This is a genomic window from Streptomyces sp. NRRL S-920 (assembly GCF_000717945.1).
Lineage (GTDB): Bacteria > Actinomycetota > Actinomycetes > Streptomycetales > Streptomycetaceae > Streptomyces > Streptomyces alboniger.
Map to the genome: position 1 here is coordinate 54466 of NZ_JODF01000014.1, position 55005 is coordinate 109470.

54 protein-coding genes and 3 pseudogenes (1 of these 57 only partly in view) are annotated in these 55005 nt (G+C 69.4%); 22 read left to right on the forward strand and 35 right to left on the reverse strand.

All coding sequences use genetic code 11. From position 1 onward, the window contains the following. From IG54_RS0112665 to IG54_RS0112675, 3 genes are all read right to left on the reverse strand, one after another. Window positions 1–33 carry the 5' end (the start) of a hypothetical protein gene (locus IG54_RS0112665; protein ID WP_234336128.1) on the reverse strand. The gene continues 228 nt to the left of window position 1, outside the view, so 33 of the gene's 261 nt are visible here — the first part of the coding sequence; it begins with the start codon at window positions 31–33; its stop codon lies beyond the left edge, outside the window. Window positions 34–153: 120 nt separating this feature from the next. Next, the gene (locus IG54_RS0112670; protein ID WP_030781643.1) at window positions 154–372 is read right to left on the reverse strand and encodes a hypothetical protein; all 219 of its coding nucleotides are present in this window, start codon (window positions 370–372) and stop codon (window positions 154–156) included. Window positions 373–500: 128 nt separating this feature from the next. Further along, window positions 501–1382 (reverse strand): ANTAR domain-containing protein, encoded by an 882-nt coding sequence (locus IG54_RS0112675; RefSeq protein ID WP_078594022.1) that lies wholly within the window; start codon window positions 1380–1382, stop codon window positions 501–503. Window positions 1383–1626: 244 nt separating this feature from the next. On the opposite strand from IG54_RS0112675, the gene IG54_RS0112680 reads away from it, so the two are divergent. Beyond that, window positions 1627–1806, forward strand: coding sequence for a hypothetical protein (locus tag IG54_RS0112680; RefSeq protein WP_030781649.1), 180 nt, complete (start codon window positions 1627–1629; stop codon window positions 1804–1806). A 30-nt stretch (window positions 1807–1836) separates the two neighbouring features. On the opposite strand, the gene IG54_RS0112685 is transcribed toward IG54_RS0112680, so the two are convergent. Genes IG54_RS0112685 through IG54_RS39240 form a run of 4 tightly spaced genes read right to left on the reverse strand, consistent with a single transcriptional unit; the run spans window position 1837 to window position 3966 of the window. Continuing rightward, the gene (locus IG54_RS0112685) at window positions 1837–2457 is read right to left on the reverse strand and encodes an L-threonylcarbamoyladenylate synthase (protein WP_030781653.1); all 621 of its coding nucleotides are present in this window, start codon (window positions 2455–2457) and stop codon (window positions 1837–1839) included. 53 nt (window positions 2458–2510) lie between these two features. Beyond that, entirely contained in the window at window positions 2511–2975 is a 465-nt protein-coding gene (locus tag IG54_RS39230) for a hypothetical protein (protein ID WP_158708861.1), read from the reverse strand. A 50-nt stretch (window positions 2976–3025) separates the two neighbouring features. Then, entirely contained in the window at window positions 3026–3517 is a 492-nt protein-coding gene (locus tag IG54_RS39235; RefSeq protein WP_158708862.1) for a hypothetical protein, read from the reverse strand. A gap of 5 nt (window positions 3518–3522) precedes the next feature. Next, entirely contained in the window at window positions 3523–3966 is a 444-nt protein-coding gene (locus IG54_RS39240) for a hypothetical protein (RefSeq protein ID WP_051819472.1), read from the reverse strand. 119 nt (window positions 3967–4085) lie between these two features. On the opposite strand from IG54_RS39240, the gene IG54_RS0112705 reads away from it, so the two are divergent. Further along, on the forward strand, window positions 4086–5408 hold the full coding sequence (locus IG54_RS0112705; protein WP_030781663.1) for an ATP-binding protein: 1323 nt from the start codon (window positions 4086–4088) through the stop codon (window positions 5406–5408). After that, on the forward strand, window positions 5405–6526 hold the full coding sequence (locus tag IG54_RS0112710; RefSeq protein WP_030781666.1) for a tetratricopeptide repeat protein: 1122 nt from the start codon (window positions 5405–5407) through the stop codon (window positions 6524–6526). The genes IG54_RS0112705 and IG54_RS0112710 overlap by 4 nt, the downstream gene beginning before the upstream one ends. Window positions 6527–6552: 26 nt before the next feature. Here IG54_RS0112710 and IG54_RS0112715 read toward each other — a convergent pair whose 3' ends face one another. Next, window positions 6553–7239, reverse strand: a complete 687-nt coding sequence (locus tag IG54_RS0112715) for an ANTAR domain-containing protein (protein WP_234336130.1) — start codon at window positions 7237–7239, stop codon at window positions 6553–6555. A gap of 219 nt (window positions 7240–7458) precedes the next feature. Between IG54_RS0112715 and IG54_RS0112720 the strand changes: the two genes are divergently transcribed. The 3 genes from IG54_RS0112720 (at window position 7459) to IG54_RS0112730 (ending at window position 9576) form a co-directional block, all read left to right on the forward strand. Next, a complete protein-coding gene (locus tag IG54_RS0112720) occupies window positions 7459–7809 on the forward strand; it encodes a helix-turn-helix transcriptional regulator (protein WP_030781672.1) in 351 nt (116 codons plus the stop codon). A 49-nt stretch (window positions 7810–7858) separates the two neighbouring features. After that, complete coding sequence (locus IG54_RS0112725; protein WP_030781675.1) at window positions 7859–8404, forward strand: GNAT family N-acetyltransferase; 546 nt, start codon at window positions 7859–7861, stop codon at window positions 8402–8404. 113 nt (window positions 8405–8517) lie between these two features. Next, a complete protein-coding gene (locus tag IG54_RS0112730) occupies window positions 8518–9576 on the forward strand; it encodes an aldo/keto reductase (protein WP_030781677.1) in 1059 nt (352 codons plus the stop codon). On the opposite strand, the gene IG54_RS0112735 is transcribed toward IG54_RS0112730, so the two are convergent. The 3 genes from IG54_RS0112735 to IG54_RS0112745 all read right to left on the reverse strand — a co-directional run bounded on the left by IG54_RS0112735 (window position 9573) and on the right by IG54_RS0112745 (window position 14477). After that, complete coding sequence (locus IG54_RS0112735) at window positions 9573–10421, reverse strand: alpha/beta fold hydrolase (RefSeq protein ID WP_030781680.1); 849 nt, start codon at window positions 10419–10421, stop codon at window positions 9573–9575. The two genes, IG54_RS0112730 and IG54_RS0112735, sit on opposite strands and share 4 nt — an antisense overlap. Further along, window positions 10421–11011, reverse strand: a complete 591-nt coding sequence (locus IG54_RS0112740) for a TetR/AcrR family transcriptional regulator (protein WP_030781683.1) — start codon at window positions 11009–11011, stop codon at window positions 10421–10423. The genes IG54_RS0112735 and IG54_RS0112740 overlap by 1 nt, the downstream gene beginning before the upstream one ends. Before the next feature lie 100 nt (window positions 11012–11111). Next, window positions 11112–14477 (reverse strand): S8 family peptidase, encoded by a 3366-nt coding sequence (locus tag IG54_RS0112745; protein WP_158708863.1) that lies wholly within the window; start codon window positions 14475–14477, stop codon window positions 11112–11114. Between the two features lie 177 nt (window positions 14478–14654). Here IG54_RS0112745 and IG54_RS0112750 point away from each other — a divergent pair, with 177 nt between their 5' ends. Further along, window positions 14655–15347, forward strand: coding sequence for a PepSY domain-containing protein (locus IG54_RS0112750; RefSeq protein WP_234336131.1), 693 nt, complete (start codon window positions 14655–14657; stop codon window positions 15345–15347). Window positions 15348–15368: 21 nt separating this feature from the next. Here IG54_RS0112750 and thpR read toward each other — a convergent pair whose 3' ends face one another. From thpR to IG54_RS39245, 6 genes are all read right to left on the reverse strand, one after another. Beyond that, a complete protein-coding gene (thpR, locus tag IG54_RS0112755; RefSeq protein WP_030781691.1) occupies window positions 15369–15983 on the reverse strand; it encodes an RNA 2',3'-cyclic phosphodiesterase in 615 nt (204 codons plus the stop codon). 70 nt (window positions 15984–16053) lie between these two features. Beyond that, window positions 16054–16557 carry a transglycosylase SLT domain-containing protein gene (locus IG54_RS0112760; RefSeq protein ID WP_030781693.1) on the reverse strand — a complete coding sequence of 168 codons (504 nt, stop codon included), beginning with the start codon at window positions 16555–16557 and terminating at the stop codon, window positions 16054–16056. Between the two features lie 282 nt (window positions 16558–16839). Then, complete coding sequence (locus IG54_RS0112765; RefSeq protein ID WP_234336133.1) at window positions 16840–18306, reverse strand: APC family permease; 1467 nt, start codon at window positions 18304–18306, stop codon at window positions 16840–16842. Then, the gene (locus IG54_RS0112770; RefSeq protein ID WP_030781699.1) at window positions 18303–19871 is read right to left on the reverse strand and encodes a GMC family oxidoreductase; all 1569 of its coding nucleotides are present in this window, start codon (window positions 19869–19871) and stop codon (window positions 18303–18305) included. The genes IG54_RS0112765 and IG54_RS0112770 overlap by 4 nt, the downstream gene beginning before the upstream one ends. Window positions 19872–19900: 29 nt before the next feature. After that, window positions 19901–21367, reverse strand: coding sequence for an aldehyde dehydrogenase family protein (locus tag IG54_RS0112775; RefSeq protein ID WP_030781702.1), 1467 nt, complete (start codon window positions 21365–21367; stop codon window positions 19901–19903). A 163-nt stretch (window positions 21368–21530) separates the two neighbouring features. Beyond that, entirely contained in the window at window positions 21531–23144 is a 1614-nt protein-coding gene (locus tag IG54_RS39245) for an RICIN domain-containing protein (protein WP_051819475.1), read from the reverse strand. Between the two features lie 213 nt (window positions 23145–23357). Here IG54_RS39245 and IG54_RS0112785 point away from each other — a divergent pair, with 213 nt between their 5' ends. Next, the gene (locus IG54_RS0112785) at window positions 23358–23828 is read left to right on the forward strand and encodes a hypothetical protein (RefSeq protein WP_037896969.1); all 471 of its coding nucleotides are present in this window, start codon (window positions 23358–23360) and stop codon (window positions 23826–23828) included. A gap of 25 nt (window positions 23829–23853) precedes the next feature. Here IG54_RS0112785 and IG54_RS0112790 read toward each other — a convergent pair whose 3' ends face one another. Next, window positions 23854–26721 (reverse strand): AfsR/SARP family transcriptional regulator, encoded by a 2868-nt coding sequence (locus tag IG54_RS0112790; RefSeq protein ID WP_030781711.1) that lies wholly within the window; start codon window positions 26719–26721, stop codon window positions 23854–23856. A gap of 214 nt (window positions 26722–26935) precedes the next feature. Between IG54_RS0112790 and IG54_RS0112795 the strand changes: the two genes are divergently transcribed. The 3 genes from IG54_RS0112795 (at window position 26936) to IG54_RS0112805 (ending at window position 29723) form a co-directional block, all read left to right on the forward strand. Continuing rightward, window positions 26936–27817, forward strand: a complete 882-nt coding sequence (locus tag IG54_RS0112795) for an alpha/beta fold hydrolase (protein ID WP_078594034.1) — start codon at window positions 26936–26938, stop codon at window positions 27815–27817. A gap of 62 nt (window positions 27818–27879) precedes the next feature. Next, on the forward strand, window positions 27880–28842 hold the full coding sequence (locus tag IG54_RS0112800) for a GNAT family N-acetyltransferase (protein WP_030781715.1): 963 nt from the start codon (window positions 27880–27882) through the stop codon (window positions 28840–28842). Between the two features lie 5 nt (window positions 28843–28847). Further along, window positions 28848–29723: an alpha/beta fold hydrolase gene (locus IG54_RS0112805; protein ID WP_030781718.1), complete on the forward strand. Its 876-nt coding sequence runs from the start codon at window positions 28848–28850 to the stop codon at window positions 29721–29723. Between the two features lie 24 nt (window positions 29724–29747). Here IG54_RS0112805 and IG54_RS0112810 read toward each other — a convergent pair whose 3' ends face one another. Next, window positions 29748–30194 carry a DUF1772 domain-containing protein gene (locus tag IG54_RS0112810; RefSeq protein ID WP_030781722.1) on the reverse strand — a complete coding sequence of 149 codons (447 nt, stop codon included), beginning with the start codon at window positions 30192–30194 and terminating at the stop codon, window positions 29748–29750. 91 nt (window positions 30195–30285) lie between these two features. Between IG54_RS0112810 and IG54_RS0112815 the strand changes: the two genes are divergently transcribed. The 3 genes and pseudogenes from IG54_RS0112815 (at window position 30286) to IG54_RS37895 (ending at window position 32776) form a co-directional block, all read left to right on the forward strand. Then, window positions 30286–30864 carry a TetR/AcrR family transcriptional regulator gene (locus IG54_RS0112815; protein ID WP_030781725.1) on the forward strand — a complete coding sequence of 193 codons (579 nt, stop codon included), beginning with the start codon at window positions 30286–30288 and terminating at the stop codon, window positions 30862–30864. A gap of 103 nt (window positions 30865–30967) precedes the next feature. After that, entirely contained in the window at window positions 30968–31507 is a 540-nt protein-coding gene (locus IG54_RS0112820; protein WP_030781727.1) for an ArsR/SmtB family transcription factor, read from the forward strand. Then, window positions 31504–32776 (forward strand): annotated as a pseudogene (locus IG54_RS37895) (MFS transporter). The gene IG54_RS0112820 and the pseudogene IG54_RS37895 overlap by 4 nt, the downstream one beginning before the upstream one ends. Window positions 32777–32994: 218 nt before the next feature. Here the strand turns inward: IG54_RS37895 and IG54_RS0112830 are convergent. Beyond that, window positions 32995–33654, reverse strand: a complete 660-nt coding sequence (locus IG54_RS0112830; protein ID WP_030781730.1) for a hypothetical protein — start codon at window positions 33652–33654, stop codon at window positions 32995–32997. 538 nt (window positions 33655–34192) lie between these two features. After that, the gene (locus IG54_RS0112835) at window positions 34193–34396 is read right to left on the reverse strand and encodes a hypothetical protein (protein WP_030781733.1); all 204 of its coding nucleotides are present in this window, start codon (window positions 34394–34396) and stop codon (window positions 34193–34195) included. Between the two features lie 538 nt (window positions 34397–34934). On the opposite strand from IG54_RS0112835, the gene IG54_RS0112840 reads away from it, so the two are divergent. Next, window positions 34935–35471, forward strand: a complete 537-nt coding sequence (locus IG54_RS0112840; RefSeq protein ID WP_037896972.1) for a nucleotidyltransferase domain-containing protein — start codon at window positions 34935–34937, stop codon at window positions 35469–35471. A 114-nt stretch (window positions 35472–35585) separates the two neighbouring features. Here the strand turns inward: IG54_RS0112840 and IG54_RS0112845 are convergent, their stop codons facing one another. Continuing rightward, window positions 35586–36458, reverse strand: a complete 873-nt coding sequence (locus tag IG54_RS0112845; RefSeq protein ID WP_030781744.1) for a hypothetical protein — start codon at window positions 36456–36458, stop codon at window positions 35586–35588. 391 nt (window positions 36459–36849) lie between these two features. Beyond that, complete coding sequence (locus IG54_RS0112850) at window positions 36850–37581, reverse strand: trypsin-like serine protease (protein WP_030781747.1); 732 nt, start codon at window positions 37579–37581, stop codon at window positions 36850–36852. A 193-nt stretch (window positions 37582–37774) separates the two neighbouring features. On the opposite strand from IG54_RS0112850, the pseudogene IG54_RS0112855 reads away from it, so the two are divergent. Continuing rightward, window positions 37775–38125: pseudogene (locus IG54_RS0112855) on the forward strand (VOC family protein); the annotation flags it as partial. Between the two features lie 308 nt (window positions 38126–38433). Here the strand turns inward: IG54_RS0112855 and IG54_RS40180 are convergent. Then, window positions 38434–38805, reverse strand: a complete 372-nt coding sequence (locus tag IG54_RS40180; RefSeq protein WP_078594028.1) for a hypothetical protein — start codon at window positions 38803–38805, stop codon at window positions 38434–38436. A gap of 161 nt (window positions 38806–38966) precedes the next feature. Between IG54_RS40180 and IG54_RS0112860 the strand changes: the two genes are divergently transcribed. Next, window positions 38967–39233: a winged helix-turn-helix domain-containing protein gene (locus tag IG54_RS0112860; RefSeq protein ID WP_030781752.1), complete on the forward strand. Its 267-nt coding sequence runs from the start codon at window positions 38967–38969 to the stop codon at window positions 39231–39233. Between the two features lie 23 nt (window positions 39234–39256). Here the strand turns inward: IG54_RS0112860 and IG54_RS0112865 are convergent, their stop codons facing one another. Next, a complete protein-coding gene (locus IG54_RS0112865; RefSeq protein ID WP_158708864.1) occupies window positions 39257–39910 on the reverse strand; it encodes a hypothetical protein in 654 nt (217 codons plus the stop codon). A gap of 243 nt (window positions 39911–40153) precedes the next feature. On the opposite strand from IG54_RS0112865, the gene IG54_RS0112870 reads away from it, so the two are divergent. Then, window positions 40154–40558: a hypothetical protein gene (locus IG54_RS0112870; RefSeq protein WP_030781756.1), complete on the forward strand. Its 405-nt coding sequence runs from the start codon at window positions 40154–40156 to the stop codon at window positions 40556–40558. A 3-nt stretch (window positions 40559–40561) separates the two neighbouring features. Here the strand turns inward: IG54_RS0112870 and IG54_RS0112875 are convergent, their stop codons facing one another. The 3 genes from IG54_RS0112875 to IG54_RS0112885 form a co-directional block, all read right to left on the reverse strand. Further along, complete coding sequence (locus IG54_RS0112875) at window positions 40562–41134, reverse strand: hypothetical protein (protein ID WP_037896973.1); 573 nt, start codon at window positions 41132–41134, stop codon at window positions 40562–40564. A gap of 152 nt (window positions 41135–41286) precedes the next feature. Next, window positions 41287–41628, reverse strand: coding sequence for a hypothetical protein (locus IG54_RS0112880; RefSeq protein WP_030781761.1), 342 nt, complete (start codon window positions 41626–41628; stop codon window positions 41287–41289). A 41-nt stretch (window positions 41629–41669) separates the two neighbouring features. Then, entirely contained in the window at window positions 41670–42137 is a 468-nt protein-coding gene (locus IG54_RS0112885; protein WP_234336135.1) for a hypothetical protein, read from the reverse strand. A 218-nt stretch (window positions 42138–42355) separates the two neighbouring features. Here IG54_RS0112885 and IG54_RS40185 point away from each other — a divergent pair, with 218 nt between their 5' ends. Then, the gene (locus IG54_RS40185) at window positions 42356–43582 is read left to right on the forward strand and encodes a helix-turn-helix domain-containing protein (RefSeq protein ID WP_030781767.1); all 1227 of its coding nucleotides are present in this window, start codon (window positions 42356–42358) and stop codon (window positions 43580–43582) included. Between the two features lie 986 nt (window positions 43583–44568). Beyond that, window positions 44569–45042, forward strand: a complete 474-nt coding sequence (locus tag IG54_RS0112895; RefSeq protein WP_158708865.1) for a hypothetical protein — start codon at window positions 44569–44571, stop codon at window positions 45040–45042. On the opposite strand, the gene IG54_RS40195 is transcribed toward IG54_RS0112895, so the two are convergent. From IG54_RS40195 to IG54_RS0112910, 4 genes are all read right to left on the reverse strand, one after another. Then, the gene (locus IG54_RS40195) at window positions 45039–45551 is read right to left on the reverse strand and encodes an HNH endonuclease signature motif containing protein (RefSeq protein WP_324615414.1); all 513 of its coding nucleotides are present in this window, start codon (window positions 45549–45551) and stop codon (window positions 45039–45041) included. The two genes, IG54_RS0112895 and IG54_RS40195, sit on opposite strands and share 4 nt — an antisense overlap. A 611-nt stretch (window positions 45552–46162) precedes the next feature. Further along, window positions 46163–46408: a hypothetical protein gene (locus tag IG54_RS0112900; RefSeq protein ID WP_030781771.1), complete on the reverse strand. Its 246-nt coding sequence runs from the start codon at window positions 46406–46408 to the stop codon at window positions 46163–46165. Beyond that, window positions 46401–46646: a hypothetical protein gene (locus IG54_RS0112905; protein WP_030781772.1), complete on the reverse strand. Its 246-nt coding sequence runs from the start codon at window positions 46644–46646 to the stop codon at window positions 46401–46403. The genes IG54_RS0112900 and IG54_RS0112905 overlap by 8 nt, the downstream gene beginning before the upstream one ends. Before the next feature lie 94 nt (window positions 46647–46740). After that, complete coding sequence (locus IG54_RS0112910) at window positions 46741–48489, reverse strand: recombinase family protein (RefSeq protein ID WP_037896975.1); 1749 nt, start codon at window positions 48487–48489, stop codon at window positions 46741–46743. Window positions 48490–48592: 103 nt separating this feature from the next. On the opposite strand from IG54_RS0112910, the pseudogene IG54_RS0112915 reads away from it, so the two are divergent. Together IG54_RS0112915 and IG54_RS0112920 are read left to right on the forward strand one after the other, a co-directional pair. Then, window positions 48593–49009 (forward strand): annotated as a pseudogene (locus tag IG54_RS0112915) (VOC family protein); the annotation flags it as partial. Window positions 49010–49582: 573 nt separating this feature from the next. Beyond that, window positions 49583–50710, forward strand: coding sequence for an MFS transporter (locus tag IG54_RS0112920; protein ID WP_234336136.1), 1128 nt, complete (start codon window positions 49583–49585; stop codon window positions 50708–50710). 58 nt (window positions 50711–50768) lie between these two features. Here the strand turns inward: IG54_RS0112920 and IG54_RS0112925 are convergent, their stop codons facing one another. The 3 genes from IG54_RS0112925 to IG54_RS0112935 all read right to left on the reverse strand — a co-directional run bounded on the left by IG54_RS0112925 (window position 50769) and on the right by IG54_RS0112935 (window position 54499). Next, window positions 50769–51251 (reverse strand): hypothetical protein, encoded by a 483-nt coding sequence (locus IG54_RS0112925; RefSeq protein WP_030781784.1) that lies wholly within the window; start codon window positions 51249–51251, stop codon window positions 50769–50771. Window positions 51252–51512: 261 nt separating this feature from the next. Further along, window positions 51513–52607 carry a carboxylate-amine ligase gene (locus tag IG54_RS0112930; protein ID WP_030781787.1) on the reverse strand — a complete coding sequence of 365 codons (1095 nt, stop codon included), beginning with the start codon at window positions 52605–52607 and terminating at the stop codon, window positions 51513–51515. Window positions 52608–52831: 224 nt separating this feature from the next. Continuing rightward, entirely contained in the window at window positions 52832–54499 is a 1668-nt protein-coding gene (locus IG54_RS0112935) for a tannase/feruloyl esterase family alpha/beta hydrolase (RefSeq protein ID WP_030781790.1), read from the reverse strand. Window positions 54500–55005: the final 506 nt, after the last annotated feature.

Below are 55005 nucleotides of genomic sequence, written 5' to 3' on the forward strand. Positions count from 1 at the left end.
GGCGCGCACACGGTCGTAGTCATTCATCGTCATGGCCGTAGACTTTCACGTCCCCTCACCACCGCGCCAAAGGGGATTCGCCTTCGAAATCCTCAGCACGGCCGCGGCCGGGGTCCTGACGAATTCCGTCCGGACCCCGGCCGCGTATTCCGTTCAGGCGGCGTCCCGGTCCCGTAGGAACCGGTGGCCGTTCGACGACGCCGACGCGCCCGCGCCACCGGGGATCAGGCGCAGATGGTGCCGACGGGCATGCCGGGCGTGACGGGCGGCAGAGGCTTGGCCTTTGGGGTCGAGCAGCCCGTCCTCCAGGCGCACCGTCACGAACAGCAGGAGCGCCAGCCCCGGCAGGAGCAGGACGGCGACCGCGATCATGCCGCTCCCCTTTCCGTTGAGGACGCCCTGACGGGTGCCCCTGGAAACGAAAGAGAAGAGTGCCGTGACGTGAAGATTCGGCAACGCCTCGGTCACCGCCCCGACGGCGCGCTGCTCCCGCCGCGCCGCTACCGCTCCTGGGCGAGAGCCAGCTGGTGAAGGTCTTCCAGGGCGTCGAGGAGGACCGTGCGCCGGTGCCAGTCGATCCATGTGCCGACGGTACGGCTCGTGTGGTGCAGCGCCTTGAGCTGTGCCTGGGTGAAGCCGGCCAAGGGGCGCGCGTGGTGGGAGGAGATGACGCCGTGCACGGTGTCGGCGTCGTCGACGAGGGGCACGCTGTGGCAGGCGCGGCTGCCCGCCGAGAGGATCACGCGGCGGGTGGTGTCGTCGAAGCCGGGCGACGAGGCGATTTCCTTGACGGTGACCTGGTGGCTGGCGGCGGCGGCCCGCGAGCAGGCGGTGCCGCCGTCGACGAACGCGAAGTAGTCCGTGAACTGCCGGGGCAGCCCGGCGTGCTTCTCCATGCGCAGCGTGCCGTCCTCGATCAACTGCACGTTGCCCATGTTCGTACTGGTGATGTTGAGGACGCGGCGCAGCGCGGCGCCGAGCACCTCGCCCTGGTTCCGCTCGTCGAGCGTGCCCGCGGCGAGCGTGGTCAGCGACGGTGCCGGCCGCTTCTGCCGGGTGCCGAACCAGACCGCGGCGCCCTGAGCGGGGCCCGGCGTGCGGGCGACCGCGATGGCCACCTGGTGCAGTTTGATGTTGGCCCGCTGGGATGCCTGGCGCATCAGCGCGAAGGCCGCGTCCGCGTCCGCGAGGCCGTACCGCTCGACCAGGATGCCCTCGGCCAACGCGATCTTGGGGCGCGCGCGGACCTGCACCTCCAGCTCGGTCACCTGGTTCTGGAGCTGTCGCGCCTGGGCGGCGAGCCGTCTCGCCTCCCGCAGGCCGGGGGACGACTCGTCGTCCCGCTCGTCCTCGGCCTGGGGTTCAGGCTGGTGTTCGGTCATGTCGCTCTCTCCCGCGGTGCGCTCGGAACCGGTTCGTCGTGCTTCGGCCCGGCCCACGAGACGGGCCTGTTCCCCACGCACATGGAGCTGACAGTAGCGGGGTCCTTTCCGAGCGGTCAGGGCACCCCTGGAGACCGGTGCGCAGCCAGGTGCATAGACGGGCCGCCCGGGGGAAACCGGCCCGTGAGCCACCCCCCGTATCGCCGCGCGGCGTCGGTCCGCGCTGCCCGAAGGAGTAACTACTGTGCTCGCTATCGCCGCCGCAGTCGTGTTCGCCGTAGCCTGGATCCTGCACCTCACCGAGACCTCGACCAACATCTTCTTCGGCAACACCAGCCTGCTGCTTCTCGGCCTGACACTGACCGCGCTGCACCTCGCCGGCCTCGGCGCCGGATGGTCCCCGCAGAGCCGTCGGCGCCGCTGACCGACGGCACGCTTCCCTCAGCGGCGGCCGCTACGCGAACCGCGAGGTGTCGCCCGCGCCGTGCCGTACGATCTCGGCCTCGCCGCCGGAGAAGTCGATGACGGTCGTCGGCTCGGTGCCGCAGTCACCGGAGTCGATGACGACGTCCACGACGTGGTCGAGCCGCTCCTTGATGTCCCAGCCCTGGGTGAGCGGCTCGTCCTCGTCGGGCAGCAGAAGTGTGCTGGAGAGCAGCGGTTCGCCCAGTTCGGCGAGGAGCGCCTGGGTCACCGTGTGGTCGGGGATGCGGACCCCGACGGTCTTCTTCTTCGGGTGCAGCAGCTGGCGGGGGACTTCCTTGGTCGCGGGCAGGATGAAGGTGTAGCGGCCGGGGGTGGTGGCCTTGATGGTGCGGAACACGTCGTTGTCGAGATGGACGAACTGACCCAGCTGCGCGAAGTTCTGGCATACGAGCGTGAAGTGGTGCCGCTCGTCGAGGTCACGGATCGTACGGATCCGGTTGATGCCGTCACGGCTGCCGAGCTGGCATCCCAGTGCGTAACAGGAGTCCGTGGGGTACGCGATGAGCGCACCGGAGCGGATGCTGTCGACCGCGCTGGTGATGCTGCGCCGCTGGGGATTGTCGGGGTGCACGTCGAAGTACTTCGCCATTGGCCGAGTCTAGGTGATCAGGGCCCGGGCGGCGCTCGACGGCACGGGGGCGCTCAGTGCCAGGGGCAGGGGGGAAGCCCGGGGAACGGGTCGGTGCTGGTGAGGACGCTGCTGGCGGGCATGTTGCCCCATGCCTTGATGCCGGGCAGGTTCACCGTCTCGTCGCCCTGCGTGTAGTACCAGATGTTGTTCCCGCCCTTGTGGGCCTCGCCGATCGAATAGCACACGAACCAGCTCTGGGTGGTCTTGAGGCGCCCCGTCACAGGGGCGTCGAAGGCCGGGCGCCCGTAGAGGTCTCCCGGGGCGTTGGCGCAGTAGAGGTCGCCGGTGAAGGTGTTCCCGAGCGTGTCCTTGTGGACGATGCCGGGCCGCAGGACGCAGGTCACGTCGGCCGTGGTGGCCGTGGTGGCCGTGGTGGCCGCCGTGGCGGGAGCCGCGGGCCAGGCGGCGGCCGCCGCCGTGAGGATGAGGGCCGACACGGCGATCCGTCCGCGTCGTGCCACGTGGGAAAGTGCCACGGGTTCACTCCTGAAGTCGGTTGGCGAAACGTCAGTGGGGGAGGGGTCGGTCAGCTGGGCATGCAGGCCGGTACGCCGGGGAACGGGTCGGGCTCGGTCTCGATGCGGAACGCCGGGACGTACCCCCAGCCCTTCCACAGCGGCCAGTTGGTCACCTCGTCGCCCTGCGTGTAGTACCAGATGCGGTTGCCGCCCTGGTGCAGGTCGCCGCTCTCCCAGCACACGAACCAGCTCGGTGAGGTCTTCAGCTTGGCGATGACCGTTCCGTAGACCTCCGGGGTCGCGAAGACGTCCGCCACCGCGTTCTCGCAGTACAGGTCCTTGGTGTACGTGTGGCCCTTGACGTCCGTGTGCCGTACGCCGTCCCGGACATAGCAGACGGGCCCCGCCGAAACCGAAGCCGATGCCGAAGCGGTCGCAGGCAGGAACATCGCGGTCATCGCCGCGGCCAGCAGCGCGGCCCCGGCGGTACGGCGTCCGCCACCGCGCCGCTCCCGCCGAGCCGATGGCCCCTCACCCGTCGTGTCGGTCCTGTGCGTCATCTCCGTCACCCCCATGAGCACTTGGGCAGGCCGGGCACCGGGTCCTGCGGTGTCTCCAGCATCACCGCGGGCATGTAGCCCCAGCCTTTCGCGGTCGGGCGCGAGACGACCTCGTCGGCCTGGGTGTAGTACCAGATGTTGTTGCCCCCGGCGTGCTGGTCACCGACCTTCCAGCACACGAACCAGCTGCGGGTGGTCACCATCCGGCCGACCACGGGGCTGCTCGTGAAGGATTGCAGGCGCACGTCGCCCTGCGCGTTGTCGCAGAGGATGTCCGCGTCCCAGGACATCCCGGTCCAGTCCGTGTGCGCGCTGCCCTCACGCATGACGCACGCCGTGGTTGTCGCTGTCGCCGTGTCCGCGGCCGGCGTCGGCACGGCCGCCGCGCCCACCAGACCCGTCGCGGCCACCGCCGTGGCGAGCAGCGCACCGCCGCTTCTTCGCTCCATGGGATCTCCCTGTCCCTCTGGTGGATCCGTTCGTCGGCCGAAGTCTGACGCGGGCCGCTGACGGTGGGCTGACCCATCCCGGGGGCGGGCCGGGGAGAACGTGTACATAAAGTAGCCGCATGTCCGAGGACTCCCCCCTGATACGAAGCTTGCGTACGGCCGTTGAGGCGGCGCCCGCCGACGTACCGCTGCGGCTGCACCTGGCCGAATTGATGCTGGACGCCGGGCAGCCGGACGCCGCCGTCGCGGAGGTGGCCGTCGCCTTGCAGCACGCGCCGGGCGACGGCCAGGCCCGTGCGCTGATGGCCCGCGCGATGGGCGTGCCCGCCGGGCCTGCCGCCGCGCCCGCCGCCGAAGCCCCGCCCCAGCAGCCGCCCCCGCCCGCGGCGACCGAACCGACGGCGACCGAAGCCCCGGCGACCGATGCCGCGAGCCCCCAAGCCCGCACCGGTTTCGACTGGCGTGCCGCCGCGGACCAGGTCGGCGACGTGATCCCGCCCCGCTTCGTCGAGGCCCCCCTGGCCACCGACGGCAGCGGCGACCCCGAGGGCGCCGCCGCCTGGGACGTCGACACTCCCGGCACGATCCGCCTGGCGGACGTCGGCGGCATGCACGAGGTCAAGGAGCGCCTGGAGGCGGCGTTCCTCGCCCCGATGCGCAACCCCGAGCTGCGCAAGCTGTACGGCAAGAGCCTGCGCGGCGGGCTCCTGCTGTACGGGCCGCCCGGCTGCGGCAAGACGTTCATCGCCCGCGCGATCGCCGGTGAACTCGGGGCGGGTTTCCTGTCCGTGTCGGTCAACGACGTCCTCGACATGTGGATCGGCAACTCCGAGCGCAACATGCACGAGATCTTCCAGACCGCCCGCCGCCAGGCCCCCTGCGTCATCTTCCTCGACGAACTCGACGCACTCGGCGCCAAGCGCAGCCGCACCCAGCACAGCGGCATGCGCAACACCGTCAACCAGCTCCTGACCGAGCTGGACGGCATCGACTCCGCGGCCAACGAAGGCGTCTTCGTACTCGCCGCCACCAACGCCCCCTGGGACGTGGACATCGCCCTGCGCCGGCCCGGACGCCTGGACCGCACCCTGCTCGTCCTGCCGCCCGACGCCCCGGCACGCGAGAGCATCCTCCGCTACCACCTCCAGGAACGCCCCGTCGAGAACGTCGACCTGGGCAAGCTCGTCAAGGCGACGGACGGCCTGTCCGGCGCCGACCTGGCCCACCTGTGCGAGGCGGCGGCCGAGAGCGCCCTGCTGGAGTCGGCGCGCACCGGCACGGTCCGGATGATCGGCATGCGGGACCTGCTGAACGCCGCGAAGCAGACCGTGCCGTCCACCGAGCCGTGGTTCGCGTCGGCGCGCAACGTCGCCATGTACGCGAACGACGGCGGCGCGTACGACGACCTGATCACCTATCTGAAGAAGAAGCGGAAGCTGTGAGCACGCTGCACCCGACCGTCGAGAAGGCCCAGGCCCTGATCGAACTCGACCGTTACGACCAGGCCCTGGCCCTCCTGGCCGGCCACCTCGCCGAGGACCCCGGCGACCTGCGCGCCTGGGTCAAGATCGGCTACTGCCACCTCAGCCAGGAGCGGCCCAAGGACGCGACGGCGGCGGCCGACGAAGCCCTCAAGCTGGCCCCCGAGGACTACGGCGCGCTGCGCCTGCGCGCCCAGGCGATGGTAAGCGACAACGGCTGGCTCAAGGTCCAGCCCGTACTGCGCGAGCTGATCCGTGTCGCCCCCGAGGACTCGTTCGCCCACGCCATGCTCGCCGACGCCATGTGGCGCGAGGCGCTGGTCCGTTACAGCCAGGAGAGCGGCGCCCGGCAACTCACCGCCGAGGCCATCGACCGCGTCACCCGCGAAGCCGCCGATGTCGCGATGGAGGCACTCCGGCTGGGCCCCGAGGACATCTACGCCCACGAGATCGCGCACCGCATCGCGAGCATGGCCGGAAACGGCACGGTCTCCGACATGCTCGACGAGGCCATCCTCCGCATCGACCCCCACCACGCGGAGGCCCTGGCCCGCCAGACGACGAAGGCGGCCCAGGCGCCGGGCGTGGGAGCCACCCAGGCCGCCGAGCTGTACGCGGACGCCCTCGCCGCCGAGCCGGACTCCGCCGACATGCGCGAGCAGCTCGACCACGCCACGTACCGCCTCCTGCGCGGCACGCGCTGGCTCGCCCTGCTCTGTGTGGGCCTGGCGGGCGCCATGGTCGACCTCTTCCCCTCGGACGACCGGCCCGCCCCCGAGCTGCCCATCCCTGTCGGCCAGCGCCTGTGGTTCCTGTTCATCATGGGCGTGATCTGGGCCTTCGGGGCCTGGCGCCGCTACCGCCGACTGCGTACGGGCGTCCGGCTCAACGTCCGTTCCCTGATCCGCCGCGGCCGCTGGGCCCGTGTCGTCATGGCCCAGGCGGCCTGGGCCATGACATGCGCGGTGCTGATCGCCGAGATCCCCTGGACGGACCGGGCCGTGCCCCAACTCCTCTTCTGGGCCGGACTGGTCCCCACGGCGGCGACCATCTGGTTCGACAAGAAGAAGGCCGGCTAGCAGGGCCGTCGCCCCCCCCGCGGCGCTCAGGTCGGACGCGACGCTCCGGACGACTTCGGCTGTGCCGTGTTCGTCTTGGCCACGGCGGCGGCGACCTGTTCCCGCACGGCTTCGGACAGCGCGCCACCCTGGACGGTGCCCACCAGGTCCCCTGCCAGGCGGTACAGCTTGGTGTTGGTGTTCTGCGAGGTCGTGACCAGGACCTCCCAGGCGGCCTCGGGGCTCAGGTTGAAGGAGGACATCAGGATGCCGCGGGCCAGGTCGATGGTGGGCCGGGTCTGCATGGCCCGCCGCAACTGGGCGACCACGACCCGCAGCTCCTGCTCCGACTCCTCCTTCTCCGCATCACTGCCGACGGGTTCCGCGTCACGGACGGCCGGGTCCGTCACCATCTCCTCCTCCTGGACCTCAGCGGTGAACAGGTCGCGGGTCCCGGTCAGCTCGAGGATCCGCTCGACAGCCGGGCTGCTGGCACTGATGACGATGGCCTTTCCCTGTTCCACCGCCCACTGGCGCAGGCTGAGCAGAAGATTGAGACCCGAGCAGTCGCAGAACCCCACTCCGCTCAGATCGAGGTCGATGGTGCGGGCCGACCGGCTGACGGTGTGGCGCAAGCCGGACCGAAGCCGCTGCCCGGAGTCGAGGTCGAGCTGCCCCCGCACCAGCACGCTCATCCGGTAACTGCCCGGAACGACGTCCACCGTCGTGGGCAACGGCGGTAGGGGGAGGGATGTCCGGTCTCGTTCACCGAAGTCATCGCCCTCTCTCGGGAGGGACTGCTCAGAGTATGCGGGCTCCGGCATGGCTGCTCCCTCTCGTTATCGCCTCTCGCCGCTCCCAGGCTGCCCGGTGCGGCGTACACACGTCAACTAATACCTGAAATGTAGTACGTGTTTTTGAAATCGTGTACGTCGGGTCGCTAGAGTTGGCGTATGGATGGAGTGCCCGAGTCACACACCGGATGGACGTTTCTCACCAACCACGCGCGGGTGCTGGCGGCGATCGCGGACAATCACAACGCGCGCATCCGCGACATCGCCGCGCACTGCCGCCTCACCGAGCGTGCGGTCCAGAAGATCATCGCGGACCTGGAAGAGGACGGTTACCTCTCCCACACCCGGGAGGGGCGGACCAACACGTACCGCATCGACCCCAGCAAGGTGCTGCGCCACCCGGCCGAATCCGGGCTGGCCGTGGCCTCCTTGCTCTCCCTGCTCGCCAGGGACGAGGCGGACCGCTCCTCCACTCCCGAGATGGACAAGCGGCACCACGCCACGGCTTGACCGCAATCGCCCGCGCGCGTTGACCGGTCGGCCGGACGGAGGTCGTCGTATGGAGGGCTGGGACAGGCCCCGGCTGATCGAGCCCACCACCCGGCTGCGGTCGTCGTTCCTGGCGGCGGTGGCCGAGTTCCGGGCGGACCGCGACTACCCCACGCCGTGGTTCGTCACTGACGTCGACGCGGCCGCCCTGGCCGATGCCGAGGCCTTCGACACCTACGTGGCCCGACTGCGGGCCGAGCGGCACGAGAGCGGGGTGCGGGCAGCGGGCTTCGTGCCGATGACCACGCTGTGGTGGGCCGCGGGCGACCAGATGCTCGGCAGACTGGCGATCCGGCACCGGCTGACGCGGCGACTGGAGCAGGTGGGCGGCCACATCGGCTACGACGTACGCCCCAGCGCCCGGCGCCGGGGGCACGCGACCGCGATGCTCGCCGCGGCCCTGCCGGTCGCCGCCTCGCTCGGCATCACGCGGGCCCTCCTGACCGTCGACGAGACGAACACCGCGTCCCGGCGCGTGATCGACGCGAACGGCGGCGAGTTCCTCGACGTCGTCGGCGACAAGTGCCGCTACTGGGTGCCGACGGCCTCGGCTTAGGCCCGCTGTACGCGGCAGGTGGCTGGAGCAGTGCTTGCCTTGGAGCGCACTCGATCTCATAAGGTCACGGCGTCCAAGAGGGCACATCCAAGGCGACACCCAAGGAGGGTCGTATGCGCCACCGCGTTCTGGGCGGAACCGGCATCGAGGTCAGCCCCTACTGCCTCGGCACCATGATGTTCGGTTCCGTCGGCAATGCCGACCACGACGACTGCGTACGGATCATCCACGCCGCGCTGGACGAGGGCATCAACTTCATCGACACCGCCGACATGTACTCGGCCGGGGAGTCGGAGACGGTCGTCGGCAAGGCGCTGAAGGACCGCCGCGACGACGTGGTCCTCGCGACCAAGGTCCACTTCCCCATGGGAGACGGCCCCAACCGCGGTGGCAACTCCCGGCGTTGGATCATCCGCGAAGTCGAGGAGAGCCTGCGGCGTCTTGGCACGGACTGGATCGACCTGTACCAGGTGCACCGGCCGGACCACACCACCGACATCGAGGAGACGCTCTCCGCCCTGACGGACCTGGTGCGCCAGGGGAAGATCAGGGCGTTCGGCTGCTCCACCTTCCCCGCGGACGAGATCGTCGAGGCCTACCACGTGGCCGACCGCCGCGGTCTCCAGCGGTTCCGTACGGAGCAGCCGCCCTACTCACTGCTGGCCCGAGGCGTCGAGACACACGTCCTGCCGGTCGCGCAGCGTCTGGGGATGGGGGTGCTGACCTGGAGCCCGCTGGGCTCGGGCTTCCTGACCGGCCGTTACCGCAAGGACCGGCCCCTCGACCTGAGCAGCGGACGCCCCACCCTGAACCCCGCCCGCTTCGATCCGTCGGCGCCACGCACCGGCGCGAAGCTGGAGGCCGTCGAGCAACTCGTCGCCGTCGCCGAGGAAGTGGGCTGCACGCTGCCGGAGCTGGCGATCGCCTTCCCTCTCGCGCACCCCGCCGTCACATCGGTGATCATCGGCCCGCGCACGATGGACCAGCTTCGGAACACGCTCAAGGGCATATCCGTGACGCTCGACGACGCCGCCCTCGACCGCATCGACGAGATCGTGCCGCCCGGCACCGACATCTACCCTCCGGACGGCGTGTGGACCCCGCGATCGCTCACCACCCCGGCACTGCGACGACGTACGCTCGCGGACCGGCCCGCCGCTGCCCCCTTCTAGCCCGCCGTGCCCGAGGCGAGCGCCTTCAGGAGGGCCTCGCCGAACTCGGCGGGGTGGGTGGTCAGGCCGGTGTGCCCGCCGGGGAAGTGCACGAGTGGTGTGCCGAGACGCTCGGCGAGGAACTCGGCCGGACGGTAGGGCAGTTCGCCGCGTGAGTCCTGGCCGCAGGCGAGCGTGAGCCGGTCCGACAGCGCCTGGAGCCGGAGGACGTCCGGGGCGTAGGACATGAAGCTCGGCACGATGCGTCCCACGAAGTACGGCAAGTCGGCCATCGTCCGCTCGGCCCGCGCCGCCGCCTGGGGCGGGAGCGCGACCTCGGCCCGCGGCCCCGCGCTGTCGCCGTCCTTCCTCAGGCCCGCCGCGAACACGCTCATCGCCGGCATGAGCCCCTGCGCGCGGAACGTATCCCCTACCCGCGCGATGAGCGCACGGTGTTCGGCAGCATCCGGCAGGACCTCCACCAGGGGCGGCTCATGCGCCACGAGGTGTGCCACTCGGTCGGGACGGGCGGTGAGCAGGTGCACGGCGGCGATCGCACCGGAACTGCTGCCGAACACCCGGGCCGGTGCGCCGGGCGACAGCAGATCCAGTACGCGCAGGGCGTCATCGGCGTGCTCGGCCACCCGCTGCTCGGCCTCCGGGTCGTCCAGCGTGCTCCGGGACATCCCGCGCGGATCGTAGGCCGCGACGGTGTACTCGGTGGCCAGCTGGTCGGCGACGGCGTCGAACGAGGCCGTGCCACCCGTTCCCCCGGGGATCAGCAGCAGGAGCGGGCCCCGGCCGCGCACCTCGTAGTGCAGGGTCGCGCCGTTCACGCGCAGGCTGCCGGTCGACGGTTCTGTCATCAGGTTGTTCCTTCTCGGGACGCGGGCCAGTGCTCCAGGAGGGTGTGCAGGGCGTCGAGGGCGCGAACCCAGGACTGCTGGGGCGAACGCGCGTGCGCGAACCCCCCGGCCGCCTCCAGGGCGACGAATCCGTGGAACGTGCTGCGCAGCAGCCGGACCGCGTCGGTCAGATCGGGCTCGGCCAGTCCGTAGCCGCGCAGCATGCCGTACGTCAGCTCGACGGCCCGCCGCGGCCCGGGAGCCTTCGCGGCCAGCTCGGGGTCGATCCGGATCGAGACCTGCGTCGCGGTGTAGCGGCCCGGATGCTCATGGGCGTAACCCCGCCAGGCGTCGGCGTACGCGACCAGCGCGTCCTTGCCCGCCCGCCCCGCCGTGGCCTCCGCGATGCGGAGGGTCTTCTCGTCGGCCGCCAGCAGCGCGATCCGTCCGCGCAGATCCTCCAGGCCGCGAACGTGCGTGTAGAGGCTCGCGTCCTTCACGCCGAGCCGCCGCGCCACCCGCGCCATCGTCACCTGGTCGAGCCCGGCCTCGTCCGCCAGCTCGGCGCCCGCGACGGCCACCCGTTCCGGCGTCAATCCTGCCCGGGCCATGCACCCTCCCGCTGAGTCGTCGGAGCCTGGGATCGGCCCCTAGGGGTATTAGGTTAAACCTAATACCCCTAGGAATGCCAGGCGGGAGGGCATGAACGCGCTACGGGACGAGCCGGTACGCGTTCGAGATCGTCTCGGTCATGGTGTTGCCGGACGTGTCCTTCAGATACACCCGGTACGACACGGCCTTGGCCGTCGCCGGATGCCGCACGCTCGCCGAGCGCGCGCCCTTGTCATCGGTCGTGACGGTGGCCGCCTTCCAGGTCCTGCCGCCGTCGTAGGACACCTTCACGGTCAGCGAGGCGACCTTGCCGGCACCGGCCGCGGCACCGGCCACCTTCAGCGGCACCGTCAGAGTGCTGCCCGCCCGGGCCGTGCCGTTCAGCGCCAGCTTCGGTGCGAGGCGGACGGTGGACAGCGGCAGCGCGGTGGGAGGCTCGCTCGGCGTCTTGCCCGACGTGAACGTCCACGCCACGGCCACCTTCGTGCTCGTCGCGGTGTCCTTGGCCGCGCGGCCGGCCTCCATGGTCAGGCGGTAGGGGGCGGAAGCGCTGGGCAGTTCGGCGTTGAGCGCGCCCGGCCCGCCCTCGGCGACGACGCGACCACCCGACTCCAGCCGGGTGAAGCCGCCGCTCATCGCGGAGTCACCCGCGTGCCCCGCGCCGTCGTTGAACAGGAGGACGTACGCGTCCATGGCGTTGCCCGCGCGGCGCGCCCCCTGCCTGTCGTCGGCCTTGAGGTCGGGTCCCACCACACCGGTGTTGAAGTTCAGCGTGTAGCGCTTGCCCGCCTTGTACGCGACCGGGCCCGTGCCGTAATTGATGCGCGGCTCGCCCGCGTCGTCGAGCTGCGCCATACCCCACATCCAGCGCAGCCCCTTGGTGTTGAGGTAACTCGTCCCCGAGAACGGGAGCTTCAGCTCGGCCGACGGCTGAAGGGGCGGGCCGTAGTCGTTCGCGCCGATCGGCGTGGCCGAGAGCGTGCCCTTGCGGCCGGTGGCGGAGGCGCCGACGCCCACCTTCACCTCGGCGACCTCCGCCGCGGTGACGGTGTGCTTGAGACCGGGGAACCAGCTGCCGGTACGCGTGAAGCCCAGCCGGTAGTCGGTCTTCTTCCCCGCTGCCCCCGGCACCTTCCAGACGCCGTTGTACTGGGCGTTGAAGGTGGGGGAGTCCGGGCCGAGCCCGGCGGTGCGCACGGTGGCGCCGCTGCCGAGGCTCCAGTTGGCCGAGATCCCGGCGCCCTGGTCGTCGTAGCTGATGTTCGACGTGGTCACGCGCGCGTTCGGATCCGGGGCCGTGACGGCCACCGGCTTGGCCTTGCGGGAGTCCAGCGTGACCTTCTGGTCCCCGCCGATCCTCAGCTCCGGCTGGACGAAGACCGCGAAGCTCGTGGTCAGCCCGTAGACGGAACTCTCCAGCGCGTACGTGCCCTTGGGCAGCCGCACGGCGGCCGGGCCGTCACGGAAGGGGACCGTGAACTTCTTCTGCGTGGCGCGGTCGGTGAGCGTGGTGATGTAGTGGGTCGAGTCCGTCCCGTCGACATCGAGGTGCGCCACGGTGAGGTTGTACGACTCGACCTCACGGTCGACGACGAGACCGGTCCGCACCGACTGGCCGTCACCCTCGGCGAGCACCGTCCCGCCGTAGGTGCCGTTGGCACCGCCGAGCTTGGTGTTCGCGGTGACAGTGGTCTTCGCGGTGCCCTCGGCCGGGACGGTGAGCTTGGTGTCCTTGACGGTGAACATGCCCGCGGGAGCCGGCCGGCCCGCCGGGTCCGCGGTGGCGGTGGACAGGGTGAGGGTGACCGGCTTGGTGCCGTAGTTGCGGTAGGTGAGGGTCTTGCCGACCGGCTTGTCGTCGGTGTGCGGCCAGGCCTGCGTGCCGAAGGAGAGCGAGCCGGGCGAGGAGACGACGCTCGCGGAGACGGCGCGCGTCAGATCGACCCGGCCCGCTCCCTGCTGGTGGGCGTTGAGCGTGGGATCGGGCTTGGCGGAGCCGGTCAGCGCGGCCTTGACCTGCCGGCCCGTCCACGTCGGGTGCTGCTGGAGGAGCATGGCGGCGGACCCGGACACGTGCGGGGCCGCCATCGACGTACCCGACATGGAGACATAGCCCTCGTCCCCGGGCTCGTTCGGGTTCTCCGTGGAGGCCGCGGCGGTGATCTCCACACCGGGCGCGGTGAGGTCCGGCTTGGTGATCCCGTCGGCGTTCGGGCCGCGGCTGGAGGTCTCCGCGATGTGATCCTGCTTGTCGACCGAGCCGACGGTCAGGGCGTCGGGGGCGCTGCCCGGCGTGGTCAACGTGCCCTCCTCGGGGCCGTCGTTGCCCGCGGAGGCGACGAAGAGCGCCTGGTCCGAGAGTCGGGCCACGGCCTCCTCCAGCGGTCCCGTCCCCGGCGTGTCCGAACCGCCCAGGCTCATGTTGACGACCTTGGCACCGCTGTCGACGGCCCACTGCATCCCGGCGGCGACGCTGGAGTCGGTGCCCGCGCCCTCCTCCTCGGAGATGACCTTGCCGTCGAGGATCCGTACGTCGGGCGCCACGCCCTTGTACTTGCCGCCCGACCTCGCTCCGGAACCCGCGAGGGTCGAGGCGACATGCGTGCCGTGGCCCATGCGGTCCTTGGCGTCGGGCGAGATGGTGAAGTTCTTCTCGGTGACCTCGACACCCTTGAGGTCCGGGTGCGTCTGGTCGACGCCGGTGTCCAGAACGGCCACCTTGACGCCCTTGCCGGTGTAACCGGCCCTCCACATGGTCGGGGCGCCGATCTGCGGCACGCTCTTGTCGAGAGCGGGGCGGACCTTGGCGTCCAGCCAGACGTGCGCGATCGCCGGGACGACGGCGGGACGCGCGTTCATACGCGCGCCCCCCGTGCCGGTGCCGCCGGTGAGCGCCGACCAGAGGCCCCCCGTACCGGACTTGGGGGTGTCGAACGCCTCGCCGCCGATCGCGGGCAGCGTACGGCGGTCGCGCGCGTGGCTCTTCAAGAGGTCGCCGCCGCTGCGAGCGTTGACCCGGCCGGGCCGGTATCCGACGATCAGCGGCAGCGAGGTGCGGTGTGCGTCGTCGTACTTGTCCTTGACGAGCTGGGTGACGTCGAAGAGCCGCCGGTCCAGCTTGCCCGCGGCGATCAGCGACTGGGCGTCCTGCGGTACGACGTACAGGTGCCCGCCCTCGCGCCGCACCGAGATCGAGACCTGCTCGCGGCCCTTGCCGCGCAGCAGCCGGACGACCTTCCTGCTTCCCGCCCCGACGACCACCCGGTCGCCGGTGATCAGCGTGACGGTCGTCGTCCGCTCGCCCCGCGCCCCCGAACTGTTCTTGCCCTTCGGACCGGTGCTCGCGCCCTGGCCCGCCCTGTGATCCGGCCGTGGCCCGGAGTCGGCCGAGGCCACCCCCGCGACCAGTGCGCCGGACATCGCGACGGCTATCACGGCCGCCGCGCCCCTGGATATAACTGCCACCCGAGTTGCCTGTCTTGTGAGAGTGGTGATGCGGTCGTCCGTTACACGCGATCTTGGACAGGTCCGGTTCTCGGATGGCGTAAGAGATCGCCGCGGTCGGCGGGCGGCACGCCGGTGGTTACCCCCCTCGGCTCAGCCGTTGAGGCGCCGGTGAGATATCTGCCTTAACGTGCCCGTATGGTCACTAAACGGAACAGTTCTGTCCCCAGGCGCGGACGTCCGCCGGTCTCCCGGGGCGTCGGCATGGTGTGCGTCGCGGCCGCGGCGGCGGCCCTGCTCACGGGCTGCGGCGATGACGACGACGGCGGCACGACGACCGACGCGGCCAAGACCGCGCGGACGCCCACACCGGCGGCCTCCCCGTCGGCGGGCAACGGCTCCCTCACCGAGGACCAGGCCGAGCGCAAGGCACTCATCCCGAAGGCCAAGGTCGGCTACCAGGAGGCGCTGCGCACGGCGCTGGCGGCGGTGGACAAGTCGAAGCCGGTCTCGGTCGAACTCAAGGGGCCGGCCGACAGCCCCAAGTGGGAGACCGAGGTCGCGACGAGCGACGGCGCCAAGCACACCGTCGACGTCGACGCGGTCACCGGCAAGGCCGGCCAGGCACGCGCCGACGCGGACCAGGACGCGGGCGACAAGACCGAGCTGGCGGACCGGCTGAAGAAGGCCACGGTCACGCCCGAGCAGGCCGCGCAGACCGCGACGGACAAGACCAAGGGCACGGTCAGCTCAGTCGAACTCGACGACACCGACGGGGGCACGCCCAAGTGGTCCGTCGACGTCGTGTCGACCGACACCTGGAACAAGACGACGTTCGACATCGACGCGACGAACCGCAAGATCCTGCGCGAACATGTCGACAAGGACTGACCGGCACCTCGCCGGCGAGCCTCACAGTGACACCGGCTCCGCGGCCGTCGGCCGAGCCGGGCCGCCGAAGCGCCAGGCGGTGATGTCGCGGTAGTGGATCGGGCCGGGGCCGCGGCCGATGTTGCTGCCCACCAGATGCAGGCGTTCGGTCTGCCACGGGCGGCCGGCGAAGCCGGTGAGTCCGGCCGCGGCCTCCACCGCGCACGACGGCGTGTCCCGCCTGGCCCTGGCCAGCGTCAGGTGCGGACGGAAGGGGCGCTCCGCGAAGGCGACCCCACACTCCTTGACCACCGTGCGCACCTCGGTGGCGAGCAGGTGCAGCTCCTCGCGGTCCCCGTCGATCCCGCTCCACAACACGCGTTCGTCGAAGTGCCCGCCACCGCGAAGAGCCAGCGTGAGGGGGCGGCGCGCCGCCGCGAGGTCCGCGAGCGGCGGGCGCAGCAGGGGAATCACCGCGGTGGGCACCTCGCCGAGGAAGGCCAGGGTGATGTGCCAGTCCTCGATGCGGTTCCACCGCATCCGCGGGTGGGCGTGGTAGGCGGGGCCCAGCTCCCTCGCCAGTTCCTGCTTCGCCTCGTCCGGCGGGGCGAGGGCGATGAAGACACGTACGGTCGCGGGCTGGATCTCTTCGTTCACAGAGGACTTCGTACCGCATCCGGATCACGGGACGGACCTCGGCCCGTCCTACGGTTGCCCGGCCGGTGGCTCAGTACGCGGAGTCGACGTTGTCGATGGAGCCGTACTTGTCGGCCGCGTAGTTGGCGGCCGCGGCGATGTTGGCCACCGGGTCGGTCAGGTCGTTGGCGGTGCCCTCGACGTGGTACGCGTCGAAGGTGGGCTGGATGACCTGGAGGAGCCCCTTGGACGGGGTGCCGTTCTGGGCGTTCACGTCCCAGCCGTTCTGGGCGTTCGGGTTGCCCGCGGACTCGCGCATGATGTTGCGGTGCAGACCCTCGTAGGTACCGGGGATGCCCTTGGCCTTCATGATGCCGAGGGCCTCGCGGATCCAGCCGTCGAGGTTGTCGGCCTGCCCCGCCTTGACCGCCGCCGCCCGCGACACCGAGGCGCTCGTGCCGGTCGCCTCCGCGGCGTGGGCGGCCGAGGGCACCAGCGTGAGGGCCGCGGCGGCGGCACCGGCGGTGGCTATGCCGGCGAAGGAGATCTTGCGGAAGCGGGCGGTGCTACGGGTCTGCGTCCGGGTGGTGGCCATACGGGGGTGACTCTCCAGGCTGTGCGGGGAGGGGGTGCTCGGGGGAGCGGGGGATCCGTCCGGGACGAGATCGGCTCGCCGGGACCTCAGCCAGAGTCGGGGCGCCCGGAGAAGGACGCAAGGGTGTGACGTACTACCCGGGATCGCAGGTCACCGGGTCGGGCGGCCCGTACAAGGGGCTCCCGGCCCTTCGTACGGGCCGCGGGGCGACCACTACCGTCGTTAGCATGTGATGTGGCCCCTATGGGTGGGCTCACAGAAAACACCGCATTTGAGGGCGGTCTAGTCGGGGATCGCGTTGTCCGAGGGAGCGTCGCTGCGCCCGTAGTGACGCGTGGTGAACATGTACAGCAGACCCACGGCCACCACCACGCCGCCGCCCAGCAGCACGATCCAGTTGTCGTACCAAGCGGCTTCGGGGGTGCGGGGCCAGGCGATGGTGACGATGGCGAAGATCCCGTAGGCGAAGGCCCCGATGTTGACCAGCAGGCCCCAGCGGCCGAGACGGTACTCGCCGCTCGGCTTCCACCCCTTCAGACGGGCCCGCAGCGCGGCCAGGACGACCATCTGGAAGGCGGCGTAGATGCCGAGGATCGCAAAGGAGACGATCTTGGTGAGAGCGTCCGTCGAGATCAGGGAGCCCACCGCGATCAGCGCCGGGATCACCGCGGCGACCAGCAGCGCGTACTCGGGGACCGCACGGGTCGGCGAGAACTTCCGCAGGAGCCGGTGGCCGATGATCATTTCGTCGCGCGCGTACGAGTAGATCAGCCGCCCGGCAGCGGCCTGGAGACTGATCGTGCAGGACAGGAAGGAGATGAGGACCACGGCCATCACCACCCGCGCGCCCGCCTCGCCGAGGGCGTCGAAGAGGATCCTGACGGCCGGGTCGGCGTCCTTTCCGGAGATCACCGCCTCGTAGTCGACGACGGCCAGCAGCAGCGTCAGGCAGGTGAACGTCGCCGCCGCCCCGCCGACGTAGATGGTGCGGCGCATCGCCTTGGGAATCACCTTGCCGGGGTGCTTGACCTCCTCGGCCACATCACCGCAGGCCTCGAAACCGTAGTACTGGTAGAAGCCGATGATCGCCGCCCCGAGGAAGACGGGCAGATAGGAGCCGTCCCCGGCGGCGCCGAAGTCGTCGAAGAGCACACCGAGACCGTGGAAGCGGTGCGTGACCAAGAGGATGATGCCGACGACGAGGGCACCGATCAGCTCCGCGCCGAAGCCGATCAGCGCCGCCCACGAAAGGGCCTTCGTACCGGCGTAGTTGATGATCACCGCGACGAGGATCAGACCGATCGTGCACAGCACGGTGGTGTGCACCGTGGCGTCGAACCCGAGCAGGATCGCGATGTAGGGCCCGGCACCGTACGCGACACTCGTGATCGTCACGAGCAGCGCCCACATGTACACCCACCCGGTCATCCAGGCCCAGCGCTTGCCCCACAGCCGCCGCGCCCACGGATAGACACCGCCCGCCACGGGATACTGCGCGACGACCTCCCCGAAGACCAGCGCCACGAGGAACTGCCCGCAGCCCGCCATGACGAAGGCCCAGATCATCGGGGGCCCGCCGTCGGCGAGGGCCGTGCCGAAGAGGGTGTACGTGCTGACGACGGGGGAGAGGTAGGTGAAGCCCAGGGCGAAGTTCGCCCACGGCCCCATGTCCTTGCGGAACTCCGATTCCTCTTCGCCCTGGCCGGTCTTCGCCGTGCTGTCCGGCGCCCCGGGAACGGGAGCGGTCACTGGCCCGCCCCTTCCGCACCCAGCGGCTGCGGAGCCGGCCGGGCGCTGATGAGATCCGCCGCGCGCTCGGCGGCGAGCAGCACGGTGACCATCGGGTTGATGGTCGGCATGGTGGGGAAGATGGAGGCGTCCACGATGCGCAGCCCGTCGTGACCGCGCAGCCTCAGCTGCGGATCGACCACCGCCATCGGATCGTCCTCGGCGCCCATCCGACAGGTACCGGCCGGGTGGTAGACGGTGTGCGCGGCCCGGCGCCCGTACTCGGACAGGTCCGCGTCCGACTGCACGTCCGGGCCCGGCGCCACCTCGCGCAGCAGCCAGTCGCTGAACGGCGCGGTGGCGGCCACCTCGCGGGCGATGCGCAGCCCGTCGACGATCGTGCGCTCGTCGTACCCGTCCGGATCGGTGAAGTACCGGAAGTCCAGGGCCGGTTTGACGGTGGGGTCCGCGCTGCGCAGCCACATGCGGCCGACGGACCGGGCGCGCGGCACGTTCGGCGTCATGCAGACGCCGTGCTCGGGGACCGGGTAGCCGAGGCGTTCGGTGTTGATGGTGAACGGCACTTGGTAGAAGTGGAACATCAGGTCGGGGCGCGGGCCGCCCGCGGCGTCACGGCGCAGGAAGAGACCGGCGTCGGAGTCCATGGCCGAGTTGGGCGGCAGCGGGCCGCGGGTCTCCCACACCATCACCGACTCGGGGTGGTCGAGCAGGTTCTCGCCGACACCGGGCAGATCGGCGCGGACCTCGATGCCCAGCTCGCGCAGCTGGTCGGCGGGGCCGATGCCGGAGAGCAGCAGCAGCCGCGGCGTGTCGATCGCGCCGGCGCAGAGCAGCACCTCCGCCTCGGCCTCCAGCGTCGACACGGAGCCGTCGGCGTTGCGCACCTGGACGCGGGTGAAGCGCCCCTCGCTGTCGGGCAGCAGCCGGTACGCCCAGGTCTCCAGGCGCAGTGTCAGGTTCGGGCGGTCCATGATGGGGTGCAGATACGCGACCGAGGCGGAGGAGCGGGTGTTGGTCCGCGGGTCGTAGGCGAGGGAGAAGAACCCGGCGCCGTCGGTGAAGGGGCGGGCGTTGAAGTCCTCGACGACCGGGACGCCGAGCCGGGTGGTGGCCGCCGTCACGAAGTCCTCGGCGATCGCGTTACGGTCGGCGGCCCCGACCGGCACGATGTTGTTCTGGAGCCGTGACCGGTACGGCAGGATCGTCTCCGGGCCCCAGCCGTCGCAGCCGGCCGCCACCCACTCGTCGAGGTCCTGCGGGAACGGCATAAAGCTGATCAGCGTGTTGTGCGAGGAGCAGCCGCCGAGCACGCGGGCCCGGGAGTGCAGGATGTGCGAGTTGCCGCGCGGCTGCTCCTCGGTCGTGTAGCCGTAGTCGAACTCGGAGTCCAGCAAGTTGATCCAGTTGCGCAGCCGAAGGATGCGGTCGTCACCCACATCGCTGGGCCCGCCCTCCACCACGCACACCCGGCAGCCCGGGTCCTCGCTCAGCCGCGCGGCCAGTACGGAGCCGGCCGTACCGCCTCCGATGATCAGGTAGTCGTAGGTCGTCGTCTCGTCGTGCATGCCGTCGCCTTTGCTCTCGCCCTGCCCGCTCAGCCCTTGAACCAGCCGGAGACACCCGGCCTGAGGTTCTGGTAGATGTGCTTGGCCTCCTGGTATTCGCGCAGGCCGGTGGGCCCTAGCTCCCGGCCGAAACCGGAGCGGCCGAAGCCGCCCCACTCGGCCTGGGGCACGTACGGATGGAAGTCGTTGATCCAGACCGTGCCGTGCCGCAGTCGTGCCGCGACCCGCTGGGCGCGGCTCGCGTCGTTCGTCCACACACCGCCGGCCAGGCCGTAACGGGTGTCGTTGGCCAGCTCCACGGCCTCGTCCTCGCCGCGGAACCGCTCCACGGTGACCACCGGGCCGAAGACCTCCTCCTGCACGATCCGCATGGAGCGGTCGCAGTCGGCGTAGATGGTGGGCAGCAGGAAGAAGCCGCGCGACAGCTCGGGGTCCTCCGGTCGGCGGCCGCCGCACACGAGACGGGCGCCCTCGTCACGGGCGATCTCCAGATAGCTCTCGACCTTCTCCCGGTGCTCCGCCGAGCTGAGCGGCCCGCTCTCGGTCTGCGGGTCGAGGCCGTTGCCGAGCCGGATGGTCCCCGCGCGGGCGGCGAGCCGCTCCACGAACCGGTCGTGCAGGGAGTCCTCCACCAGGAGCCGGGAGCCCGCCGAACAGACCTGCCCGGAGTGCAGGAACGATGCCTCGAGCGCGTGGTCGACGGCGGCGTCGAAGTCGCAGTCGGCGAAGACCACGTTGGGGTTCTTGCCGCCCAGCTCCAGCGCGAGGTTCTTCACGCCCGGCGCGCACGCCTCCATGATGCGGCGCCCGGTGGCCAGACCACCGGTGAAGGACACCAGGTCCACGTCGGAGTGGGCGGACATCGCCGCGCCGACGGTGGCGCCCGGACCGAGTACGAGGTTCGCGACCCCGGCCGGCGCTCCCGCCTCCGCGATGAGCCGGATCATGTGGATCGTGGAGAGCGGCGTCGTCTCGCTGGGCTTGAGTACGAAGGTGTTGCCCGCGACCAGGGCGGGGGCGACCTTCCAGGAGGCCTGGAGCAGCGGGTAGTTCCATGGCGCGATGAGCGCGCAGACCCCGATGGGGTGGTAGGTGACGCGGCTGAGCACGTCGGGGCCGACGTCCACGACCCGGCCGCCGTCCTTGTCGGCGATCTCGGCGAAGTAGCGGAAGGCGTTCGAGACGTCCTCGACGTCGATGCGCGCCTCGGCGAGTGTCTTGCCGGTGTCCAGGGACTCGACGTGGGCGATCTCCTCCTGGTCCCGCAGGAGGAACCGCGACACCCTGAGCAGGACGTCGGCCCGCTCCCGGGTGGGCGCGGACGCCCACTCGCCGCGGTCGAACGCGCGCCGGGCGGCGCGTACGGCGAGGTCGACGTCGGCCTCGTCCGCGTCGTCGACCTGCTGGATGACGGACGCGTCGTACGGATTGACCACGTCCCGCCGCGCGCCCTGGACGGCACCGGTCCACTCCCCGTCGATGAACAGTTCCGCCATCGGGGTCTCCCTCGCTCTCGCACCTGTCCGGTACCGACGTGACCACCGGCACGGCATACCGGACACCAACATCGTCCGCCCGGCTCGCACCGGTCATGCGGACGCACGGGGCGAGGGGAGAGTCGGGCGCAGATGTGACCTGGTTGGGCTAGGCGCGACAGCTTCAGACCATCAGCACGCGGTGGCCCCACCAGTTGCCCGGTGGCCGCTGCCAGGACGTGAACGGTGACACGAGCCGGCCGTCGGCGGTGCCGAGGAGGGTGAGTAGCGCGGCCGCCCCGTCCACCGTCCCCTTGAACAGTGCGATGTCCCGCCGCCCGTCGCCGTTGTAGTCGCCGGAGACCATGTGGCTGTGCGAGAACGTCCAGGTGCCGGCCGGGGCGCTCCACGGCGCGGTGGGCACCTGGAAGCCGCCGTCCCCGGTGGTCGCGAACCGGAACAGGGACACGGCCCCATTGTCATAGCCGTACATGGCGATCAACTCGTCGTGGCCGTCGCCGTCGTGGTCACCGGCCGCCAGCTTCACCTGGCTGCCCCACCAGTTGCCCGGCGGTCGCTCCCAGGACTTGAGCGGCGCGGAGAGCCCGCCGTCCGCGGTGCCGGTGAGGGTGAGCAGTTCGGCGGCGCCGTTCGCGGTGCCCTTGAAAAGTACGACGTCCTGGCGGCCGTCCGTGTCGAAATCGCCCGTGGCGATACGGCTCTGGGCGAAGTCCCAGGTGCCGGCGGGTGCCCTCCAGGGAGTGGAGGGCACCTGGAAGGCGCCCTCCTGCGTGGTGCGGAAGCTGAACAGGGCGGCGCTGCCGTCGCCGTACCCGTACAGGGCCATGGCCTCGTCGCGGCCGTCGCCGTCGTAGTCCCCGGCGGTCAACTGGACCTGGTTGCCCCACCAGTTGCCCGGCGGTCGCTCCCACGACTTGAACGGGGCCGCGTACCCGCCGTCCGCCGTGCCGAGCATCGTGAGCAGCGCGATGGAGCCGTCGCCGTGGCCCCGCAGCAGGGCCGCGTCCCTGCGGCCGTCGCCGTTGAAGTCCCCCGAGGTCATCCGGCTCTGGGAGAAGTCCCAGGAGTCGGCGGGGGAGCTCCACGGCACGTCCGGGACCTCGAAGCCGCCCGCGCTGCTCGTGGGAAAGCGGAACAGCGAGACCGATCCGTTGTCGTACCCGTACAGGGCGGACAGGTCATCGCGCCGGATGTCGTTGCCGGTGCGGTCCGGCCGCTGCTGGAAGGCGATCCCCTTCTGGTTCGCACAGGTCGAGAGCACGATGGGCGCGCCGCGGCGCTCGGCGGAGTTCTCCACCTCCAGGCAGCGCGTCGGCGTGGTCGTCCTGGAGAGGATCCAGGCGGAGTCCGTACGGCTGTCGATCTCGAAGTCGATCCCGGGCGATCCGGCGCAGCCCCACTGTTCGACACGCGGAGCGGAGGTGCCGACCGAGGGCGCGTCCGTCCGTACGGCCAGGCACTTGCCGCTGTGCGCGTTCACGATGTTGACGGCGTGGGTCGAGGCGGCCGAGGGCCGGATGAGCCAGCGCGCGCCCGGCTGGCCCTCGCAGTCCCACTGCCGGATCCTCGCCCCGTCGGCGTTGGAGGAGTTCTCCACCTCCATGCATCTGCCGCTGTGGACGTTGAGGAGGTTGACCGGGGTGTCGGCCGCCGACGCCGCGGCCGTCGCGGTCCGGGGCGCCACCAGGACGCCGAGCACGGCCAGCACGGTGACCAGAAGCCACGCGAGCGACCATCGGCCTGTGCTGACACGGCCATGGACTCTGCCACTGCGCATACGGACCCACTCCCGGAGCGTCGACGTACCGGACCGGAGCCTCACAGACCGCCCTGACACACCGCTGACACCCCGCGGCGTTCAAATGCAGCGCCCTTGATCCACGCGGGCCCTCCTTGATACAGGGATACAGGGATACTGTCGCGACAGCCCTGACGATCCGTCGTCGCGGTCGGCACTCAACTCCCCGGTCCCTGGCCCAAGGAGAGACCGATGTGGTCCACCCTGATCGCCGTGCTCGGCACGCTCGGCGGTGCCGCCCTGGCCGGTCTCTCCGCTCATTGGACGGACCGCCGCGCCCGCGCCGCCGAGCACCGCCAGCGGGTTCAGGAGGCAACCGCACAACTCCTCGCGGCAGCCCTGGCCTTCCGGGAGCTGTACTGGCTACAGATCGCCGACCTGCGTGACGGCGAGTCCCGTACGAGAGAACGCCGGGCCGACATGTACCGAGCCCGCTCGGCCGTCACCCAGGCCTTCGACCGTCTCGCGCTCACCACGACCGACCCCCATCTCGTCGATATCGCGGTCGAGACCGCGTGGTCGGCCATCGATCTGAGCGACATCCCCCTCGGGGACGTACATGACCAGCACTTCAGTGACGAGGTCGAAGCCGCCCTTGCCGCCGGCCGGGAGCGCAGCCGCGACGCGCACACCGCGCTGCGCGACGCGGTCCGCGCCCGGTGACTCCCGCGAGGACGCGGTTACACGGTCAGGGGGTGTCCCGGCCGTCGGACTCCGGTGTGCTGTCGATTTCGCGCAGGAGCGTGCGGATCTCATCCACCTCCGGTTCGGGGGCGTGGATGTCGAGGTAGATGGCGAGGGCCTGGTTCAAAGCTTCCTTGGCCGGTTCGGGAGCGCCCGTCGCCTGGTGGGCCCGGCCCAGGTGGACCAGGGTCTCGGCCTCGTTGTACCGGTGGCTCAGCGCGCGGTTGAGGTCCAGGCTGTGTTCGTAGCAGGCGATGGCCTTCGTGTGGTCGCCGAGTTGGTGGTACGCGTATCCGAGGGTGTCCCAGGTGCCTGCCCGGCCCCGTTCGTCGCCCAGCTCGCGCTGGATGGCCAGCGCTTCCTCGCAGTGGCGGACCGACGTGACGTACTCCCCGAGCTGGGCGTGGTCCCAGGCCACCGCGTTCAGGGCGCGAGCCCTCCCCGCGAGGTTCCCGATCGCGGTGAACGCCTCCACGGCACGCCCGTCGTGCCGAAGGGCGGCGCTCCTGTCGCCCTGGCGTTCGTACAGCCAGCCCAGGGCGAGATGGGTGTGCCCGGTGGAGAGGAGATCGCCGCTCGTCTCCGAGAGGTCGAGCGCGCGGGCCAGTTCGCGGTGGGCGTCGTCGAAGCGGCCGGTCTCGGTGCAGGCCCAGGCGAGCGCGCGGTGGGACTCGGCCTGGGCGGCCGCGTCCTCGGTGCGGGCCGCGGCGGTGAGGGCGGTGGTGTGCACGGCCGCGACGTCGGCCCAGCGCCCCCGGCGGGCCAGGAACGTGGTGAACGCCCAGGCCAGCCGCCACGCCTGCGCATAGTGTCCGGTGCGCGTGGCGTGCTCGATGGTCGCGGTCAGGACGGCGTGCTCGGACGCGAACCACTCCAGCGCCAGGTCGTGCGTGGCGAACTCCTCGGGGCGCGTGCCGTCGGACGCCGTCGCCGGGCGGAGCGGGTCGCGGTGGGGGAGCAGGAGCCGGTCGGCCGCGTACGCCGTGTGCGCGTAGTGATCGAGGACCCGGGTGAGCGCCGCTTCGGCTTCGTCGGCGGGCGCCGCGGCCTCCGCCAGCTCCAGGGCGTACGCGCGTAACAGGTCGTGGCAGGTGAAACGGCCCGGGACGCGCTCCTGGACGAGGTGGTAGGCCTGGAGGCGGCGCAGGCGCGTGCGGAGCCGGGCCGGGGGGAGAGCGGTGAGGCTGGCGGCGGCGGGCAGGCCGATGTCGGAGCCGGGTGCCTGGGCGAGCTGGCGGAACACCTGGGCCGAATCGGCGTCGAGGGCGCGGTAGGAAGAGGCGAAGACGGTGCGTACGTCGCTGGACACCTCGCCGGTCTCCAGGGCGTCGAGCCGGGTCGCGGTGTCACGCACTTCGGCCACCAGCGCGGTCAGATCGAGCATGGGGTTCGTGGTGACGCGGGCGGCGAGAACGCTGATGGCGAGGGGGAGCCCGGCGCAGTGCCGGATCAGCTCCGCCGCGGCGGCGGGCTCCGCGGCGACCCGCTCGGCGCCGAGGCGGTGGACGAGCAGGTCGTGCGCCTCGGTGTCGTCGAGCGTGTCCAGGGAGAGGTGGCCGGCGCCGTGGGAGGCGGTGAGTCCGAGGAGCTGGTGGCGGCTGGTGACCAGGACCGTGCAGGTGGGGCTGCCGGGGAGCAGGGGAACGACCTGGTCGGTGTCGCGGACGTTGTCGAGCACGATCAGCAGCCGTCGCCCCGTCGTGAGGCTTCGGTACAGCGCGGCCTGGGCCTGCGGGGTGGTGGGAAGGGTGGTGGGGTCGGCGCCGAGAGCTTCGAGGAAGCCCCGCATGACGGCGTACGGGTCCACCGGTTCACCGGAGGGGACGAAGCCGCGAAGGTCCGCGTACAACTGGCCGCCGGGGAAGGACTCGTGCTGGTCGTGGGCCCAGCGCAGCGCCAGCCAGGTCTTGCCGACGCCACCGGTGCCGCAGACGGCCGCGATCAGCACACTGCCGCCGTCCGGCTCGCCGCGGGGGGTCAAAAGTTTCCCCAGGCGTACGAGTTCGCCCTCGCGCCCGGTGAATAGGGGCGGCGGGGCGGGCAGTTGGTGGGGCGCCACTGTCGTCGTGCTTGCCGGATGCTGGTTCTGGTGCTCGTGTGGAGGCTCGGCGCGGCTCGGGGTGGGCACCGCGAGCCGGGGATCCGCGATGAGGATCTGCTGGTACAGGTCCTGTAGCGCGGGCGCGGGGTCGATGCCCAACTCCTCGGCGAGACGCCCCCGTAGAGCCTGGTAGTGGTTGAGGGCATCGGCTGGGCGTCCACTGCGATACAGGGCGAGCATGAGCTGACCGGCCACGCGCTCGTCCAGCGCGTGTTCCCGCGCGCGCGTGGTGAGGTCGGGCAGCAGCTCTCCGTGCAGGCCACCCCGTAATCGGATGTCGACGCTGTCCAGCTCGGCCGACAGCCGTTCCCGCTCGAGCACTTGCCGCAGATCGCAGAACCACGGGGTGTCCACAGTGGCGAACGCCTCTCCCCTCCACAGCCCCAGCGCCTCTCCCATCAGCACAGCCGCCTGCTCGTCGTCGACGGTGCGGGCCTGTGCGACCAGATCCCGGAAACGATGGAGATCCACGGCCGCCGCATCAATGCCCAGGACATAGCCGCCGGGCTGCCGTGTGAGGGCGACGTCCTTGGCGGCGGCGGAGGCCAGCGCCTGGCGCAGCCGGGACAAGTAGCCGTACAGCGTTCCCCTCGCCCGTTGCGGGGGCCGGTCCCCCCAGACGCGGTCGATGAGTTCGTCGACCGCGACCGACCGGTTGGCGTCCACGAGCAGGGCGGCCAGCACGCAGCGCTGCCGAGTGTGCCCCACGTCCACGGGAAGGCCGTCCACGCGCGCCTCGATCGTGCCGAGCAAGCCGAACTCCAGCGACATCCCCACCACCCTCTCGGCTGGGACCCTAGACGGGGTACGACCACCTCACCAGCCGCCTCAAGGTCCGTCCGAGATTCGTCCCATCTCTGCCCGGACGCGGAGCCCGAGCAACACACGGCATTGACGTGCGGCCCGGAGCCGCCTGGCAGCAAAGTACTGGTGAGTGTCTTTCCAGACTCTCGGCGAGGAAGCCGACGCCGACCACGGTGGTCTCATGAGCGAACCCACCGAAGCTACCGAAACCACTGGGACCGCTGGGACCATCGTGACGGCCGCGACCGGAGTGCTGAGGACCACGGTCCGGGTCGATGGCGAAATGGCCAGCTATCTGACCGTGGAGCAGGACGGCCCACCCGTACTGCTTCTCCACGGAACGTACTGGAGTCGGGTCTGGCTCCCGGTGCTCGGTGGGCTCGCCGATGCGGGGTTACGGCCTCTTGCGGTCGATCTCCCCGGACTGGGGCGTTCGGGGGGTGAGCTGACCCCGGAGACGGCCACCGTCCCAGCCCTTGCGGAATGGGTGACGCGATTCGCGTCCGCGCTGAACCTCTCCGGACCGATCGCCCTGGCAGGTCATGACATCGGCGGCGCCATCGCCCAGCACCTCCTCGCCCGCGACCGGCTGGAGGTGTCCCGGCTGGCCCTGGTCAACTCGGTTCTCTACGACTCCTGGCCGGCGCCCCACGTGGCCCGGTTCCGGGACGCGGACACGACCGAGGGAGTGCTCGCCGCTCGTCGGGAGGCGGTGACGAGGGCGCTGGCCGGTGCCGCCACCGAGCGGCTGATCGCGGACTACGTGGATCCGTGGACCGACGGGCGGGTCCGCCGCTCCTGGATGGCCATGGCGGGTGCGGCCGACAGCCGCTACACACTTGACCTCGTCCCCGCACTACGGCGGTCCGCCACACCCAAGTTGCTCATCTGGGGCGAGGACGACCTCCACGAGAAGGTGGAGTACGCCGAGCGTTTCGCGTCGGAGATCCCGCACACGACGGTCGTCCGCATCCCGGGCGCGGATCACATCCCCACGGAGAACGCGCCCGACCGGGTCGCCCGAGCGCTCATCGACTTCTTCACGGTGCAGAGGCCCTTGTGAGTTGAGGCCCTCGTAAAAAACGGATCGACGGCTTGACGAGGGTCCTGACACAGTGGTGAGCCATGGGGAACTCCGAGCATGTGACCGCCGCAGACGTCCAGTTGATGCAGGATTTGGCGCAACGCGTCACCGCCATCCGCCCGGACCTGGTGAACAGTGACGCGTCGTTCGGGGAGCTGGCCTGGAACTGGGGCAAGGGGCACGCCGGCGCCGGAGCGAGCTGGCGGCGTCGGATGTGGTTCTCCGGCGGGATTCCGGTGGCGTGGGGCTGGGTCCATCTTCCGCGCAGGGTGCGAATGAACGACGGGTCGGTGAAGGACGTCACCGGGGCTTACCTCGCCTATCAAGTCCATCCCGACCAGCCGGCATTGGTCGACGAGGTGATCGACTGGTACGACAGTGTGGCGGCGGGCTTGGAGCGTACGGTGCTGCCGAGCGCCGCCGATGAGTTCGCCCTGAACCGGTGGGCGGCGCACGGTTACCGGACCGACCCCACCGCGCTCGGCGACGACGGGTGCTGGAGCCAGCTCTTTGAGCGGGGCCTCACCGAGGTGGAGGAGGCGGTGCTGCCGGCCGGATTCCGGTTCCGCACCGCGGACGAGGCCGGACCGGCGGCCGCGGTCCAGGCACATCTGGACGCCTGGTCCCCCTCGCCGTACACGGCCGAGAGCTACGAGGGCGTACGGCAGACAGCGCCGTACCGCGGCGACCTGCACATCCTGGTGGAGGCGCCGGACGGAACAATGGCGTCCTCGACGATCATGTGGCTCGACGAGGTGAACAGGACCGCCGAGTTCGAACCCGTCGGCACGCATCCGGATTACCGGCGTATGGGGCTGGCACGGGCGATGCTTCTGCACGGGATGCGTCGGGCCCGGGCGGCCGGGGCCACTCATGTGACGGTCGCCTGCCTGGGCGCGCCGGGGCATCCTCAGGCGCGCGGGCTGTACGAGGGGGTCGGGTTCCGGGAAGTCGTGCGGGACGCGCCGCTGATCAAATCGGGGCTTGCGGGTCGAGGACAATAAGGATCATGGATTATGGCGTAAGCGAACCAGCGAGGCTCGGACAGAGCCAGTTGCCGGACGGTCGTCTCCTGGGATGGGCGGAGTGGGGGCCGGTCGACGGCACGCCGGTGCTGTTGTGCCCGGGGGCGGCCACCAGCAGGTGGCTCGCTTTCGGCGGTGACGTCGTTGACGCGGCAGGTGTCCGGCTCATCAGCGTGGACCGGCCCGGCCTCGGCGCCTCCGACCCGGACCCCGACCGGACCCTGACCAGTTGGGTCGCCGACATCCGGCACCTCCTCCAAGAGCGGTCCCTGCGAGCGCCGTTGGCGGTGGGATTCTCGCAGGGGGCGCCGTTCGCCCTCGCCCTGGCGGCAAACGGTCTGGTGGACGCGGTGGCCGTAGTGTCAGGCAGCGACGAACTCGCGCATCCTCGCTTCGCCCACTCGCTGAACCCCCAGGTGAGGGGCATGGTTGACGCCGTGGCGGCCGACCCCGGCGCCGCCGAGGCCTCCTTCGCCGACTTCGGCAGCGCCGACACGCTGTGGGACTTGATCATCACGACAAGTCCCGAGGTGGATCGGACGGTCTACACCGACCCAATCTTCCAGACCGCTTTCCGGCGCGCGATGGATGAGGCGTTCAGCCAGGGCCCGGCAGGTTACGCCCGTGACACCGTCCTGGCGACGGGCCGTTGGCCGTTCGACCCCGCCGACATCGCCGTCCCGGTCGACCTCTGGTACGGCCGGCAGGACACCAGCCCCACCCACTCTCCGGATCTGGGTGAATCGCTCGCCCAGATGATCCCGACGGCGACCAGGCACCTGCTTCCCACTGCCGGTGGTTCCTTGCTCTGGACACACGCCGAGACCGTCTTGCGGACCTTGTTGGCCCACGTTCGGTGACGAGAAGGCAGGCGGCCCGCGGGCTCAGGCGCGGGCCGCGACGAGCAGGGTGAAAGCGGCGATGATGACGGCGACGCGGACGTAGTGGAAGCGGTCCCAGCGGTTCATCTGCTGCTTCCAGTCGGCGGGCAGGCCGTCGGCGGTCCACGTCTTGACCCGGTTGTTGATCGGCACGAGGAGCAGGATCGACAGGACCATGCTGAGAATCAGCAGCGCGGCGGCGGTGACGACGAGCCCGGCGCCGTGGTGGTCCCATCCGGCGACGGCCCAGACCGCGGCGAGCACCAGTGAGCCGATGTACCAGAACGGCATCACGGCGCCGAGCAGCCGGGCCCCGTGGGTGCGGCCGCGCAGGCCGTTGTCGCCGGGAAGGCCCGCCAGGATCGGGTTGACGAAGAAGGCTACGGAGAACTCCACCCCCACCATCACGCCGACAACCACGGTGGTGAAGACCTCAAGTGCGTTGAGCATGATGGCCCCTTCTGGAGTCTAGCGTTGCTAGGTGATGTGGCAACGCTAGTCCTGCTGCCGCTCGATTGTCTAGCGGTGCTAGGGTCGAATCATGTCGGTACAGGAACGCAAGGAGCGCGAACGGGCGGGCCGCGAACGTCTCATCGTGGCGACGGCCCGCGAACTCGCCGAGCAGCAGGGCTGGGACGCGGTCACCACCCGCCGACTCGCCGAGCGCATCGAGTACAGCCAGCCCGTTCTCTACAGCCACTTCCGCGGCAAGCGCGAGATCATCGGCGCCGTGGCCCTTGAGGGGGCCGCGGAGATGGCCGCGGCACTGCGGGCCGCGGCCTCGGCCGCGCACGGCCCGCGCGCTCGGGTCATGACTCTTGGCCGCGCCTACCTCGACTTCGCCGAAAACAACCCGGCGGTCTATGACGCCATGTTCCAACTGGACGGTGGCCTGGCGTTCGCGCGGGAGGACACCCCGGAGCCTCTGAAGGACGCTTTCGCCGCCCTGCTGGAGAACCTCGATGAGGTCGCCGGGGACGGCGTACACCCCGGACTGTTCACCGAGGTGTTCTGGGCGGCCCTGCACGGGCTGGCGACGCTGACCCGGGCGGGGCGGCTGCCACCGGCGGACGCCGAGCGGAGGCTGGAACTGCTGGTGGACCGGCTCGCCAAGATCTGACACACCGTCCCACTCGCCAAGATCTGACACACCGTCCCGCTTGGCCGGGACCGGAACAGAAAACCTGTTGCCCAATGGTCAAGAAGTGTTGACCATTGGGGCCATGACCACCGATGATCTTCCCGAGGCGTTCCACGTCACCACGGACGACCAACTACGCGCCGTTTCCAATCTCACGCGCCACCGCATCATGGCGGTGCTCCGCTTCGAGCCCGCGACGATCACGCAGATCGCCGAGCGAGTGGGCCTCGCGAAGGGCAGCTCCAGCTACCACGTACGGCTGCTCGAACGGGCAGGCCTGATCAAGGTGGTACGGACGCGCAAGGTCCGGGGAGTGACCGAGCGGTACTACGCGATGGCCGCGCGGTCGATCGTCCTGCCCGATCCGGGCGAGGGAGGGCCGGACTTCCTGATGCGGCATGCGGTGGCGGACCTGGAAGCGGCGCCTGCGCATGCCGAGCGGCACGTACGCATGGCGCACCTACGGCTCACCGAGGAGCAGTTCGCGGAGCTGGGGGCGCGGCTGCAAGCGTTGGCGGACGAGTACCGAGAGCTGTCCGATCCGTCACTGCCGGACGCGTCACTCGTCTTCGCCCTGTTCCACCCGGCATCGCGCAAGCAGGCCGAGGGGGACGCCAAGTGACCTCAGATATACGAAAGTTGCCGACCGGTTTTGCACGGCTGTGGACCGCACAGACGGTGTCCTCGCTCGGTGACGGGGTGTCACATGCCGCGCTGCCGCTGCTCGCCCTGGCGCTGACGCGGGACCCGATGGCACTCGCCGTCGTCACCGCCGCCGGAACGCTGCCGTGGCTGCTCTTCGGGGTGCTCGGCGGTGCGCTGGTGGACCGCTGGGACCGTCGGCGCACGATGTGGGTGGCGGACGCGGCACGCGCGCTGCTGCTCGCGGTACCGGCGGCAGCGGCCGCGCTCGACGTACTGAGCATCCCCCTGCTCGCGGCCGTCGCCTTCCTGCTCGGCCTCGGCGGGCTCTTCTTCGACACGGCCGCCACGGCCTACCTGCCGGATCTGCTCGGCCGCGACCCCGCGCTCCTGGAGCGCGCCAACTCCCGCCTGCGCGGCACCCAGACCGCCGCGTCCGGCTTCGCGGGACCGCCCGCGGGAAGCGCCCTGCTCGCACTCGGACGGGCGGTCCCGCTGCTCGCCGACGCGGTGTCGTTCGCCCTCTCCGCACTGCTCGTACGATCGCTTCCCGCCGCGCCCCGGCCCGTCCCGCAGGTCCGCGAGTCGCTGCTGCGGCAGGCGCGGGCCGGTGCCTCGTACGTCTTCCGGGATCGGCTGCTGCTCGGGCTCGCGCTGCGACCGGCGGTCGGGAACATCGCCTTCCTCGCCGTGGAGACCGTACTCGCCCTCTTCGCGCACGACCGTCTCGGCATCGGCGCCTTCGGCTTCGGACTGCTCCTCACGGCGGAGGCCACCGGCGGTCTGCTCGGCGCGGGCATCGCGTCCTTCCTCGGCCGACGCCTCGGCACCGGCACCGCGCTCACCTGCACGGCCGCGGTCGAGGGACTCGCCATCCTGGGCCTCGCCGTCGCCCCCAACCCGTACGTCGCCGGCCTCGCGCTCGCCGTCTGCGGAGCGGGCATGGGCGCCACGATGGTGCTCGGCCCTTCCCTGCGGCAGGCGATCGTCCCCGCCCGCCTGATCCCGCATGCTCGCCATGTGCGCCGCCCCGTTCGGCGCCTTCCTCGGCGGCTGGCTGGCCACCGCCTACGACGTACGCACCCCGCTCTACGCCGCCGCCGGCCTCCTCCTCACCATGACCGCCGTCACCGCGACCATGACCAGCAACCGCCGGGTCGAGGCGGCGCTGCGTGCCGCGGCCTCGGCCTCGGCCGACGATTCGGGTCACCCGGAAGCCCGGGGTTCTGTTGAGGAGCGCGCCATTTAGAGCTGCGGGCGTGACGTAAACCCTCGGCAGTCACCCGGGAATGGATCCCACGGCGACGCGCGCTCTCAGCCATCAGCCACGCCCCTGACAGCGGAGCACGAGCAAGTCCCGGCCGAACGGGGCCGGGACTCTTTGCTCCCGCGGATTACTCAACTGACCGCCCGGGCGTCCCTGCTCAGGACCCAGCGACCGTCAGGGGCGTGCGTGCCTCGGCGGTGTCACGCACCGGCTTGAGCGGGCTGTTCCTCCGGCTTCGGCTGAGCCGCCTGATCCGGCACCGCGGAAGCCGTGTAGAAGACGGACGAGCCCTGCTTGTTGCGCTGCGCCTGGCTCTTGGCCACCAGCCCCTCGACCGTGGTGCGCACCACGGTCGTCTTGACGCTGCGGTCAGGATGGGCCTGAGCGAGAGCTGCGGCGATCTCCGCCGCCGAGCGTGGTTCGCTCTGCTCGCAGAGGTGGTTGCGAATCAGGTCGACCAGTGTCGGCTGTGTTGACTTCGTGGATGCGGCGGCCTTACCGGAACCCTTCTCGGCAGCCGGCTTGGTTGTGCCACGACGGGGCTTGGGGGCGGCCTTTGTCTTCTTGGCCCGCCCCCGCTTGGTCGCATCGGCCTCGGTGGTCTTCTTCGTGGCGCGCGGGGCGGGCACCTTGGTGCCGGCCGCCGGGGCCGCAGGCTCCGCGGAAGCCGGTGCGGCGCCGATGGCCTGCTGGATGCTCACCAGCACCGCGTGGTTGCGCTGGTGGGCTTCCAACTGCTCCTGTAGAGCGGCGATTTCCGCTCCCAGGCGTTGTTGTTCCTTGGCGTTGTGTTCGAGGTCGGCACGTACTTGAGCCGCGTACTGCGATGTCAGTTCGGAAGCGGAAACACTCTCGGACATGGGGCGCACAACCTTTCCTGGACCTGAGGCCGGATGTGGCGGGCCTGCTGCACATATGTGCTTTCCCGGACCGGTGTCGGCGGGATGGCGGCAGACTTTAGTGCGCAGGTGCCTACCGTAGCGATAGTACGGGGTAACCGGAGTGGACCGTTCTCCTTGAGTGTGGTGGTGAACTGATCTCCGCCTACCCGCCCACGGGGACAGGTCACTTCGTGGGGCATCCGGCACGGGCCGGGTTGAGGAGGTAGATGTCCGTGGCGGTGAGATTGTTGGGTGCCTGCCCAAGCGTGGGCGGTGCCGTGGCCATTCAGTCGGCGCTGCGGAGTGACAGCTGGTGCTGGGGTCGGCATAACGTACGTGGCCTGAGTTGGTGCCGACTGCCCTCTGCGTGACGGGCCCTGCTAGGCGTTGTTCCGTACTTGATCACGGTCGACGGCAGCTTGTACTGCCCTGTCTCTGATCCTGGTCGACTGCGGTCAATGTTGTGGCTGCGGCCCCGACCAGACGTGGTCGGGGCCGCGTTGCTGCCGGGCGGATCTCACAGTTCGTCACGCGTCACCCTCCGCCGGGCCAGATAGCCCACTCCCCAAATGACTGCGAAAATCGCCACTATCCCCAGGCCTGCCGGTTTGTCGGCTACGGTCAGGGCAAGGCCGACGCACGCGCCACATATGGCGAAGATGGTAGAGAGCATGAAGAGCCGGGATGTCGTCCTTGCCCTCTTGAAATAGTTGTCTTCCATTCGCGCCTCCGTTCTCTGTTGTGCCGCCCGGCACTGCGGTCCTTGATTAGTCCAGGCACACGGCTTGGCCGCCGACAGCGGAGGCTCCAGCCGTCGGTACGGAGCATCCCAGCATGACGGTCTCGCATGCCGAACCGGAAGCGGCACCGGCAAAAAATCCTGCGACGCTCGCCGCCAGCTCCCTCGGCATAGAGTGCGGGCCGAGAAGTGGTACAGGCAGGTGGTGTCCTGGTAACTGCCGGCGGACCGGTAGGGCTGGACGACCCCGTGCAGGAGCCCCGGCGGGTAGGCAGGGAGGACCAGTCGGGGTGACGCCGCGTGGGCTGTAGGAGTACTCCCGTGGCGTCCTTGCTCTCGGCGGCGTAGAGGAGGCGCCCGGCGCGTATCCGTAGGCATAGGCGAGGTCGACCAGGTGCCTCGCCGGACTTCGGCCGTCCATGAGGGTCTCGGTGCGGCCCAGGCTGTCGTACGTGAAGGCCGCGTTGCGGCGGGAGGGCGCCGACCAGAGCAGTTGCCGGGTAACCTGCGCGCTGTGGATATGGGACGTGCTGATCAACAGCTCAGCCTGATCGCTGAAACCCTGGAGGTTACCGGCGCTCTTGGGATCCCGGTGTGGCTCCGCGGTGGGTGGGCCATGGACTTCTTCCTCGGCGAGATCACGCGGGACCATGAGGACATCGACTGGTTCGCCTGGGCGGACGATGCCGCTGACCTGGCAGGAGCGGCCCTGCGGCACGGTTATCGCACGGTCCAGGGGTCGCCGCCCGACTTGCAGCTCGACTTCGTCAAGGACGGTCTGGAGAGCAGCTTTACGCTCCTGGACCGGGATGCGGCCGACCGTGTGGTGGTGGCCGGGGGGCCTTGGGCCGGTGCCCCCTGGCCTGAAGGAATGCTCGATGCCGGTATGGGTCGTATGGGTGAGCTGGAGTGCGCGATCGTCAGTCCGCAGGCCCAGATCGAGATCAAGCGGATGACACCCGTCTGGGATCCTTCCCGGCCTCGGCGGACCAAGGACGCCGAAGACATCGCCCGTCTGGAGGCGGCCCTCCGCGCACGGGGCAAACGGTCTGAGTGAGGATCCGGGCATCGACCTCCCGGCAACCCTCACTTCCGCACAAGAACAGTACGAGTCAGGCCCGGTCGGGCGGCCGCGCGCAGAGGCCTACCGGACGGGGACGCGCACAGCCGGTCAGGCTCGGGGAGCGGCCCGTACCGCTGCGATGATGACGAGTCCGGGCAGCATGAGGGTGATTCCGGAGAGCGTGTAGGCCAGCCACGGTGCCATCGACGTCCAGTGGTTCCAGGCGATGCCCACGACACAGCCACCGGCGACGGCAAGGAGGCCGCCCGCCGCCACGGCAGTCCTCGCCGCGACCTGTACGTGACGGTTCAGGAGGACCTCGTCGCGCCAGTGTGCGGGCCATCCAGCTGCGGTAACTCCGTTGGGCAGCGGTGTGGGTGGTGGCGGAGCCGGGGGGAGAGGTTTCCGCCAGACGAAGAAGATTGCGGCCATGAAGACAGCGCCGCCGCCGTATACGAATGCGGTGACCCACCCGGCGACGTGCCGCTCGAGCACCGAGTTGTTGAACCCGTCGGCGGACACGATGACCATCAGCATCGAGAACTGCGCGGCGAACTGCACCAAGCCTCGGAAGAAGCGGACTTCACCGTGCTTGTTGCGGTCGTAGGCCGGCAAGAGCCAGGCAAGCGCGACCACCACGATCAGAGCGTCCGCGGCGAGGATGGCTCCGGAGAAGAGCTGTTCCGTGACGGCCCGGGTGCACACCAGCTCCCCGGCCGTAAGGGCGTACAGGTACGAGGCCGTCGCGAGGCCGATGAAGCAGGGCAGGAAGAGCTTCAGACCGCGTGACGCGTGGCCGTCCCCGCCCGGGGAATTCTTCTGCCCGATGACGGTGACGAGACCGGCGAAGACAAAGCCCGCCATGATGCCGCAGAAGGCGCTCATAGCCTCCGCGGAGGCTATGGAACTCCAGTCGATGCCGTCGGTACCCAAGACGCAGGTGTCGGGAGTGAAGTTGGTGGGGCCACCGAGAGAGGTCATGGCAGCCGATGGTGACAGCCTGGCACCGCCTGGACATCCGGGTCAGTGCGATGGGGACGGCTCGTCGGGTGCACGAGGGAGCGCACAGTGGCCAGCACGCCCGCCCCAACCCCCGCTCGCTCCCTCCCCCGCGGGGATACGCCCTACGGGGTTCCACGTGCGTAACGACCAGGCGCTCCCGGCCTTCCCCGCCCGACTCGGCGGAGAACTACCCGTGCGGGCCGCCTTCCGTGCGGAATCAGCTGTGCAGCAGTGCGCGGGACGTCCAGAGGGCCAACGGCCGGTCAGCCACTCGGGTACGACCCGGGTACGAGCCGGGTCGACCCGGGCACGATGTCGGTCTCGATGACGCGGCGCCGGAGCCCTACCGGCGCCGCGTGCTGTGCCGGCGCTAGCGCCGAATGACCGAGCGGATCCAGGAGAGTTGCTGGGAGACCTCCCCGGCCTCCGCGCTCTTCTCCCGGTCGGAGCCGTTGAAGACGCCGATGAGGGTTTCGGTGCCACGGGGGCCGATGGTCATCACCGGGCCTCCGGAGTCGCCCCCGGCGGGGATCCCGGACACTTTCTTCATGCAGAAGTCGGGGCCGCCCGGTGCGGTATGACCCGCGCACAGCGGGTCGTTGGGCCGTACGACCTTCAGGTCCGACTGCTTGAGGACGGGAGACTGGCAGGCGCTCTCGTCCGTGGTGCAGGTGGCGCCCCACCCGTACTGCCGCACGACCTGGCCGCGGCGGACGCCGACCGTGGCCAGGCGGGCCGTGGGGACATTCATCGGCGCGACCTTGACGAGCATCATGTCGGCGTGCGCGCTGCCCACGCGCTTACGGGGTATGGGTCGGACCGTGGTGCCCCTCCGCATGTCGAGATGGCCCACCCGGAAGGAGATCCGCCGGTCGGGGACCGGCCGTGCCTGCTCGTAGAAGCAGTGCGAGGCGGTGAGGATCCACTGGCGGGCGACCGCTGTCCCGGTGCACGCCGGTTTGCCGTCAACGAGCATGCGCACCGCCCACGGGCCGTAGGTGCTCTTCTTCCCGCCGATGACGGCGGAGGCCGGAGCGGACGACATCACCGAGCCCGCGACCAGCACCAGGACGGTCAGCAGCAGTACACGAAAGCGACGCATTATGCAGAACAACTCCTTTCAGAGGGGTACAGCCGTACAGGTAGTGAGAGACCTTGCTGAGCAAAACCGTTCCGCGCGAGCCCCGCGAGATCAGGGGAGCGACTTGGCGGCGGCGACCATGGTCGGTGCCGGGACAGCACACGTCACTGATCACGACTGTTCGGGGCAGCTGACAGCTCTTAGGATCTGCGGCATGGCAACACGACTCGTGCAGATCAATATGAAGGCCCATGACGACGCCGCGCTCGGCCGGTTCTGGGCGGAGACACTCGGTTGGGGTGTCGACAGCGAGGGACCCGGTGTCACCAACCTCGAGCCCGTGGGTTTCTCTTACCCCGACCCCGCGGCCGTCTGCATCGACATCATCGCCCGCCCGGAACCCAAGACGGTGAAGAACCGGGTGCACCTTGACCTGGCGACCACCTCGGCCGCCCACCAGGCGGAGTTGATCGCGCGCCTGAAGGAACTCGGCGCGACACTCGCCGATGTGGGCCAGGGCGATGTCCCCTGGACGGTCCTGGCCGACCCCAACACATCTAACTACCAGTTCTAAGAGTACCCGCAGGTCAAGCCCAACGACACGGCCCCGCCCGGCACTTGGCCGAACGGGGCGTTTTGCTGCCTGAGCGCTCCCCTACGGGGCGGGTAGCTCATCCTCGGGAGTCGGGCCCACACCGAGCGCCACCGCATGGCTCGGGCACGCGTACAGGGTCACCCCGGGACCGCTCGCGCGCTCGGTGTACCGGACCGGAACGGGCGCGTAGGTCCACCGCTTACAGCGGACGCAGTACGCCCCGGACGGTTCGGGTGCGGGTTCCGTGCTGAGCAGTGCGGCGACGAATCGAGCGGCGGTCATGCCGACACCCCCGCAGCAGCGAACGCGGACCGGGGAAACGGAGCACCCTCGTACGTGTACGGGTAGTCCACGCCTTCCGCAGCGAGTACGGCAGCGCGCCGACGTTCCCGGATCACACGCAGCTCTAGCGTCCGCTCGCCCTCGCGCTCCGCTTCCCGCGCGAGCAGCCACGGGCCTATGCGGTGGTACCACGGGGACGGAATCGAGCGAGTGAGGACGTGAGCGGGGATCGGTGTGGTCGGTCCGCAGATGACGCGGGGCGGGGTCGTCGGCTCGGGGGTGAGCACGGCGACGGCTCGGCGCTTTCCTCGGGCGGGCAGCAGCAGCCGCAGCACCCACAGCAGTGCACGGGAGATAGAGTCACGCATGGTCGTTTCAGCTCCTGTTAGCTGTTTCGGCAAGCCCCGATGGACCGGGCCTATTCGGTCCCTCGGGGCGCTTTCGTTTTCGACGGTAACCAACTCCTCTACCCTCGTCTACCTACGTACGGAGACGGACCCCAGCGTGTCCGGTTGTCTACGCTTGCCTTATGAGCCCGAGCATTGACTACGAAGCCCCGACGCCGCCGTATCAGCAGATCGCGGCGGAGATCATCCGGGATATCAAGTCGGGCACTCTCGCCGTGGACCGTCCGATCCCCTCGGAGTCCTCGTTGATCCAGCGGTGGGGCGTGGCCCGTGACACCGCCCGCCGTGCAGTGCGGCACCTGCGGGAACTCGGGTACGTCTACACCGTGCCGCAGCGGGGCACCTACGTGCGGGACCGCAGCGAGGACGAGCGCCAGGACGACGCATAAGGGTTGCGCGAAAGTCGGCAGCGTCACAGCGTCGGCACTAGCGCGGACGGAAGGTTGTCCAGGTCCATGACCGCCACGCCCCGCAACTTGCGGTAGAGCCGTTGTGCGAGCATCCCGGGGTACCGGGGCTTGTTGAAGCTCGAATACGCGTCCGACTCGGATGGAATCCAGCTTTGCAGGTCCGCATCTACGCGGTAGAGCGTGCCTGACACGCCACTCAGCACCGACTTGCGGACGAGCAGCGCGACAGCGGTTTTCTCGTGCCGTAGGAACGGGCACTCCAGGAACGACAACGGGAGGCACCTCCGGCACACGGGCGGTGCGTCGGTCGTGATCCGGTCGAGCCGCTTCGGTTGCTCGCCGGGACGCTGCCACTCGACAAACACAGTGCCGACGCTCGTCGCGGCAGGTTCCGTGCACACCTGACACAGCAGCCCTTCCATACATTCGCGCTGCCGCAGCGGGTCCATGCAGTCGAACAACACCCGTCCCCGCTCGCCTTCGGGCGGCCTGGTCATGCGGGCCCACAGGTTTCCGTGCGCGTCCCGGTCGTCCGGGCGAGGGTGCAGGTATGCAATGTGAGGGACGCCGTTGCGCGGCACTTCCAGGCACAGATCGGATTCACGGGGGCCGAACTCGTTGCTGTAAGCGGCGACGTAGGGAACGGGAGCGCGCACGTCTGAACTTTCTGCGTGAGGGCGGAAGGGGGCGCCCCGCCCATGTGCCACCAGGGCAGTACACGAGCGGGGCGGCGAGACCTCGCACAGTGCGCACCGTGGGTTGGCCCCTCATCCGTTACTGAACACGCCCAGCGGCCCCGCAACGGGTCTTGCAACCCGCTCGCGTCGCTCGTCCCCCGTGAGGGGGTGGTGCGGTCGGAAACGGGCGTCTGTGGTGCTGGTGAGAGCTAGGCTCCGGCCATGCCCGAGCCTTTCGTGAACGGCGACGTACACCACCGCGCGTGCGGCATCTGTCCGTCCCGCGTCCACGCTGTTGGAGAGTTCGACGTGTTCGAGCGCCCGACTGCGGAATGCCCGTTCAACAAGGCTGATGGGCATAGGTACTTGAGCGACGGAACACCGGTCTGTGTCCACCCCGAAAAGGTCGGGCTGCCCGCGAGGCGCTATAAGAGCGAGAACGCCCCGCTGACTGTCGAGCTGCAACTACCGCCCGACCCCTCCGCAGTGGTGCCGTACCTGCATGACGTGCTGTACGGCGCAGCTCCGGTCCTGCTCGATGACCTGATCTCTCAGGCACAGCAGCAGATCCGGCAGCACTTCCCGGAGCTGGACCCGCTCACGGTCATGCGGCAGGCACTCGGCTAACCGCTACGCGGGGACCGGTTCGAACGTGATGCTGTGCGCGAGACCCATCTGGCGGAAGCCCGCAGCCTCGTACTTCGCCCGCAGGATGCCGAGCCGGCGAGCCACCTCGTCGTGCGTGATCCAGTACCGGGCGGGCGGCTCGCCCCACGCGCCGCGGTACCCCTGGTGGGTGTAGTCGTCCCGCGTCCAGTCGGTGTGTTCCTGATCGGTCTGGTGGATGATCTGCGCGCCGACCCTGGCCGTGATCCGGGCGAGGATCTGCGGCTGAGCGATCATGGCGTGCGTCATCTCGTCCACGGGCACGGCGACGGGGATTTCCGCCGCGCGCTCGTCGCCGGTCGCCTCGAACACTGCGGCCTTGAGGCAGAGCGCCCGCAGTCCCTCGGTGAACAGCGGGGCCGCGTCGGTGGCCTGGTCGTACTCGCTGATGACCGGACCGCCGGAAAAGCAGGTCCAGTCCTCGCTGTAGCGCAGGCTCGCGGCCTTGAACGCGGAGAACTCCGGATCGGCCTCAACGGCCGTCAGGATCTCCCGTGCGCGCTCGGCGGTGCGCTCGGCGTGTGGAAGGGTGTTCACGGCTGTTCTCCTTCGGTCGTGTTTCGCGGTTGGGCTTCTGGGTGCTCGACCCCGCCCCGTTCGTCACGCGGTGGCCGAGCGATCCGCCCCCGGTTCGGCTACCGGCCTTGATGGGTACCGGCGCCCCGGGAAGTCCCCGCCGAGGGCGGAAGTCAACTCAGCTCATGTGCCGCGCTGTTGGCATTGGAGGGGAACAGGTGGTCCCCCGGATGCTCGGCGAACAACAGGCAGATGTCCCCGGGCCCGTTCCGTTCCTGGCACGGGTCCTTGAGCTGTACGCGGGACTCGTGCTCGCGCCAGAACACCCATGCCGCGCGACCGGACGTGTCCGGGACGAACAGCAGGTGCACCGCGTGAAAACCCTCTAGGTGCCCGTCCAACTCGCAGTGCACGAATAGCGGAACGTCACCAGCGTTGGCGTCCCGACCCACCAGCGCAACGGCAGTTTCAATCAGTTCCGGGGGCACGCGGAACGGCGCGCGGCATCTGTCCATCGTCGGTGCGTCCTCGCTCGGCCGGGGTGGGCCCGCCCTGGTCACAGAAAGGGGACGAGCCACCCCGACGTGCGGCGGGGCTTCCTGTGGCTCGTGTGACGAGGGCGGGGGCTTGTGGGCTGTCCGTCATCGGCGGGCAGTGTGGCGCTGGACTCGGGCGAGGGCACGGCCACGGGCCAGACGGTCAGGATGTAGCGACACCCGCTGTCCGGAATGACCACCGAGAGCGGGGCGCCCTCTTTGAGCTGGTCCCGGGCGGCCTGGTGCTCCTCAGGGTCCTCGGCCCAGAAGCGCAGTTCCGCGGAGCAGTCGGGCACGGGCACCGTGTCCAAGCGCATCCACGGCATGACCCATGCCGAGCGTTCCGGGTCAGGGTAGAGCCGGTCCGCGATGCGTTCGGCCTCGCTCCGTAACCACCGCAGCGCGAGTTTCGGCGAGATCGTTTGGAAGGTGCCGAGGACGTACGGGACTGTCTCGCGCGTCCCGCACACCTCTCCTTCCGCAAGCACTTCGCACCAGTAGGCCCGCGCTGCTTCTCTCGCGTTGATCGACGCCATGGTGTGCCCGTCCGATCGCTGACTGTGTTTGCGTGGATGCCCCAGTACAGGGCGATGTCCGGAGCGAGGCCAGCGCACCGGTGCCGCATTTCTGCTGCATCCCTGCCGCATACTGGACGCATCGGGCCCTCTGAGCTGGTAGAACGGCGATTCAGAGAGTGGGAGGCGGGATGGCAGCCAGGCGTGAGAGCTTTGTAAAGCGTCGTAAGGCATTGGGATTTAGTCAGGAATCGCTAGCTGACGCCGTAGGAGTGGACCGCTCCACGGTGGGCCGTTGGGAAACCGGGGAGACGGAACCGCAGTCGCTCCATCGGCCGGGGCTTTGCCGAGAGCTACGCGTTTCCGCAGCGCAGCTTGAATCCATGATCTCAATCTCCACGGAACTCGCGCCCATTCAAACCATTCACGCGTCGCAAACCGATTCGGTCGACTCAGGATACGATGACGAAATAGAAACTCTCGAACTCGCACGCAGAGTTGTGGCTAGCGATGTGGGGAATGAAACGCTCTCTCGCCTAGAGGGTGTATTCAATGATCTCGCCATGAAATACCCGTCCGCTCCTCCGCAGGATCTCCTGGAGCGTGTGCGGAAATATTCTGGTTATGTCGGGCGGCTCTTGGATGCAAGGAAGACTCTCGCCGAACACCGGCAATTGCTCGTACTCGGAGGGTGGTTTTCTCTTCTTGGTGCCACTCTGCATATCGACCTAAATCAAGAGGATGCAGCCACGGCTAGGCTGCGAACGGCAATGACGCTTGCTCAGCACGCTGGGCACTCAGAAATCCAGGCTTGGTGCCTTGAAACTGATGCTTGGCGTGTACTCACGGATGGCAATTATTCGAAGGCTGTGGAACTGAGCAAGGCGGCCCAGGCACTAGCACCCAAGGGAAGCTCTGTCGAGATTCAGGCGACAGCGCAGGAGGGGCGAGCGTACGCCAGACTTGGGGCTCCGAAAGAAACCTATGACGCAATAGGTCGAGTGCATAGCCTCGTGTCCCCAATGCGATTCCCAGACCACCCCGAGCATCACTATCAGTACGATCCAGGGAAATCTATCTCATATACCGCTACGACTCTCGCATGGGTTGGCGATCCGGCAGCCGAGGGCTACGCACGGGAAGTGATCTCGCGCCTGTCACCGTCTGGCGATATCTCAAAGTGGCCTCGTCGTGTGGCATCGGCCAATATCGACCTAGCCCTATCGCTTATCGTTTCAGACCGAGTGGATGAAGCCTGCAACGCCGCGCAGAAGGCTATCCTTTCGGGGCGCGTGGTTCCGTCCAATCGTTGGCGTGCCCTGGAAGTCGTGCGAGCGGTGGAAGATCGAGACATCTCCGATGCTCGCGATTTGAGAGAGGCGTATGAAGGAATGCGGCCCGCCATAGGTCCAACCTAGCAAATTGGGAAACAGGAGAGGCCCCGAATTCGACCGTCAGCGAACGGTAGAATTCGGGGCCTCTTTACTTGTCTCGGCTAGTGCTTACGTGCGGACGGCTCGGCTAACCTCCGCCGAAATGCCTCAATGAGCCATGCGGGTTTTTTGCCTCCCTGCCGCTCAATCTCGGGAGGAGAGGGGAGTACCCCCCTGGTCAGAACGGCGGGCGTTCGTTCGCCTCGCGCCGTGACCGCGCTTCCGCAGCAAAACCGCCCGGTTGATTGCGCGCGGTCTCACGGTTGTGGCACGCGACGCACAGCGGACGCAGATGCTTCGCAGCATCAGGGTTCGGCTCGCCCTGTGCGATCAACTCGCGTCGCGACAAGGGGTGATGGTCGGCAACGTTCGCCGGCTGCCCGCAGAGCACGCACCACGGGTTCGCGTACAGGTACGCCCGCCGGATGCGCTGCCACCACGTTGTGTAGACGGCTCCACCACGCGACGCACGGTCCGCGTTCGCCTCCCTGGTGTGCTTCGGGCAGCGACCACCCCGGGGGGTCAGCTCGGGACACCCGGGAACAGAGCACGGAGGGCGGGGTCTGCGGGGCAGGGGGATCACCTCCAGGCAGGGGGCTAGGTGATCTTTCATTACGTTCATGGGGTCTCGGGCGGATGCCCGCTGCCATGGCGTCCCCGAGTAGGGCTCAATAGCCCCATGACTCGACAGGGAGAAACGCAGCGTCCGGCACTCGAACTCCACTGCGGCGCAGTGCACTTGACCGTCCAGCGCGTACCCGGATGGCTGGTGGCAGCTCTCGCCACGGCTACTGGAAGCGGGCTCGTAGCGTGGCTCACGGCACGGTGAGCAGGTGTGACCCGCACAACAGGTCTTCTGGTCCAAAGGCGCAGCCACGAACACGCGAATCCGTAAGCCTGAGAGCCGAGCCGCAACCGGAAGGGGAGCAATGCCAACAGGGGACTACTTACCCGAGGACGTATCGAACCTGGTGAAACAGTGGGTCAAGCCTGAGCGCGAGACTGCCAAGCAGAACGGGGACCGCCCCGTGTACTACTCGGGGCTTTCCGACTCGAAGCGCATGGCGCTGCACCAGGAAGGGCACCACTGGTACCGCCTCGCGAGCGGCACAATGCTTGAACAGTGCGTCCCGCCCCGCCCCACGTCCGTACAGGTTGCAGCCGTCCGGGATCACATCGCTCGGTGCTGCGAACACCTGCACGCAGCGGCTCGCGCCCGTGGGGACTTGCTGCCCGAGGGGCTTTGGTCCCAGCTCGAAACGGCCGAACGGCGCATCGCTATGGCGCTCGACATTGTGGATAACGCTCCCGCCGAGTGGTCGCGAGAGGCTGACGCGGCTTGGCAGGAGCTGACGAAGTGGGCCCGCAACCTCGACATGGAACGCCCACCACTGCGGCGGAACCCTTGGGAGTCGGAGGAGTGGCGCAGCTACATCAACGGTTAGGCCGCAGTGCCGAATTCAGTACGGGTCTTGAGCTGGTGGCACGAGTGGCACAGCACTTGCACATTGCTGTCTACGTCCTCACCCCCGAGGGACAGCGGGCGCACATGGTCCACATCCACTCCGTCCGCCGGGAAATCGCCCAAGCACCAGTCGCACCAGGCCGAGCCCCGTTCCTGCACTCGCCGGCGGAGCCTCGCAGCAGCGTCCCGGCGGTTCGCCCGTCGTCGTCCCCGTGCCCGCCGCGAGCGGACATTCGGACGACCTTCGTACGCCCCGTGGTGAGTCGTGCAGCGCCCGCGGTGTGTGGCGGGCTCGGTGCAGTCGATACAACGCATGTGCGTCCCCCTGGTGGTGTTCGTCGTTGTGCCCGCCCCGAGACTCGAACTCGGGAACTCTGCGGATTGCGTACGGATCTCCCCGAAGCGGGGGCCGGTACCGCGCACCTCTGCCGTTGGGTCAGCGGGCTTGGTCGTTGCCCTGGCGCTCGTTGACGAGAGCCGGGACAACATGGGGACCGCACGGTCTTACAACCCCGTTCAGCGCCCCGAGGGGCGGTTACTGGTGGGCGGTGCGGTCCCCGCGCGTTGCCTCACGACCCCTGCGGCCACCCTCGCGGGTGCGTGGTGCACGGGCAACGCTGGAAGAGAGCGCGGGTACTCAGACCGCCGAGTTTCCCCCTCGGGGTGGGTGCGCGGTATTCCCGCTCTCTCCTGCCCCAGTAGTAGGGACCGAAGGTGGTGCGCGCCCTTTCCGCTTCGTGCGGTGGACGGTCGCCCGTTTTCTCGGTCTCTTCCTGGTGCCCCACTTGTAGGGTTCGAAGGTGGTGTGAGCACCGAACGGTGTTGAGGATGACGACGGAGACCCCGGTTTCTCTTTCTCTTAGGTTTTTCTTGGCTACCTCAAAAAGTGTCGAAATTCGACACCCTCAACACCCTTTCGCCCCGCTGTAGGCCGCTCGGGCCCCGTGAGGCAGCCGATGAGGGCCCCGCACGTCCGAGGGCGAACAGCAGAAAGCCCCGGCGGGTCCACGGGGGCCTACCGGGGCACTGCGCGGCTAGGTGTACTGCACCGCATACAACCTGGGTGAACTAGCCGCGTGCGGCAGCGTACTGCCGAGGGGTCAAACCTTGCTCGTCCACCCCTTCACCGGGGGCCGCTCGCCCACCGCGTCGGCGTACGTGATCACATCGGCGACCCTTTCCGCGGTCTCGTGCTCGCCCCGCTCGTCCAGCTCGGTGGAGAGCACGCCGAGGGTGGGGATCGTCTCTTGCGTGATCTCACCTGTTGCGTACAGGCGAGAGATCACCCCGCCGTCGCGGTGGTCCCGCAGGACCTCGCGAACGTCGTTGTCCGTGAGGTCATCCACGGGCCCACCCCGCTACCGGCTCACGCTCACCGGTTCGCTCGGCGTACCCGAGCACCTTGCCCACACGGTCCGCCTCATCGAACTGCCCCGCGTCGGTCAGTTCGATGATGAGCGCGCCGAGGTCTGCGGCGGTGTCCTGGTCAACCGTGCCCGTGTCGTAGAGGCGGCCCACGGCCCCCCGCCGGTCGGCGTGCGGGGCGAGGATCGCGCGTACGTCGTCGTCTGTCAGTAAGTCCATGCGGCGAGCCTAGAAACCCTCGCGGGCCGGTGCGGGGGTTTCAGGGCAGCGCGAAACGTGAACCACCTCAGGGCGGTCGTCGGACTACCGGGCCCTACGCGGCGACCGGTTCGCGGACGGGTTCGGCGACCGTGGCGGGCTCGACCAGGCGCACACTCGCGCCCTCGGTCGGGGAGTCCCCGCGCGTCTCGGATTCCAGCGCCGATGCCTCACCCGCGAGGGCTTCCGCGGCAGGGTCCAGCTCGCCGGACATGGTGAACGTGACGCGCCGTACGTCGAGCTTGCGCCACCCACCGGGGGTGCCTCGCCGCACGTCCAGCCGAACCCCCGCTTCCACGAGCATCGCGCGTCGTCCTGCCGTGTCCTTCTCGGCCCACTCGTCCGCGAACGTCCTGCCCGTGTTCGTGACGATGCGCTGTGGCTCGGTCTTTTCCCGGGACTCCAGCTCGGCTATCCGGTTGTCGAGTGCGTCCGCGCGCTTCTGCCACTCGGCCGCAGCGTGCCGGGACTTCTGGCGGCCCTTCTGTTCCTGGTGCTCCGCGAACTCCGCGATAGTGGCGCGCAGCTCGGGTCCGGGGTCGTACCCGGGGATCGTCACGACGTGCGTTGTCTGCACGGACCCCATCAGCCGCAGGAACTCGGCGGTCACGTACTCGTCGGCCCAATCGCCTCTGATGTTGGCGGACCTCTCGCACTTGAACCCACGCGAGTACGGGTTGCACTTATACGTGGGGTGCTGGTTCTTCTTGCTGTCCTGCTTGTTCAGGTACATGCGCCCGCCGCACGAGTCGCAGTGAATGACCCGCAACAGCAGCGCGTCCGTGTCCTTCCGGTCCCCGTTGTCAATGCTCCGCTCGTCCAGAACCGCGCCGATGCGGTCGAACTCTTCACGGGTCATGATCGGCTGTGCGGTCGCCATGATCGGGTTGCCCTCGGCGTCCCGGACGGGCTTGCCCTTGTGCATCTTCCAGCCGAGCAGCGTCTGGTTACGCAGCATCCGCGTGATGACCGCCGGGTTCCAAAGGAACGCGTCCTTAACGAGCCCCTTGACTCCGCCAGTCTTGCCGCCGGTCTTCCGGCCCTTCTTCACGGCCCAGTGATCACGCGGGCTCGGAACCCTGTCAGCGTTGAGCCCCACGGCGATAGCCGAAACGGTCTTCTTCTCGAACAGCTCTCGGACGATCCGTTCAATGATCAGTACGGCATCCGGATCGGGGACGAGCGTCCAGCCGATACCGCCGAACTCTGCGGGCATGGGGGCGGGCATGTAGCCGTACGGCGGACGACCACCCCCACGCCACCGCAGCGCCATGTTCCGGATGGCAGCCATAGCCCCGGTAACACGGTCGGAAATGGACTGCGCTTCCACCTGCGCGGCAAAGGCGAACATCGTCATTTGCAGTTCCGCCATGGGGTCCATGGGGTTGCGGAAGTCAAAGACGAGCTTGCCCCCGCCGATGCCCTCGGCGAACACCAACACCTTTCGGTGCTCGCGGGCCCACTTGGCAAGCTCGTGCATGTCCGCCATGGACCGGATCGCGCGGTCAAAGCGCCACCAGACCAGAGCGTCAAAGTCATCGGGTCGGGCGAGCCACGCGCCGAGGGCGGGCCGGTCAAAGGGGCTGATCTTGGAAGCGGAGACGTCAAGGTCCACCGCTTCGCGGAGCTGGTCACCCTCGCCGAAACTGATGTTGTGCGCGGCTGCCGCTAGGTCGTCGGCCTCGCGCTGCCGCTCGGGGCTGGTGGTCTCGTCGGTGAGCACGGACAGACGGACACACCGCACACCCCGCAGGGTCTCGGTGTAGACCGTCCCCGCGAGGGGGTTTCGGGGTGCATGGGTCATGCCCCCTGTAGGGACCGAATGGGTTACAGCCTCATTAGTCGTATCACTGGGCCTGACCAGCGTCGATGCCACCACGACAACACTCCAGAACCACTAGTTCCGTGTGTTGGGAGACCCGGAGGGCAACGAGTTCTGCGTCCTGGAGCCCCGCCCGGTCTACCAGGACACCGGGCCGATCGCCGCGGTGGTGGTTGACTGCGCCGACCCACGAGGGATGGCCCGGTTCTGGGGCCAGGCTACGGACTGGACGGTGCACGAGGTCGCCGACGACCACGCGACCATGCGGTCCGCCAAGGGGGTCGGACCCTACCTGGAGTTCGTACGCACCCCCGACACCAAGAGCGGGTGGAACCGCGTTCACCTCGATGTCGCTCCCTACCGCGAGGGCGATCTGGCAGCAGAGGAGGCCCGGCTGCGCGCCCTGGGCGCCACCGATCCTGGTATCGACCAGTCCGCGATCTCCTGGAAGGTGCTGGCCGACCCGGAGGGCAATGAATTCTGCCTCCTCACTCCTCGCTGACCTTGACTCGTCGCTGAGCCTGAGCAGCGGCCCCGGGCGCCGGCCTCCGGAGCCGGAAACCGGGGGAGGGGTGCGGGCCGGGGCCCGGCCGTGCTCGGTCACCTGAAGGGTCACCTGCGGCGCCACCGTCGATCTCCACGCGCATGTTGACCCTGCCCGAGCGACTGAACGCGTAGATGTTGTCGTCGCTGAGGCCGGGATTGATGACGAGCGTGCTCTCGTCGCCCACCGGCTTCTTGAGGGCCCGCTCCTTTTCATCACCGACTTGGGGCCGTGCAGGGAGTACCCGGGAAGCATCTCGCCATCGCCCAGCAGAGAGAGCGGTAGCGAGGGGCGTATCGTGCACGTGACATGGACACACTCTATCTAGCTTGATCATCAATGAGCTGGGGCCCCAGGGTGAGGGGGGAGTCCCACTCGGCAACTCGCCAGCCATGGCAGCGAATTGACTTGCGCCGGGGCCGCTGAAACCTGTGGGGTACATCCATGGACGCGGCCACGGAACAGAACCAACGCGCGAGAGCGGCAAGCAGCCCTTCGGCCGCCAGGCGACCGGCTTCATGGCGCGGACTGATGGTTCTCGCCGCCCTGATGCTGGCCGCCTTCACTTTCAACACCGCGGAGAACCTGCCGATCGGCCTCCTGGACCTGATCGCGGAAAGCCTCCAGGTGTCCGTGCCGTCGGTCGGTCTCCTGGTCACCGGGTACGCCGTGACGGTGGCCGTCGCGTCCGTGCCGCTGGCCCACGTCACTCGGGCCGTGCCCCGACGGCACGTGCTCACGGCGTTGCTGGCGGCGTTCGTCATCTCCAGTCTGGTGGCAGCGCTGGCTCCTTCCTACTGGCTGCTGCTCGCGGCACGGCTGCTGACCGCGCTCGCTCAGGCGTTGTTCTGGGCTGTCATGGGGCCGGTCGCGGTGGGCCTGTTCGCGCCCGAAATCCGGGGGCGAGTGGTCGGGGCACTGTCCGTCGCCGGTTCGCTCGCCCTCGTCCTCGGTGTTCCCGCCGGGACCTGGCTGGGCCGGCGGAGCGACTGGCCGGTACCGGTCGCTCTGCTCGCGGCCCTGGGACTCGCATCCCTGGTGACGATCGCCATTCTGCTGCCGACCTCGCCCCCGGAAGAAGAGCCCGCCGCCTACGGAACCAGCCCCGACGCCCGCCGGTTCTGGACGGTACTCGCGGCCGGGGCCCTGTCCGCCACCGGGGCATTCACGGGTTACACGTACATCGTGAAGTTCCTGGGCGACGTGAGCGGATTCTCACCGTCCGGTGTCAATGCCCTGCTCGTGGCTCTGGGTGTCGCCTGCCTGGCCGGGGTGAGCATCACCGGAGGGGTACTGGACCGCTTCCCGCGGTCCGCCCTGACAACGGCCGTCATCACCCAGGCGGTGGGCATGCTCGGCCTGTACGCGGCCGGCACCGAGCCGGTAGCGGCTGTGGTGTTCCTGATACTGATGGGCGGCGCACTCGGGCCGGTGTTCATGACCACTCAGAACGCCATGCTGCACTGCGCACCGGCCCGCACGGACATCGCCTTCGCGGCCAACTCCGGTGCCTACAACGCCGGTATTGCGGCAGGAGCCGCCCTCGGAGGACTGCTGCTTCCGCTCGTCGGCGTACGGGGCGCATTCCTCGCTGGTGGGCTGCTGACCGTCGGGGCCTGCGCGGTGCTGCTCGGCGGCCGGGCCTTCACCCGGACGTGACGACGCGCCCTCTTGGCTCATGCCTGTGGTGGAGAGGAGGGCTTCGCAGGTATGCGCGTTACGACTTGATGAGCTTCCGGAGCGCGGTCTCCAGCTCGGAGCGGCGCTCCTTGGACGTGCGCTGCTGGTCTCGGGCGGACCAGGAGAGGGCGAAGCGGTCGACCTGTCGCCAAGTCCTGTCGAACTTCCTGCGCTTGGTCCACTGCTCCGCGACCTCGACCGTCGGGAACTCGTAGATGCTGACGGTGTCGGTGGTGATGAGCTGCGAGCAGTCACGCACGTCGGTCTTGCGACCGGCGCCGGCGGATTGGTTCGAGCAAGAGCCGGTGTTGTTCGTCGGGTTGCCGAGGGTCTTGACGCCGATGGCGTCGGCCAACTCGGCGGCCGCGGCTTGTGCCGAGAGGGGAGCCGCGCTGGTGGGGGCCGGGGCCTTCGGGGCGTCCTCCTTGATGCCGTCGCTCTTGGTGCCGCCGTCGTCACACCCGACCATGAGGACGGTGAAGGCGAGCAGGGCGGCGGGCAGTGTGGTGCGGGTGCGCATGGTGTCCCTCGGAGTCGGTTTTCGGCTGAGCGTGCATCATCCACCACGGAGGGGCGTGGCGTCCGCGCGTTGGCCGTGTCCCTGATCCACGATGACTGCATGGCTACGATCAATGAACGGTCCGTAGTCGCGCTGGAGTTGGCCGCTCTGGAGTACGGGGGAGGGGCTGATGGACCTCCTGTGTACGGCGGCTCGCTCGTCCTCAGCGGAACGCCTCGCCCGGCGGGGGCGGGACCCAGCCTGTCAGCCATGCCCCGGACGTCAGACGCCCGTACAGGACGTCAATAGCGAGTCAAGCGCCGAGGGACCGCCCCGCTCCAAGGCCATCCGCTGCCTCGCGGCACCCGTCCCGCCCGAGACCAGGCGGGCGAGGGCCCCGGACACTCGGTCGAGATCGCCGGCATCCTTGAGCGCCGGCGCAACGTACTCCAGAAGTGTTGTGACGACGTCCGCGGCCGGTGCCGGGCGCAGACGCACCGGATCGAGCAGGGTCCCCGCCAGGCCGTCGCGCGCGCCGCGCCACACGGCCGCCAACAGCAATTCCTGAGGTACCGGTACGAAAGCGGACCCCTGCCGCACCTGCCCCGCCAGAGTAGTCGTGAGCGCTCTGACCAGCCCCGCGAACATCACCGCCTCCTCCGCCTCCAACTGAGCGTCCATGGCGCGGACCTCGACCGTCGGGTAGCGATCGGAGAGTCTCGCCTGCCAGTACAGCTGACCGCGGCCACGGATCATCCCCGCCTCGATCAACCCCGCCGTCCGCGCCCGGTAATCCCGGGCGTCGGAGAACAACGGCGGCGGACCACTGACGGGCCACCGCCCGTACGCGATGGTGCGCCAACTGGAGAATCCGGAGTCCCGCCCGTCCCACAGCGGTGAGTTGGCGGCCATGGCCGTCAGCGCCGGCAACCACGGGCGCAGCCGGTTGAGCACACCGACCCCCAGGTCCCTGTCCTCGATGCCCACGTGGACGTGCATGCCGTTGATCATGTGCTCATGGATCAGTGGGGGAGTGTCACCGGCCAGATCCGCATACCGGGGCCCCTCCGTCACCAGGACCGGGCCCGGCCCCCGGTACGGCCCCGCGCCGGTCACCGCCACCCGGCATCCGGCGCCCGCCGCCGCCTCGCCCACCAGTCGGCGCATCCTGCCCAGATGCTCGGCCACCTCGTCGAGTTCCGTGCACACCGGAGTGCCGATCTCGATCTGCGCCCGCAGCAGTTCGGGCGACAGATCTCCCGGACCGCTCCCCAGCAGCGCCCGCGCGCCTGACAGGACCATGCTGTTCCGCGGCACCGGCAAGAGGCTGTCCGCCTCCACCAACAGGTACTCCTCCTCGACACCGAAAGTGGTCATCCGATGCTCAGTCGAGGAGCCGATCGCGTGCCGGCCGCCTGGCGGCATTCGCCTCCAGGACGCCGACCGTCCTGAACCTGAAGAGGTCTCCACCTCACGTCCGGCCTCCCGGGCCCTTGTCGTCGAGCCCATTCCTGCCCGCTGGGCACGGGGCCATTCCACGCCCGGATGTCCGGGCGGCCGATGCCCGTTCTGGGGCAGGTGATCGGGGAGGTTGCGTGTGGTCAGCGGGGCGAGGGCCGCGGGGTGGGAAAGCAGATGAAGCTGCTCGCGGCGTCAGGGTTGCCCGCACCGGTGTATTTCGGCCAGGACGGGTGGGCGCACAGGGGCCGGGAACGGCCGTTCGCTGCGGGGTTGGCATCGGTGACGACCGGCCGTGCGGGCGGAGTCGCCCTTTCCGCCCAGTTCTCCAGGGCGCTCAGTGAGTCCCAGCTCGCCGCGAAGGGCGTGTCGACGTTCACGTGGTTGGCGCCGGGCACGAGGTAGAGCCGGGCGAAGTCGCTGGTGGCGCGCTTGCCCATACGTTTTTGCACGCGCTGGAAGTAGGCGACGGTGGAGCGGTGACTGACCAGTTCGTCGGCTGTGCCATGAAGGAGGAGCAGTTTGCCGCCGGCTTCGGCGAACCGGCTCAGGTCGGGATCGCCGGCGTCCTGAAGTGCGGACAGCGCGCTGATGCGCTGGCGCCAGGGGCCTGGGCGGCGGGGGTCCACCGTGAGGGGGTTGTGCCCGGGATCGCGGGTGACGAAGTACCGCACCCACTGGTCCCAGAACTGCACGCCGTAACCGCTGTCCTTCGGCATGGGGTGACCGGGAGGTCGGGTGCCCAGGCCCAGCAGGGGTGTGCTCATGTCGGCGCCGGAGAGGAAAGGGAATCCGGGATATCCGGTCTCACCGCCGGCGAGGGGGTAGGGGAGGCGCAGCGGTGAGGACAGTGCCCGTACGGCACGGATCTGCGCGTCGGACAGACAGGTGTCGGCGGTGTCCGGGCCGCGTGGGCAGCGCAGCGAGCGCGGGTCGAAGTGGCAGCCGCGTTCATCGCCGATGACGCCGTCGCGCAACCCGTCGTCGCCGTCGCAGGCCGCGATGACACTGCGGTGCAGCAGATGTTGCTCGGCGGTGTTCAAGAAGGCTCCCGGGCGGGAGAGGGTGCGAGCCTCGTGGCCGAAGAACAAGTTGAGGCTGACGGCGTTCCAGGCCGGGTAGGCGGCGATGACGCCGTCGAAGTCCGTGGGCCACCGCTGGGCCACCGCGAGAGCTTCGCGGCCGCCGCTCGACCCGCCGGCGAAGTAGTTGCGGGTGGGGGCAGCACCCGCGTAATGGGCACGCATGATGAAGTGTGCGGCGTCCCTGGTCTTCTTCAGGGCGTCACCGGCGAAGTTGCGCACCGCTTCGTCGTTGACGCCGAAGGACCCGTCCAGTGAGGTGGCCGGCTTGAAGTCGGGTGCGGCCTGGTGACCCGAATCGCCGGCGAAGGTGGCGTACCCGCGGCTCAGTGGCCGGGGCTCGTTCACCGGGCCGAAGGGGACGTTGCCGGTGATGTCGGGCACGGTGCCGTCATAGCCTCCACCGCCGAACATCATCGCTTTGCCGTTCCACCGCTCGGGCAGGGCGATACGCATTCTGATGTCCGGAGCGTGCGGATCCACGGGGTGCAGGGCGGCGTCCGCCCGGCAATAGGAGCCGGTCGCGGACGCGCCGCTGCCGGACGCGGGGACAAGCCGTGCGGCGATCACCTCGCCGCCGCTGGTGGGCAGGCCGATCGCCGATGCGGGGATCTGCAAGCCGGGCAGATCATCGCAGGCCACGGTGTGATGCGTGGCGGGCGCGGTCGGCATGCTGGTGCCGCTGACCAGGGTGAGCGCGAGTCCTGATGCTGCGATGATCTTTTTCATGGGCAGTCTCCACGAATGCGCCTGGATTGCGGGGCTGTGGGGCTATCGGGCCGCGGGGCTGTGGGGCCGCGGGGGCACAGGCTATGGAGTCCGTCGGCCGGGAGGGTATGGGCCTGAGGCACACTCGGGATGCGTGCAAGGTGTGTGCTCGGGGTGTGTCGACTCCGGACCGGGTCTGAGGAGTTGGGGATGGCTTACGCGGTTGAACAGGCCACCGATGAATCCCGGATGGCGAGGGGCCGCGCGCTCTCCGGTCCTGCCGAGGGCGATGTAGACAGGCGCCGGACGGCAGGCCCGCCCCGCTCGAACACACAGATTGCCCCCGTTCCGTACCGCCCACGGCAGCCGTCCGCACCCCTGGTCCGATGCCGTCGCTCCACGACCGTAGGTGAGCGATCCGGAAAGACTTCGGCCCGAGGCGAATCCTTTCCCGGTCTCCCCGCCTCTTGTCCGTGTACCGGCCGAACGGGCCGGCGGAACTGTTGGAAAGGAACACCCATGATGGC

Coding starts and splice junctions, on each gene's coding strand:
- IG54_RS0112705 (WP_030781663.1), top strand. CDS start 4,086: ATGTCCGAGGACTCCCCCCTGATACGAAGCTTGCGTACGGCCGTTGAG.
- IG54_RS0112850 (WP_030781747.1), bottom strand. CDS start 37,581: ATGCGTCGCTTTCGTGTACTGCTGCTGACCGTCCTGGTGCTGGTCGCG.
- IG54_RS0112675 (WP_078594022.1), bottom strand. CDS start 1,382: ATGACCGAACACCAGCCTGAACCCCAGGCCGAGGACGAGCGGGACGAC.
- IG54_RS0112670 (WP_030781643.1), bottom strand. CDS start 372: ATGATCGCGGTCGCCGTCCTGCTCCTGCCGGGGCTGGCGCTCCTGCTG.
- IG54_RS0112750 (WP_234336131.1), top strand. CDS start 14,655: ATGGTCACTAAACGGAACAGTTCTGTCCCCAGGCGCGGACGTCCGCCG.
- IG54_RS0112770 (WP_030781699.1), bottom strand. CDS start 19,871: ATGCACGACGAGACGACGACCTACGACTACCTGATCATCGGAGGCGGT.
- IG54_RS0112910 (WP_037896975.1), bottom strand. CDS start 48,489: ATGACCCATGCACCCCGAAACCCCCTCGCGGGGACGGTCTACACCGAG.
- IG54_RS0112725 (WP_030781675.1), top strand. CDS start 7,859: ATGGAGGGCTGGGACAGGCCCCGGCTGATCGAGCCCACCACCCGGCTG.
- IG54_RS0112845 (WP_030781744.1), bottom strand. CDS start 36,458: ATGACCTCTCTCGGTGGCCCCACCAACTTCACTCCCGACACCTGCGTC.
- IG54_RS39240 (WP_051819472.1), bottom strand. CDS start 3,966: ATGGAGCGAAGAAGCGGCGGTGCGCTGCTCGCCACGGCGGTGGCCGCG.
- IG54_RS0112840 (WP_037896972.1), top strand. CDS start 34,935: ATGGGACGTGCTGATCAACAGCTCAGCCTGATCGCTGAAACCCTGGAG.
- IG54_RS0112810 (WP_030781722.1), bottom strand. CDS start 30,194: ATGCTCAACGCACTTGAGGTCTTCACCACCGTGGTTGTCGGCGTGATG.
- IG54_RS0112830 (WP_030781730.1), bottom strand. CDS start 33,654: ATGTCCGAGAGTGTTTCCGCTTCCGAACTGACATCGCAGTACGCGGCT.
- IG54_RS40185 (WP_030781767.1), top strand. CDS start 42,356: ATGGCAGCCAGGCGTGAGAGCTTTGTAAAGCGTCGTAAGGCATTGGGA.
- IG54_RS0112880 (WP_030781761.1), bottom strand. CDS start 41,628: ATGGACAGATGCCGCGCGCCGTTCCGCGTGCCCCCGGAACTGATTGAA.
- IG54_RS0112815 (WP_030781725.1), top strand. CDS start 30,286: ATGTCGGTACAGGAACGCAAGGAGCGCGAACGGGCGGGCCGCGAACGT.
- IG54_RS0112935 (WP_030781790.1), bottom strand. CDS start 54,499: ATGAAAAAGATCATCGCAGCATCAGGACTCGCGCTCACCCTGGTCAGC.
- IG54_RS0112730 (WP_030781677.1), top strand. CDS start 8,518: ATGCGCCACCGCGTTCTGGGCGGAACCGGCATCGAGGTCAGCCCCTAC.
- IG54_RS0112740 (WP_030781683.1), bottom strand. CDS start 11,011: ATGGCCCGGGCAGGATTGACGCCGGAACGGGTGGCCGTCGCGGGCGCC.
- IG54_RS0112920 (WP_234336136.1), top strand. CDS start 49,583: ATGGTTCTCGCCGCCCTGATGCTGGCCGCCTTCACTTTCAACACCGCG.
- IG54_RS0112760 (WP_030781693.1), bottom strand. CDS start 16,557: ATGGCCACCACCCGGACGCAGACCCGTAGCACCGCCCGCTTCCGCAAG.
- IG54_RS0112870 (WP_030781756.1), top strand. CDS start 40,154: ATGCCCGAGCCTTTCGTGAACGGCGACGTACACCACCGCGCGTGCGGC.
- IG54_RS0112785 (WP_037896969.1), top strand. CDS start 23,358: ATGTGGTCCACCCTGATCGCCGTGCTCGGCACGCTCGGCGGTGCCGCC.
- IG54_RS0112925 (WP_030781784.1), bottom strand. CDS start 51,251: ATGCGCACCCGCACCACACTGCCCGCCGCCCTGCTCGCCTTCACCGTC.
- IG54_RS0112820 (WP_030781727.1), top strand. CDS start 30,968: ATGACCACCGATGATCTTCCCGAGGCGTTCCACGTCACCACGGACGAC.
- IG54_RS0112720 (WP_030781672.1), top strand. CDS start 7,459: ATGGATGGAGTGCCCGAGTCACACACCGGATGGACGTTTCTCACCAAC.
- IG54_RS0112860 (WP_030781752.1), top strand. CDS start 38,967: ATGAGCCCGAGCATTGACTACGAAGCCCCGACGCCGCCGTATCAGCAG.
- IG54_RS39245 (WP_051819475.1), bottom strand. CDS start 23,144: ATGCGCAGTGGCAGAGTCCATGGCCGTGTCAGCACAGGCCGATGGTCG.
- IG54_RS0112835 (WP_030781733.1), bottom strand. CDS start 34,396: ATGGAAGACAACTATTTCAAGAGGGCAAGGACGACATCCCGGCTCTTC.
- IG54_RS0112795 (WP_078594034.1), top strand. CDS start 26,936: ATGAGCGAACCCACCGAAGCTACCGAAACCACTGGGACCGCTGGGACC.
- IG54_RS0112905 (WP_030781772.1), bottom strand. CDS start 46,646: ATGGACTTACTGACAGACGACGACGTACGCGCGATCCTCGCCCCGCAC.
- IG54_RS0112800 (WP_030781715.1), top strand. CDS start 27,880: ATGGGGAACTCCGAGCATGTGACCGCCGCAGACGTCCAGTTGATGCAG.
- IG54_RS0112790 (WP_030781711.1), bottom strand. CDS start 26,721: ATGTCGCTGGAGTTCGGCTTGCTCGGCACGATCGAGGCGCGCGTGGAC.
- IG54_RS39235 (WP_158708862.1), bottom strand. CDS start 3,517: ATGACGCACAGGACCGACACGACGGGTGAGGGGCCATCGGCTCGGCGG.
- IG54_RS0112685 (WP_030781653.1), bottom strand. CDS start 2,457: ATGGCGAAGTACTTCGACGTGCACCCCGACAATCCCCAGCGGCGCAGC.
- IG54_RS40180 (WP_078594028.1), bottom strand. CDS start 38,805: ATGCGTGACTCTATCTCCCGTGCACTGCTGTGGGTGCTGCGGCTGCTG.
- IG54_RS0112735 (WP_030781680.1), bottom strand. CDS start 10,421: ATGACAGAACCGTCGACCGGCAGCCTGCGCGTGAACGGCGCGACCCTG.
- IG54_RS0112805 (WP_030781718.1), top strand. CDS start 28,848: ATGGATTATGGCGTAAGCGAACCAGCGAGGCTCGGACAGAGCCAGTTG.
- IG54_RS40195 (WP_324615414.1), bottom strand. CDS start 45,551: ATGTTGTCCCGGCTCTCGTCAACGAGCGCCAGGGCAACGACCAAGCCC.
- IG54_RS0112930 (WP_030781787.1), bottom strand. CDS start 52,607: ATGACCACTTTCGGTGTCGAGGAGGAGTACCTGTTGGTGGAGGCGGAC.
- IG54_RS0112775 (WP_030781702.1), bottom strand. CDS start 21,367: ATGGCGGAACTGTTCATCGACGGGGAGTGGACCGGTGCCGTCCAGGGC.